Below are 56,445 nucleotides of genomic sequence, written 5' to 3'. Positions count from 1 at the left end.
TTATTAGAACTAAATAACGTTCAATTTACTGATAATGCTGAACAGGCTGAAATCATAAAGAAGACTGCAAGTAATAACTTTGGGTGGCAAGCAGCTACTTTTGCTAATAAGCTAATGAACTTCGGTGAAGAACAAATTTTAGCAATCTATGAACAAGAAAAGATCAAAGTTACTGAAAGATTACCCAAAAATAGATATCAAGAACGCTTAGCTGGACGACTAGCTGTAATTACTACAACGTCTGAATTAGCTAATCAACTATTACATTTTGACTTTGACACATCCAAAATTCTTGAATTGATTGTGGAACATAGTACTGATAGTTGGCAAAAAGATGTGGGAGAAGAATCTTATGCAGATTTCATTCAATATCTGATTGCCAAACAAGCTTTGTTTCCAATAGCTACTGCTTCGTTTGTTAATAAGGAAATTATGGGTCAAATCGACCTAATTCAAGATGATTACATCCAAGTAGATATTTTCAAAATAAAATTCACCAAAATACTAAATGATATAGGCTATCAAGATACCAGTACTATTATCAAATTATGGAAAGAATCAGGCTATTTGATAGGAAAAGAGGATGACCGTCAAACTAACCGAAAGGCCATAAATGGAGTACGAGAAACGGTTTATTCAGTAAGACTAGATCGTAAGTATTTGGGATCATTTTATACACTAAGAACTCACTATGATGAAAATAATACAGAAAACGGGGAATCAAAATTCTCTAGCAGTCACGTTGTTACCAAAAATGATAATCCATTTGCCAGAACAGATAATGGAAAAAATGAATTAGATTTGCAAATGGATAAGTTATAAGAGGTGAACTAAATGGAAGGTAAAGATACTGAAATTAGTGTTGATGAATTCTCATCAGCAATTGTAAATATAATCATCAAGTTTCTAAATGATAGTAAGACAAATGAGAGTGATGACAATGAATAGTCCTATTCTTGGCTACTGTCGGGTATCAACAAAACGACAGGCACTACATGGCTTTTCACTACAAAATCAACATAATGAAATTAGTGAATATGCTTTGGATAAATGCCAAAGAGTTAGTTTTTTCGAAGATGCTGGTATTAGTGGAGAAACCATCACACAACGACCAGAATTACTGAAACTAATTGAGACCATCAAGAATGATGACTCTATTCAAGAGGTAGTAGTATCCCGTCTAGATCGATTGTGTCGTAATACAATCGATACAATGAAATTAGATGAATTCTTCCGATTACATGATGTTAGCTTAGTAAGCTTACATGAACCAATTGAAAGTGATAATGAGGCTGAATCTAAGCTTAAGACTAATGTTTTTGCTTCATTAGCCCAATTTCAGCGAACTATTATTCAAGAAAATGTTCAACTGTCAGTTGCCAAGCGTTTCAACTTAGGCCTACCACTATCTAATAATGTGCCGTTTGGATATATCTATAATCCAGAATTCAAATCTATTAGCATTAACTCTGAAATAGCTCCACTCATTCAGCAGTGTTTCGAGAAATACGCGACTGGTAAGTGGGGATACAGAAAGTTAGCCAATTGGTTTTCTGAACAACTTGGTTGGCCAGTAAGTTTACCTACGATTCCTAATATGTTGCAAAATGAACATTATGTTGGAATATCTAGAACGAATTATGGTGCTATACAAGGCGTGTATCCACAACTAATCACTTCGGCATTATATGAAAAAGTTCAAAAACAGATATCCAAGAAGAGCAAAAAGCGTCGACACAGTAATAAGAGTGATGTGTTGTATCAGAAAATAAAGTGCCCAATTTGTGGTCACCTTTTAGGAGTGAACACCTTCACCAAAAAAGGTAATAAGTACCAATATTATTATTGCAGTAATGGAGCTAATGCTCCTCAAACATCTGGAAATCATCATTCGTATCGGGTAAAGGCTGAACTAATCAAGAATACAGTTATAGATAGTATCGCAAAGCTAATTGGGAAGGATAACTGGCAGGAACAAGTTATTCAAAGAATCAGACCGTTATTAGTTGCTCAGCCTAAAAACGCTACTACTCGCACGAGAAAATTATCTAAGGCACAATTATATGAACGCTTTGAAAATGGAACTATTAGTGGTGATGAACTAAAACAAGGACTCAAAAAAATAGTTGTAACTGATAAGGCTGTAAAGCGGCCAACATCAATGCCTTGGAAATTGCAAAAAGTATTACAACAACTAGAAAATTTATCTTTTAGTGAGTTTATTCATCTGATCGTACAACAGGTAAAACTGAATCAAGAAAAGGAAGTAATTAGCATTCAGCTAATTAGTTAGGAGGCAAAAATGGAATTATCAACAAAGAAAGTTACTAAGCGAGTAGCAGGTTATGTACGTGTATCAACTATGGAACAGGCCGCAGAAGGATATAGTCTTGCAGCACAAAGACAACAAATTCAGGAATACTGTGATAAGGAAGAAGGCCGACAACTAGTCAATGTCTACGCCGATGAAGGTATTTCTGGAAAATCTATTAGTAAACGACCAGCTATTCAGGAATTATTACAGGACGCCAAACAGCATAAGTTCGATGTAGTAGTCGTTTGGAAAAATAGTCGTCTAGCTAGAAATACACGTGAATTATTGGAAATGCTAGATATTTTTGATAAGAATGGTGTTAACTTCGTATCATTATCAGAAGGTATCAGTCGTGATACACCAGTAGGACGTTTTGCCTTTACTCTATTAGGCACCGTTAGTGAGTTAGAACGAGACAACATTGCTGAGAACGTCTACTTAGGAGAACGCAAAAGAGCACAGGAAGGATATGCTAATGTTGGTCGAGTAATTGGATATGAACCAGGAGTAGATGAATTCGGTAAGAGATCGTTGGTTATCAATCCTGATGAGGCACCAATCATCATTAGAATTTTCAATATGTATGCTGATGGTCACGGATACCAATATATCGCTCGTCAATTGAACGATATGGGCTATAAAACTAAAGCTGGTAATGATTTCTCTGTTACTGCTGTCAAAACAATTGTCGATAATCCTTTATATGTTGGAAAGGTACGTTATGGGATGTATCGCAACTGGGACAAAAAAGGACGTCGAGGTAAGAACACTGAAAACATGATTCTAGTTGATGGTAAACATGAAGCTATTATCAGTGATGAGCTATGGAAAAGAGTTGTGGATCGACGAAAAATGGTCGAAAAAATGCCTAAGTGGAACTACAATGGTAAAAATATTCTGACAGGAATTTTACGATGTCCAGAGTGTGGTGGTTCGATGGTAATGACTAGTACAACAAACAAAGATCGTAATGGAAAAGCCAAGAAGCTTAGATATTATAGTTGTGCTAAAGCGAAGCACTCTGGTAAAACAGCATGTAACTACAACTCTATTTCTGCTGAAAAGGCTGAAAGAATCGTAGAAGAAAAGCTTAGTTATGTCCTATTGCAACCAAATATCGCTGAAAAGGTTGTAGATCGCATGAATGATGATATGGATAAACGAGTAAATGAATACCAAAAGTCTATTAGTAACAAAGAAGTCGAAATCGAAAGAATCAATCAGAAGATAAATCGCTATGTTGCAATAGATGATGATCCAGAATTACTAAGACAAATAAACTCTAGAAAGGCCTTATTGCAACAAAAGGTAAACGAGTTAGAAAATGACATCTCAACCTTTAGGAAGAGAATAGTAGCGGTGGAAAATAGAACTGATGTGGCTACTATCAACGATATTCTAAGATGGGTGTATCAAATTACTCGTTCTAAGAACCGTAACTATCTAAAACAGATCTATGCAACATTCATCGAAACAGTTACCATCGATAAGGAACATAAACTACTGAATGTTCATATGAGATTCAGTGATTCAGTGATAAATCAAATAAGTAAGTTTCAACAAGAAAAAGCAGGAGTCCCCTCAGTGGGAGCTCCTGCTTTTCATTTAGATAAGGAAATACTATTCACTATCTAGAAGTGCAATCGACCAGTAAATAATAACTGATCGATTTTTTTTGTAATACAAATACATAGATACAAAATGATATTAGCCAAGTAGAACAAAGAATAGTAATAGGTTATGATAAAAGTAAGACGCGCTTATCAGTGTGAGGTAATCTGATGTAAGAGGGGTGTCTCTGTAGAAAATAGACGGGAAAACGGGTACCTAACCATATATGACAAGGTTCCTCAAACGCCTACGCAACGGCATTTACAACGCACCTCTAAAGCGATGCAAGTCCGTATCACAAGTGATGAGGTGAATTATTATAATTAACTAGAGTTACATTCATTTCAGTGTAAAAGATTGACATATCCACATTCAATCCCTAAACTATTCAACAAAATCATTGAACACGGTTAGGAGGATAATCAAATTTTAGAAGAAGCTACAGTGTACAAAAATAAATTATATAAAGAATTATCCAGAATTGGTAAGGGAATTAGTAATGACAAGCGACTTGAAATCCTAGATTTATTATCACAGTCAGCTAAAACTGTAGAAAGTATTTCAAAGGAAACTGGTCTTAGTTTTGCTAATACTTCGCGACACCTGCAAGTTCTAAAAGATAGTCATCTAGTTAAAGCCGAAAAAAACGGAAATTATGTAGTTTATAGTGTGATATCTCCTCAAATCGTTGAACTAATGCATTTATTAACCTCAGTAGGAGAAAATGAACTATCAGAAATGAAATATATCCAAGATGAAGCTGATAATCAGGATGGCATTAAAACTCTATCATTAGAGGAAGTAGTTGATCGAACTGCTGACATTACTAATAATTTTATTTTAGATGTCCGACCAGAAGATGAATTTTTGGCGGGACACATTGATACATCAATTAATATCCCATTAGACCGTCTTACGGATAATTTTGCTAAATTGCCTAAAAATAAAGTAATAATTGTGTATTGTCGCGGGAGGTTATGCCAAAATTCAAATTTAGCAACTCAATTGTTAAATGAAAATGGATTTAATGCATTTAGTTTGAACTCAAGTTATTATGATTGGAAAAGAATCAGCAGCACAATTAGTTAAGACCGCCTTACTTAAATAAGCGGTCTTTTTTGTTGTTTTATTTTTTACTTGCTTGTACTTATAAAAAGTATGTGTTATTATCAAACCATTCAATTGATTAGTTGAATGGTTTGATAATTTAATCGAATGTTGAAGAATGATAATTAACCAAAATTAATGAGGAGAATATACATGATTAAAAATTTAACTGATAAAGATTTTGAAAAAGAAACCAGTACCGGTGTCACTTTAACTGATTTTTGGGCAGCTTGGTGTCCTCCATGTAAAATGCAAGGACCAATTGTTGAAAAACTAGATGAAGAGTTGGGCAACAAAGTCAAGGTGACTAAGATGGATGTTGATGCTAATCAAGAAATCCCAACTAAATTTGGAATCATGTCCATTCCTACTTTAATTGTTAAAAAAGATGGTAAGGTTGTTGAAAAACTGGTTGGGTTACGTACTAAAGACCAATTAACTCAAGTACTATCACAATATACTAATTAATGAAAAGTATCGGTATTCATGAAAAAGTTACCAGTTATTAATAAACTAGAATTAGAACAAAGGCTCAGCAATGGAAAATATGTAGTTGAGTTTATGGCAGAATGGTGTCCTGATTGTAACTTCATTAAGCCACGTATGCCAGAAATTGAAGCTGATTTTCCGGAATATACTTTTCTTCAAGTGGATAGAGATCAGAATTTAGATTTATTTGAAGAACTTAACGTTTTAGGAATTCCTAGCTTTATCGTATATGAAGATGGAAAAGAAGTTGATAGGCTAGTAAATAAAGCACGTAAGACGAAAGAAGAAGTTGAAGCGTTTATTCGTGATGCAACTAAAGGGTAATTAAGTTACCTTTATCGGCTTAAATTTTAACTATATATTTTTACCATGAGGCTCATTCAGCAGTGACTGGATGAGCTTTTAGTATAAATGGAGAACTGGTATTCACAATATAATGAAACCTGGCCAGAGCATAGTTTAATGTTAAAATACGTTGATAATTTTATAAATAATGGAGAATTACATTTTTCACCTTTAGGTTATTTTATTGATTTAGAAAATGAATATGGTGATGATGTTATTGGAGATAAAAGTGAAGGTGCTAGAATTATTAATTTTGATCCTAAACAAAGCAAAACCACGATGATTATTGATGATAAAGAATATATTTTAGATCCTAATGATGTTAATTCAATCAATGTGGAATTTACATATGATACTGTCCGAGAATGGGGAGTTCTATCATTGTGTAACCTTAATGCTAGAGAAGATTTAGAAATTGAAGAATATGATAAAAAAACTGAAAAAGCAGTATTAAAAATAAAGGATAATGTTATTGATGATTTAATAAGATTAAGTGATGATAATAAGCGTATTCCAGTTGTTATTAATGCTAGTGGTTTGCTAAGTGTTATGGATAGTAAGTTTACTCAAAAAGGAAGAAATATTCGGTTACAAAACGTAGAATATTATCCAGAGTCAATTCAACAAAATATCACGGTAGACGAGTTTAAGGCGGATCCTGGTAAAATAATATTTTTAAAGCGTGAAAAATATAATTATCAAAGAGAATCACGAATTGCTTTGTTTGAAGATATTGGCAAAAATGGAGAAAATATTTCTATAGGAAGTTTAAAAAATTGTGCATTTAAATTAGATCCGGTGACAGGATTAAATAATTTTAGGTTAAATGCCATTGTTAAATTTTAATAATTGTTAATGCTACCGCAAGTGTTATTTAAATTACTAAATCAGGTAACCGTGATTACCTAAATTAAGTGTATGTCACATTTACTGAGCAGGTTACTATCGATAAGGAAAATAAATTATTGCACGTTCATATGCGATGATTTAGTCAAAAAGTAGTAGACCAGATTAATGCATTTAAAAAAGTAGAACAAAAACAAGCAGGAATTCCTTTGAGGGTGCCTGCTTGTTAGTATTAAAGTAGGCTAGAAATCAGTATAATAAGTGATGTAGAGGCAATCGCAATGGTATTTATGATATAGGTAGGGTGATCTTGTGATTGTAAAGGTAATTAGAGGTGCAAGTCTGTATCACAAGTGATTAGGTTATTTAATTAAACTAGAGAATAGAAAAAAGGAACTCAGTTAGTTGAGTTCTCTTTTTTTGCTTAGCAATTAAAATTCAAATTGTACGTGAAAGACAAAAATATATTCATATATGCCCCAAAGTAATCCGAGAAAAAGGAATAAGATAACAAATTTTTGCCAGGTTGTTACTTTCTCTTGATAATGGAGAGCGAGTCTAACTCCTAGAACTAGGAAAACTATTAATATAATAAAAAGCGGTATTATAATCAGCATTATTGATTTCTCCAAATTATGTATTTATGTAAATACCTAAACTTAATGATTTAGGGAATTTTTAGATTATGGTTTTAACAAATGTTGAATATTTCTCCTTTGTTTTAATTGATAAACTAAAATGTAACACTGGACAATTTCAAATACAATAAGGATAATATGATTTTTACATTGTATTTATATTATTAAAAGATATTACGATTAATGAGGTAAAAAATGAAAATTACTGAAGTATAACATCGCAGTGAAACTCTGATCCAACAACTTTTAGCTGTCTGGGAAAGTTCAGTTAAGGCAACCCACTTTTTTCTAGCAGAGAATGAAATAGCGGATATTAAACGGTATGTTCCACAAGCGTTAGCAGAAGTTCATCGATTAATTATTATTGAAAATAAAACTCATATTCCGGTAGGCTTTTTGGGAGTTAATAACCAGCATTTAGAAATGCTCTTTGTTGCTGATGAAGAAAGAGGCAAGGGATATGGTAAAAAACTACTTAGCTATGGAATTGAAAATTACTCAATTAATGATCTCGCCGTTAATGAACAAAATCCCTTGGCTGAGGGCTTTTATGAACAGCTGGGATTTAAAACGTATAAAAGAACAAACCATGATGAACAAGGAAATCCATACCCGCTTTTATATATGAAGCGTTAAAAAAGTAACTACTCAAAAGAGTGGTTACTTTTTTTGAATTGAGATCACTTGTGATAATGATACAAGAAAAAATCGATTTTGTATTATATGTGATATATAATAATTTTATTAAAATTAATTTATTTTAAGGAGAACAATAATGAAAAGAATAATTAAATTTATATTATTGATTTTTACAGCTTTTATATTTGTGAATTCATATGAAAATATTAATTTACCAAATAATGCTCAAGCTAGTGTGAATAATTTTCAGAAATATCATAAAAACACACCAAGCAAATTACGTAAAACGTGGAAGGCAAGGAAAACTAATGGATACCGACCATCGATCAAATTAACTAAGCGTAGTATACATATGGGAATGATTGACCGTATAATACATTATACTGGTACTAATTATCAATATTTGGGGAATAATATTTATCATATTAAAGCAAAACATACTTACTATTATCGCGGATATAAAAAAGTTTACGGAGGTAATAATGCCTCTTTTTATATTAGATACTATTCTAAACATAAAATTAGAGTAGGATATGATATTCAAAGTGACTCATCTAAGTGGCAAAAATTTACAAGATAAAAATTAATTAAAAGTAATGAAATACCTCATAATTATCAGACATAAATCTAATAGTTATGAGGTATTTTTGATTATCTAAAATTTGGATATGCATTTTATTAACTGATAAATTCATTTACTTATCAAGATGGCGGTAATTCTGGCCAGGTATTGGTCACTTTATTCAACGAGAAATTCCTAAACAATTAATTCAACATAGTTTAACGTGGCTAGATTCTGTATTATAAAAAAACAAGACTCATTTGAGTCTTGTTTTTTGTTGATATTACGCTTTTTTTGCTAATACGAGTCCGTAACCATTAGCATGACCATAGCCGCCGTCTTGCACAACCATGTCGTAAGGATCACTAATATTATCGATTAAGTAAATTCCTAAATAATAGTCTTTTAACTTAGCACGTTTATTAGCGGTATAACCTAATTTATTTAACTCAGTTTTAACTAAGGCTAGTTTTTGAGTGTCACTAAGATTAGAGTTTTGCCATAGTTTATAAGAGATTGGTCGAAATGAAATAATATCCTTATATCCAGTAGTGGGCATTGGATCAATGTCTTCATCTCCTATAATGAACTCATCGATAGATCCATAATTATAAATAGCAATCTGAGAAAGATTCAAATCGATTGGGGTATTTGGAAATAGGGCAGCAATTTGTTTAGTTAATTTTTGAGTATGATTGGTATTTACGTAGTCAACGTAATTTTCGGTAGAAGGAAACTGTTCAGGGTAAACTAGATTTTGGCCGGTATGATCAGGATTAAGGCCTTTTTGTAAATATCCTCGCCAAACATAACCAGAGATTAATCTACCATTTCCAGTAGTGTTTCCAGTCAGGTAGTAGTACACTGCTTTTTTATTTCCGTGTTGCATTACCACCGATTCAGAACGAGTCCAGTTTACTCCAGGGTAATTTTTAAGATTATGGCGGACTTTGGAGTGTTTCCAATTCCACATGTAAGCATTTTGGCTGTTGTCTTTAAGGTGGAATACGGTATATTTGCTGTACCATTTCTTTTGAATCATTGGATAACCTTTGAAGTTATAACCGGGGGTCACTGCCGATGGCTTCACCCAACCACCAAGACTGCTATCATTACGGATATACCAGGCTTTAAAGGACTGATTACCATGTTTGATGGTGGCAGTCATTGAAACGTACCAGGTAGTTTTATAGTAGTTTTTGAGATCGTGAATTTTTTTAGTATATTCTTGATTCCACATGGCCACGCTTTGATTAGTTTTGTTTTTATATGGAGCCGGATGATTACTTGAATTATATTCAAGATTGGTAATTTGGTAAGTTGCTGCCTTAACATGAGGTGTTGAAACTAGCATTGCTGACATCCCCATCAACAAACCAGCAATTAAAACGGTAATTGATTTTCGCATTGGTAAACTCCCTTTGTTTAGTTAAGTTTATTATACGCCGCTACATCCCAATAAAAAAACCTAATCCGGTAAAGGACTAGGCTTTAGTAAATTACATTTCATTAATCCACGCTAATGCAAAGGCATTATTGCCAACATGAGTTCCAATTACTGGACCGATCTGGTCGACTTCAGTAGAAACGTCGGGGAAACGCGACTTAAAGTCCGCCTCCCATTTTTTAATTGCCGGTTCGTTATTGGTTCCCATCAGCATTACGTGCAATGGTTGAGTTCTTTGGTCATAAACTGTTTTGAAGCGTTCTTCGATATCAACGAGAGCTTTTTTCATGGTCCGAATTTTGCCAATTGGGATGATTTCGTGGGTGTCTTCGGATAACGTCAAAATCGGTTTGATTTTTAGTAAACCACCAGCAAGAGCTCCGGTTTTACTTAAGCGCCCTCCGGTAACTAGGTTTTTTAGATCATCCACAACAAAGTAAACGCCCATAGAATCACGAAGTTGATTAAGGGTATTAATTATATGGTCTAACGGCACCCCTTCGTTGGCCATGGCAGCCGCAATTTTGACTTGATACCCCATTGGGGACAATGCCATGTGGGAATCATAGACCACGATTTCAGCATCTTGATAATTTCTGGTAAACATTCGTAGGTTGTTTACGAAGCCGGTAATTCCAGCAGTCAAATGAATACTGATAATTTGGTCGTAACCATTTTTAACTAAATCATCATATAGTGAAAGCATAATTTGAGGGGTGGGTGGTGCAGTGGTTGGTAACTTATCCAAAGTGGGTAACTTAGCATAAAACTCATCATTGCTCATCCCAATGCCTTCGGGGTAGACGTTATTGTTAATCATAAAGGTAATCGGGACTACGAACACGTTCCCAAAGGCCTCAACTTCTGCAGGAGCTAGGGTCGCAGTGCTGTCAGTTACAATCGCAATTTTACTCACAAGGTAAACCTTCCTTAACTAAAAATGGTCAATCAAAACTTTGTTGATTGCTACTAGACTAGAATTAGTTAGTCTCGGTGTCAAGTTAATGCCCTAAATTATATTAAAAACCTAAGAAACCAGGAGATCAATTTTGACCTCCTGGTTTTTAATTAGTTCTAATTCAATTCTAATAATCGTTTCCGTAACGCAGGATCATAGGCCGTCAAATACAAGCCATATTTTCCCCGCTTCATCAAAACGTTTAGCACGTTAGCGATGAAGACCTTGTATTCTTCTTGAGTAAATTTGATATCTTTGCGCTTTTTGAAGATTTCCTTGTGGGAATATTTTTCGGGAATGATGGTCATGGTATCGGTTTTGGGATCGTAACCAAATGAAGGTCCAATGACCATACCGACGTAGTTTAAATCAAACCCTTGTAAGGTATAAATGGTACCAACTTGGGTAATGGAGCCTTCGCGCTTAGCCCAGTGAGTCCGTTGGGGATCCCATTCATCCCAAGGTAAGTTGAAAGTATCCATTTCCACGTTGTGCCGCCCATCAATTCGAGGGAAACCGGAAGTCGCTACCATTCGACTCATTCCGACTTCTTTGTTGCGCTTCTTGATGGCCTCAAACATTTTGCCAGCCTTATCGAAAACTTCGAATTCAAAGTCACTATTGGTAGGAAATGGTTTGATGGGTTGTTCAGCTGTTAAATCATCCATCCATTGGACTTGTTCGTCGCTAGCTACCATCCGGTACTGGAAATTCATACTGAAGACTTCGTAGGGGTGTTGGCCAATGGTTTTGAAGAGCAGGTCCTTATCCCAGTACATCTTGGATTGAAAGACTTGTTCGAAATCGTAAACTGCGACCACTACTTTGGCGAGATCCATTAAATCAGTTAGTTGGTTTTGACCGCGGTAATGCGCGTAGGGTTCTGATTTGGAATAGAGCAAGTGGGCTTCATCAACGAAGATGATGTCGTACTTTTTATGATTCTTTTGCGCATCGTTAATTAATGAAGTGGGGCGGCGAATAGAGTTAACCTTCATGTTTGGGATTGATTCACCCAAATCACGGTAAGCTTTATAGAGTTCGGGATGATTAACGACTAAGGCGGTCTTATAGTGTTTGTCGGTCATGTACTTACGAACCAATTCCATTAAAACCACTGATTTACCAGTCCCGGCAGCCCCTTCGATAATTGCAACGGAGTGCTTGGAGCCACTCAAGCTTTGCTTAATATAGCCATTAATGTTGTTAATGACGTTTTTTTGATCGTCAGCTAAATCTTCGACGAAGAATTGTTCTTTTAAAATTTCGTTCATGTAGATGCTCCTAAATTAGTGTAGGGTTCTGTAGCAAAACTAAGATCTATTATAGCAGGAAAATGGTAGTTGGTTTTCTGAAAATAAAGGAAGAGTCCGCTTTGACAGTTAGTTAAATATATGATATTTAATATGTACTTTTAAGGAGGAAGACTATGACTAACAACGACCAAGATGTCTTGCGAGATGCCTTATTAACCATTGATGATCCGTATTACTTAAATACTTTCAAAAACGCTGCTGATGAAGCCGAATGGTGGCACGTAAATGAAGCTTTTATTCAATCTGATATTCAACGCTTTTTACCAGCGGGATTTGATCCAAAGCAACCAGAAGTTTGGCGGTTTATTCGAATTAGTCTGGGGCAATTTTTTCTGGACTAAGCAATCATTTTTACCGCTAGCTAGCAATTGCAATGTATAATAGGAACAATACTTATCCTAAGGAGAAACAACTATGACTTTCCCACAACTTGATTTAACTAACGTGGCCGGTCCTAAGGCTACTATCGAAACTAATTATGGCACTATCAAAGTGCAACTATTCCCTGACCAAGCTCCTAAGACGGTCGAAAACTTCGTGACTTTAGCTAAGCAAGGTTACTACGACGGCGTTACTTTTCACCGCGTGATCGCTGACTTCATGATCCAAGGTGGCGATCCTACTGGAACTGGTGCTGGTGGTCAAAGTAGCTTTGGCGGTGAATTTGAAGACGAATTTTCAACCGAAGTCTTTAACCTAAACGGCGCGCTTTCAATGGCTAACGCTGGTCCTAACACTAATGGTAGCCAGTTCTTCATCGTCACTAACGAAAACGTTCCGGGTGGCATGATTGACCAAATGAAGGCTGCTAACTACCCAGATGAAATCATTGCTGCTTACGAAAAGGGTGGGACTCCTTGGCTTGATTTCCGCCACACCGTTTTTGGTCAAGTAATCGACGGTATGGACGTTGTTAAAACCATTAGTAAAGTGGAAAAAGACGCTGCTGATAAGCCAAAAGAAGACGTAGTGATGAAGTCGGTAACGATTGAAGACTAAGTAAAAAGCTAACTCAAGCGAGTTAGCTTTTTTAGTTGTTTATGAGTTTTAACATTTGGTTTTAAATTATTTTTAATTTCCCCCTGAAATCGGTGAGACTACGATAGCCTTTGGCTACCATAATTTTTTCCAGTTCGTCAGTTACCCGCTCAAAAATGGGAGTGCCTTCTGGCCCAAACGCTGTGCCAATTTGAACCAGATCGGCACCGCATAAAATGTGTTCAAAGACGTCTTGGCCGGAACTGATTCCCCCGGTGCCAATAATTTTGATGGCTGGGTTAAGTCGTAAGCGAAAAGCCCGGACGTTAGCCAATGCAGTTGGTTTAACGTAATCTCCACCAATACCACCAAATCCAGCTTTGGGTTTGATAACTACAGTTTCAGTATCAAGATCGATTGCTAAACCATTCCCAATTGAATTGATCGAGTTAACGTAGGCTAATGGGTATTGGTTTAAGATGGCGCTGAGTTCATCGAACTGGTTTAAATCAAAGTAGGGTGGCAACTTCAGTCCTAGATGGCCGTCGAAAAAGGTAAAGGCAGCTGCTAAAATATCCGCTACCGCTTCAAAATCATAACCAACTTGTGATTTACCGGCAACGTTGGGACAGGATAAGTTTAACTCTACCAATCCTTGGTAGTCACTAGCTTTTATTTGCCTTAGCATGGTTAGATTTTCAGTGATGCTTAATCCCGCGATTGAAAGAATTAGGTTTTGGTTTCCAGCGATTTGTTGGTTTATAACATAATCCAAGTAGTAGTCAAAGCCATAATTAGGCAACCCCATTGAGTTAATACTACCCAATGGTAAAGACTGCATTCGGGGAGTTTCGTTGCCTTTACGTGGTTGTAAGGTCGCGCTTTTAGTTACTGCCCCTCCGGCTGTTGAAGCAATAATAGCATCAAGTTCAGATACTGATTGGCACCGTACTCCGGCGGCGTTGAGGATGGGGTTAGCAAAACCGATGTTCCCAAGTGTGGTCTGTAAATCTAACTTAGAATTCATTTGATTCCTCCTGTTTCAGCCAATTCCATGGATCCTGGTGCCAAGCGCTGAGGTAGTCAAATTGTGCTTGAGAGATTTGGCCACGATCAAATTCCTGTTGAATCACGTCTTTATAGGTTAATAGGGGCTGTAAAGTAGTATCAGCTTCGGAAAAATTTTGTTCAGCATCTGGGAACTGGTATGTATAAATAGCGGCAACCCCAGCGACCTGGTAACCCGCAGCCCTTACTGCTTGAACTGCCTGTAAGACGCTGCCACCAGTCGAAATTAGGTCATCAATTAAGACTACCTGATCAGTTTTACTTAAGCGCCCTTCAATTTGCTTGTTGGCCCCGTGATCTTTGGCTTTGGAACGAACGTAGATTAATGGGAGATTTAACTTTTGGGCAACCCAAGCAGCGTGCGGGATACCGGCAGTAGCCACGCCACCGATGACAGTTACATTGGGATAGTATTTTTTAATAATTTCAGCTAGGCCAGATGCGATCATATCGCGTAACTGGGGGTTAGCAATTGTTAAACGAAAGTCAGTGTAAATCGGAGCTAGCATCCCACTAGCGTACTTGAATGGTTTAGTTAATGACAAACTGATAATTTGATCTTCGGTTAAATTCTGAATAATTTTAGCGTTCTGCATTTTCCCACTCCTTCAAATATTGATGATAAGCACTAACCGGATCAGCGGCCTGAATAATAGGACGGCCGATTACTAAAGCATTGCTGCCATTGTGTGCTGCCTCGCTGGGAGTAGCAGTGCGAGCCTGATCGTCTTTGAGGGCTCCAGTGGGGCGAATCCCCGGAGTAACGTATAAGAAATCTACCCCTACTTGTTCACGAAGGGCAGGGACTTCCAACGGTGAAGTGATTACCCCGTCAGCTCCAGCTTGTTTGGCCAGTTGAGTTAAACTAATTACTTGCTCGGCCATGGAAAGGCGACAATTTTGTTCGTTGCGTAGTCCTTTGGGAGTGATGGAAGTGAGTTCAGTCACTGCTAGTAATCTTGCAGGAGCAACTCCGGCATCTTGGGCCCCGTTAATCAGCCCCCGCTTAGCTTGGGCAATCATTTGGGAGCCACCTAAAGCATGCACGGTAGTATAAGTGACGCCCAAGCGGCCAATTTGGCGCATGCCATTTTCTACTGTATTTGGAATGTCATGGAGTTTTAAATCTAAAAAGATGTGATGGCCCATTTTTAGCAAATCCCGAACGATTTGGGGGCCTTCACCGTAAAACATTTCCATCCCAATTTTGACGGTTAAGGTTTCATTAGCGTCAAATTGATCTAGTAATTGAAATAAATCTTTTCGGGTAGCTACGTCTAAAGAAATAATTAATGGTCCCATTACTACAAACCTCCTAATTTTAGGTACAAAAAAAGCCCGTTAAAACGCAGCTGTAGTAAGGATTGTTCATCTTACTAATTCCACGAGTCCACGGACTAGATTATTATTCGTCCGCTTTTGGCTTCTCTGAACCAAATTAAAGCTCCGTTGTTTGTAGTTAACTTTACCATACTTGAAATGAGTGTCAAGGTGATTTTGTTGAAATGATTTTCTGAATAATTAGGCCTTGATTTATTTTTTAGTTCGTGAAATAATCAAGCCAGTTTAAAATAACGAATGTCAGCGAGCATTCATTTGGAGGAATAACACATGAAAAATACCGCAACTATTGCGCACACCCATAATTTGACGACCAAACAGAAATGGACGATTGCTTCGACCAGTTCAGGATTTGCTCTAGAAAATATGGATGTGCTTTTTTTATCGTTTACCATGAGTTCCATGATTTCGCAATTGCATTTAAGTGGGGGAGCGGCGGGATTAATTGGCTCTATTACTAATCTCGGGATGTTGTTTGGTGGCATTTTATTTGGCTTAATTGGGGATCGCTTCGGACGAGTGAAGACTTTTACGTATACCATCTTCATCTTTGCCTTTGCGACTGCCATGATGGCGTTTGCTAATAATATTAACGAGATTTACATACTACGTTTTTTGGCCGGAATTGGGGCCGGTGGTGAATACGGAGTTGGGATTGCCATGATTGCGGAATCATTTCATAAAAACCAGATTGGCAAGATGACCTCAATTGCAGCGATTGGTGGGCAAGTTGGCGCAATTTTAGCTGCTGTCTTGGCAGCTCTTATCATTCCCCGGTTTGGGTGGCACGCCTTATTCTTAGTGGGGATTGTACCGGTAGTCTTAACTTACTTTGTGCGGCGCCATTTGAGTGAAACCGATGAGTTCATTCAATCCCAACAAGAGCACCATGAATCCACGATTAAAGCGGTGTTTAAATACATGTTCAGTTCTCCTAAAGTGGCCTATCAAAGTGGGGCACTGATGGTGATGACTACCGTTCAAATTGCCGGTTACTTTGGCTTAATGAATTGGTTACCCATTATTGTGCAGAAACAACTGGGATTAAATGTTTCTAGCTCTTCACTGTGGATGATTGCGACGATTATTGGGATGAGTCTGGGAATGATGACGTTTGGGACCGTCTTGGACTATTTTGGTCCGCGGCGGGCATTTGGGATCTTCTTAATCGCGTCAGCCTTAATGGTTTACACCATTACCTTAGCACACAGTTTAGTTTCGTTGCTTATAATCGGTGCGGTTGTCGGTTTCTTTTCTAACGGAATGTTTGGCGGTTACGGGGCTGTAATTTCACGTTTGTATCCGACTGAAATTCGTTCGACAGCTAATAACGTTATTGTAAATGTCGGCCGGGCTGTTGGTGGCTTTTCTTCCGTCGTCATTGGCATTTTGATGGATCATTACTCACTAACGGTAGTCATGGGTTCTTTATCAGCATTATACTTACTTAGCTTGGTAACTATGTTGACATTGCCTGGTTTAAAGGGATTAACGGTAAAAAAATAATTTAAACAAAAACCGCGAACTCTATGAGTTCACGGTTTTTTTATTTTCAATTATTCTTGGCTGCTTTAATTTGCTTTCCAAACTCTGTCTGATCAAAGTTTTCAATGACGTTAGTTAAGTCGGCAGCGGTTAGACTAGCACCAAATAAAGGACTGCCAGGTTCGGTCATGATGCCATCGGCTAATTGATAGTGAACAACCGGATCAAAGCCCATGGAGTCGACAAATTTGGCTACTTGGTCAACTGCCGCCGGATTATCACCAGTAACTAATAATGCTTTACGGTTAGGCGCGCCTTGAGGCTTAGCTTCTTCTTGCAGGTTGTGATAGCCCATGTGATTAAAGGTTTTCACGATGGTACTATCCTTGAAGTACTCTTGGACCTGTTCGCTGGAAGTAGAATCCGGCGCTAAAACTTCTTCACGAATGCCATCGGTTTCCCACCAGTAATTCATCGCGTCGATAACTAACTTATCCTTTAGTAGTTCTGGTGCAATATTATGATAGCGACTGAGCGGAATCGCTAAAATAATTAGGTCACTGTTAGCGACTAAATCGGCGTTTTCGGTGGCGATGGCCCCTGGAACCAAAGTATCAATGGTTAAAGCAATTTTTTTTACAGAGCCGGAACCGGAAATTCTAACTTCGTAACCCGCTTTGAGGGCTAAGCCGGCTAGCACAATACCCACTTTACCAGCGCCGATAATCCCAATTCGTTTGAAGGCCATTACTTAGCCGCCTCCTTTTCTGAAAGAATTTCTTTCACCCGCGGAATGACTTTGGTAGCGTAAAGTTCAATCATCCGTTCTCGTTGCGCCGCAGTTTGATTTCCAGCCCCGTAAACTAAGTCAAAGCGGCCTAGGTCAAGAAGATCAATGGTGCGGGCAATTCTTTGGGCGACCGTTTCTGGATCACCAACGTAAAATGAACCGACTTTAGTTTCGTTATCAAACTGTTCGCGACTCATAGGGGCCCAGCCCCGGGTAAGCCCAATGCGGTCAAAGTTAGCTTTGATGTTTTTGAAGGCTACTTCGACAGCTTCGTTTTCATCATCGGCAATAAAGCCATGGGAGTGAACCGCCACCGGATAAACTGGCATGTTTAGTTGTTCAGCAGCTTTATGGTAGAGGTCAATGTATGGTTTGAAACGGTCAGCTTGGCCCCCGATGATGGCAATGATGACTTTATAGCCAAATTTAGCTGCTCGGATGATTGATTCTGGAGAACCACCAATACCGATGTAAGTTTCTAGTTCTTTTTCGGTCTTGGGATACACTTCTTGGTCATTTAATTCGGGACGAAATTTACCAGACCAGGTAACTGCGTCTTCTTTGCGAAGCAAATCAAATAGTTCTAATTTTTCGTTAAAGAGGTCATCGTAATCGGTTAAGTCATAGCCAAAGAGCGGAAATGATTCGGTAAATGATCCCCGGCCTAACATTACTTGAGCGCGTCCTTGTGAGAGACCATCCAACGTGGCAAACCGTTCGTAAACCCGTACCGGATCGTCAGAGCTCAAAACGGTAACGGCAGTGGCCAATTTAATTTGATTGGTAACCGAGGAAATAGCAGCTAAAACAGTTTCGGGACTAGAAACACTGTAGTCTGGGCGGTGGTGTTCACCAACTCCGATAACGTTAATTCCTAATTTATCAGCCAGTTCCCCTTCGCGAACGATTTGCCGAATGGATTCTGCCGCGGTTTTTAAACTCCCATCCTCGTTAGCAACGATGTCGCCAAAAGTTTCAATCCCAAATTCTAATTTATTTACGTCTACCATGATAATTACCCTCCAGTCGTTTTACTTACTTTTTGTAAGTTAATAATTGAATCATAATTCATTTCAAGCCAAAAAGCAATTATTTTCCTCTATCAGGATAGAGTCCAAAGTTCATGAGTGATGGGTAAAAGATTATAATAGAGCTATAAAGGTAACGTTAAAAGTCATTAATTTAGTGGAGGAAAAAGATGCTAACTTTACTGTTTTTAATACTGATGAGCATAATAGCAGGAATTCTGACTGGAATTGTGGGAATGGCGTCGCTAACCTTGTACCCAGTTTTACTGGCGGTAGGCGTACCCCCGATTACGGCTAACGCAACCATTACCATTGCCCAGGTTGGTGGCGGGGTAGGAACGGTTTTATCGTCGTTGAAAGAGCTACGGAATCATTGGCGCCAAGCATTTCAAGTGGCTTTGTTAAATACACTCGGTGGCGTTTTAGGGGCTATTATTTTAGTTCATAGCTCTAATGCGGGTTTCCAAAAGGTAGTTCCTATTTTTATTTTGTTAGCTGGGGTTTTGATTTTAGTCCCTAAAAGCAAGCGAGAAATCACCAAGAACCATTGGTTTAACGTGTTAGGCTGGTTAGGTGTTTTCTTAGTAGGAATTTATAGTGGTTATTTTGGGGCGGCGGCTGGATTATTAATGATTGCGGTGCTCTCCAAAATCATTAATGAGGAGTACGCCATTTATAATGCGATGCGTAATTTTGCGACTTTTTGTAACAACGTGGTGGCTGCCAGTATCTTTGCCTGGCGCCTAACCATTGATTGGCAAGTTATTGTGCCGTTATTAGTTGGTTTATTTGTGGGGGGGTATTTAGGTCCCATAATTGTGCGCTACGTTCCCTCCCGCTATATTAAAACGGCTGTGGGCATTTTTGCATTATTGTTAGCAGTTTACTTGGGTTATCAGGCCTATTTTTAAGATAGGTGTGGTGAACTGTGGCTAAGTAATTTAAATAGTAAAACGAAAATTCCAGCCACCAAAATTCCTAACAGGTTATCCCAAATACGGAGTTCGCCAGCCGGCAAAATGCCAAAGAGGGTGACGGCAATGCTTAAAGCGCCGAAGCAGTTGAGAACGCTGTGGTAAAAATAATTATCCGTTAAGCCCAATCCAAAACCGGCGATGGGAGCCAGTAAAAAGGTGAAAGAAGCGGGCACTATGGCCATACAACTGATAAATAAAATGGAACCCACAACGACTCCGGATAATCTTAATCCCATTCGATTCACGTAGTTAGTTTGTTGGGGGAGCAGGACTGACATACAAGCGTAGCCTAACCAAACTGCTCGATTCAAGTATAGTAATTGGGCTAGGAGTAAGGCAGTACTAATGCCCAGCGCTAATCTTAACTGCCAATGAGTGGTTTGAGAATGCCAGTTAAAGTTGGTAAACATATGATGCCAACGGTAGGGTTGGTTCTTTTGGTGGTGATTGCGCCACAAAATAATACTTAATAATAACCAGACAGCGATTAATGAAACCGCACGCCGGGTAATTTGTGCTCCGGCAACCGGATTACCAGTGATAAAAATATAGCTAAAAGTATAAATGCCACCGTTGCCAAATTCTGGTTGTGAGGCCGTGGTGATTAAGATAAATAAAATACTGAGGAAATGAGCGAGAAAGAAAAACGGTAGAGGTAGGTGTTGCCACCAAATGCTGCCCATTAAAATGACCGCCAAAACGGCCCCTAAAGAAACGATACTGTCAGACAGCTGATAACCGTAGTTAATGAACCGAATACTCAATAACATACAAAAACTACCGACGGCCACGCTACTATTGGTGCTACCAAATAAACCGGTGAACAATGAAATATAGAAAATAGCAAAACCTAATAAGGCCAAATCTCGTAAAAATAAAGCTTTAAGATAACTCTGTTTTTGTCCTTGAGGACTCATTTTAATTTTGGTACGCAAGGCCCCTGGACTTAATTGCATTAGTTGATAAATAGCGATCGCTCCTTAACTGATAGTAATTAAACGATGAAAAACTTACCATAGATTGCTACAAAAGAAAAGTCATAATTGACGCCTAATTACTTAACATGCTAAACTAAACGCAATTAAACTTTCGGAGGCACGTGTATGGCGGTCATTGACTAAGTAATCAGATGGGAAACTAGCAGCAAATAAGCTGCTTTATTTGAGGTACCCAGAGAACTTGGTGAATGACTGACAGAGACACGCTGCATTAAGCGCAGTGGTGAGCTGGGCTTTTTTTGTCCCGTTTTTCTGCGGTACCCGCTAAACGAAAGGATTAAAACATTGAATTTAATTGAATACGGACTTACTAATCACATTAACCAAACTGCTGCTGAATTTCCGAATGAACAACTTGCTCGAGTGACTGAACAACACCGCGACCTGTATCAAGTGATAGCGGAGACTGGAATCTTGCAGGCGCAAGTTAGCGGTAAATTCCAACATACTACGGTAATGACAACTGATTTTCCGGCGGTGGGTGATTGGGTCATGATTACTCCTACTGCTGAAAATGGGCAGGCCATCATTCATCGGATTTTGCCGAGAACTAGTGCGTTGATGCGGGGCGCTGCCGGTAGTGATGGTGCTGGTCAAATTATTGCGGCTAATTTAGGCACCGTTTTTATTTGTATGTCACTCAACGCGGACTTTAACGTGCGCCGGGTGGAGCGCTACCTAACGATTGCGTGGGAAAGTGGCGCGCTGCCGGTAATTGTTCTCACCAAGGCGGATCTCTGTGAAGACTTACCGCAAAAGTTAGCGGAACTTAGTGAAGTGGCAATCGGAGTTGAGGTGGTGACTTGTTCTGCTAAGCAAAGTGAGGGCTATGAACAGTTGCGTAAGTACACGAACAACAGCCAAACGGTGGCGTTCGTGGGTTCCTCGGGGGTCGGCAAGTCCACGTTAATTAACGGGTTAATGGGCCAAGATGTGTTTGTCACCAAAGAAATCCGGGGAGATGACGATAAAGGGCGCCACACCACTACGTTCCGGCAACTATTAAAATTACCAACTGGTGGAATCGTAATTGATACCCCCGGAATGCGAGAGTTGCGGATTCAGACTGGTGATTTAGCGAAAACCTTTGAAGATATTGAACAATTGGCAACCCAATGTAAATTCAAGGACTGCCAACATCAAACTGAACCGGGATGCGCCGTCCAACAAGCCATTACGGCTGGTGAACTATCTGCCGAACGGTTCGAAAGTTACCAAAAGTTACAACGAGAAATGGCCTATAGTAACCTGAATTCTCGGGAGTTGGAAAACGAAAAAATCAAGCGCATGTTCGGTAGTAAAAACGAAATGAAGCAAATGTTAAAACACTTGAAGAAATAAGAAAAACGCTCGTTCTGGTAAAGGGGCGAGCGTTTTATAGTTGGACGTTGTTTTTAATTTTACTCAATAAGGCAATTAATTATCTTTGACGACGTCATTTGAACCCTATTTTTTATTTTGAACTAGGCGTCAAATTTTAAAAAACCGCTTGGATTGGTTATCTTTAGGGTAATTCCAAAATAGAAAGTGGGGCTTTAAAATGACGGAACCAAATTTGAGAGATCCTAGAAAGCTATTTTATACCGAAGAATTTAAACGCCAAGATCAAGACAAACCAGCACTGCAAAACAAAATGGATCCCCAACCAGACTGCGGGGAGCATAGTTATGTAGGCAATCGAAAACTAGAAAATCGGCGGGTATTAATTACCGGTGGTGATTCTGGGATTGGCAGGGCGGCAGCAATTGCTTTCGCTAGAGAAGGTGCGGACGTAGCGATCCAATATTATCCTGGGGAAGAATCGGATGCTAACGAAGTCGCCAAGTATATTGAAGATGCAGGACGCAAAGCGGTCTTGTTGCCATATGATTTTAGAAATGATGATGCACCTAAGGAAATGGTTACCAAAGCCATTTCAGAATTAGGCGGTTTGGATACCTTAGTGTTAAACGCCGCGGAACAAATTTCTCAAAATAATATTGAAGAATTAGATATTCAACAAGTCAAGGATACATTCAAAGTTAATATTGTAGCGATGTTTGCGATTGTTAAGGCAGCGCTACCGACCTTGCCGGCTGGTAGTAGCATTATTATGACCACTTCCATTCAGGCCTTTGGCCCATCTGATCACCTATTGGATTACGCAGCAAGTAAGGCGGCCATTGCTAACTTTACTGTCGGCTTGGCTAAACAGCTAGCTAAGCGGGGTATCCGGGTGAACGGAGTAGCACCGGGACCAATCTGGACAGCCTTACAATTAGATCATGGCCAGCCGCAAGAATCATTACCAACGTTTGGCCAAAATATGTTGCTAGAACGAGCTGGGCAACCAGCAGAATTAGCCCCGGTTTACGTCTTCTTAGCTTCTAATGACGCTAGCTACGTAACCGCCCAGATTTATGGGGTGACTGGTGGTAAGGCGATTAATTTATAAAGTGAAATGAGGAGGGCAATTAAAAATTGCGCTCCTTTTAATGTGTACAAAAGGGTTAGGCAAAATTAGGTTTCAAGGATTGTTCCTCGCTAAAATCAGATCTATACTTTGAATAAACAACTAGCCAATAATTTAGGAGGTTTTACCATGATGAAAGTATTTATCTCTGCTCAATTACCAGCGATTACCGTGGAAAAAATTGAGGCTGCAAATATTGAGGTCACAATGTACTCTCAAGATACATTGATTACGCATGCTGAATTGTTAGCTGCGGTTCAGGACGTGGATTTTTTGATCACACCGCTTTCCACGCAGGTCGATAAGGAAATTATTGATGGTGCTCCTAAACTAAAATTAATTGCTAACTTTGGGGCGGGTTTTAATAATATAGATTTTAAATATGCCCGGTCCAAAAATATTGCGGTTACTAATACTCCGGTGGTGTCTACTAACTCCGTGGCTGAGGTAACTTTAGGACTTATTTTGGATTTGAGTCATCGAATTGTAGAAGGTGACATGATGATGAGAACTACCGGTTTTCCTGGTTGGTCCCCCCTCTTTTTCTTGGGGCACGAAATTGCTGGTAAGACTTTAGGAATTGTGGGGATGGGTAACATTGGGCAAGCCGTTGCCCAAAAAGCACGGGCCTTATCGATGAATGTTCAATATTGGCAACATCACCAATTATCAGATCCAGAAGAACGCAGTTTGGGTGCCAAGTACGTTTCAATGGCTGAATTACTAAAGACTAGTGATTTTATTAGTATCAATGCACCACTAACTGATGAAAACTTCCACCAATTTAATGCAGCAGCTTTTGAACAAATGAAAAAAACGGTGGCTTTAATTAACGTAGGTCGCGGTCCAATTGTAGACGAAGCGGCATTGGTGAAGGCTTTGCAAGCCGGAGAAATTGGCGGAGCAGCCTTAGATGTTTACGAACACGAACCTCAAGTAACTCCGGTGCTGACTGAAATGAAGAATGTGATTTTAACGCCGCATATTGGGAATGCAACGGTTGAGGCCCGGGATGCAATGGGCAACATCGTCGCTGAAAATATTATTGCAGTAGCTAATCAGCAAGCACCTAAATATGTTATTAATTAGAGTAAAAATCCCTAACATCTGAGTTAGGGATTTTTCTAATCTTTAGTAGTAATCAGTAACCAAGCAACTAACAGTAAAAATGCTGGAAATAAGATGGTCCAAGTACCAGTAATAGGAATCAAGAGAGCCATAATTGATGCACCTAAAGCAAATGTCACCATAATTAGCGCGGTAGTTTTTAATTTGTTTTTAGCTGCAGTTTCGTGGTACGCAACGGCGTCAAAACTACTTTCGGCTAGGGTTCTTAGGTTACCGGTCATCATTAGTGGAGTGAATGGTCCACCGGCTAATTTGCGAAATTCTTGAAGTTCAGCAGCAGCGGCCATAGAAAGAATGGAGGTTGCTAGCAGATTAGGTAGGTACTCACCAAATACGGCGATCAATACTAAGAGGCTAAATTCATAGAGCAAAATCATTTGCCGTCGACGTTTGTCAGCCCCGGAAAACCAGTGACTTCGCTGTAATATCCGAATGAAAATGGTTCCCACGAAAAATGCCAGTAGAGACAAAGCATACCGCAAACTCACAGCGAATTGTCCTCGGCCTAGATTAAGACCTAATAAGATTAAGTTACCAGTTTGCAGGCCAGCAAATACTTCCCCGTGTAATATAAAAGTGTACGCATCAATACTGCCGGCCACCATGGTTAAAATGGAACCAAAAATAGGTTGTTCGGCAATTTCAGTATTCTTAGTCATTTTTTCCACCTCCAAGTTGTATCCATCATAGTCGCTAGAATGCAAAGCGCAATTATTTGCCTTGTTAATAATTTCTTTTAAGTTGACGATTATGTAATTTCGTGTAAAAATAAGGCATCAAAAAGTTCGAATTAAAGGGGGCCGTGATTTTAAGTAACAGTTTTAGATTCGTCTAGAATGTAGCGTAAGGTACATACTTTTTAGTGTGGCCTGCGGCAGTTACTTAAAATCCGACTTTTTTGTTCAAGGGTGAACTCAATTTCACCTTTATTAAGGGATGACGTCGGGAATCGGCGTCATCTTTTTTAGTTGGTTGGTCTTAACACCTGCCCGTTACTTCTAGAAAATTAGTGTTAATTTATAGATAGGAGTAAGAAAATGACAGAAATTCAAACTAATAGAATGATTTTACGTAATTTTACGTTAGCGGATGCCCCTAGCGCTTACCGGTATGCTAAGAATCCGAAGATTGGTCCCATTGCTGGTTGGCCACCCCATCAAAGTGTAGCTGAGTCTCGCCATTACATTGCCGAATACTTTATGAGTCCCCACATTTTCGCGATTACTTTAAAAAATAATCCGAAAAATGTGATTGGTTTGGTAGGCTTAGAGTTAGTAGCAGAGGGCAACGGCAAAGATTTTATGCGAATGGGAGAAGCAGAGATTAGCTATTGGCTCGGAGAACCATTTTGGGGACAGGGCTTAATGCCTGAAGCAATTCAAGCAGTAGTAACTTATGGCTTTGAAGACTGTAACCTCAATACAATTTGGTGTGGTTATAAGGACGGCAATCAGCAATCTAAGCGAGCCCAAGAAAAACAAGGCTTTCAGTATGATCACATGGTTCAACGAATGTTTAATCCCGTATTAAACGAATATATCGTGGAACACTTTACCAAATTAACTAAAGCAAATTGGAAATAAGTTTAAGACGACTTCTTAGGAGGTCGTCTTTTTATTAAAATATAGTAAGTAATAAACAGTCATAAATGATGGGACATGGGGTATAATGGATTCAAGCAGATGAGCTTAATCATAATGATTTGCCGTAAAATGCATACATAAAGGGGAATATGATATGTCAAAATATGAAGCAATTATTACATCATTGAACGAAAATAAAACTGGATTTACACCACAAGGAAAAGCTAGCTTTGAACTAAATGAACAGCGGTTGAAAATTTCACTAGAAATAACGGGGGTACCGGCTAAAATTATGCACCGCCAAGATATTCATGGATTAGTAAACGATCGCATGGCAGAACCAGCATCTATGACTCAGGATGCTAATCAAGATGGTATTATAGACTATGTAGAAATTGAACATATTTCTGGTCAACCACTAATTCCACTAGATGAAGCTCCACAACGACTAGATTTTGTTGCTGATAGTTATCCAGTAGCAAATGAAAAGGGTAATTATGATTACTACAAAGAAGTGGGAATTGATGAATTAGTCCGTAACTTTAAGGAAGCATATGACGGTGCTAAGTTAGACTTGGCAAAGCGAATTATTTACATTTATGGGGTGGCAGAAGATGTTGAACTGCCAGATACTGTACAAGGATCTAATCCTCATGCCATGTTGCCAATTGCGTGTGGCCAGATTGTGGAAGTTGATGAAGGCTAAATTACTGAAGCTTACTCGAAATGAGTGAGCTTTTTTATTGAGTAAAAGTAGGTTGGTTTAAGCGCTAATATATGTTAATATGAAATAAATATCATATGATTATTATTTCATATAAGGAGAATTTCATGTTAGAAGCTTTAGGAACCGCCCTCTTATCGTACATTGGAACCACTTCGGATTATTTTGTGATCTTATTGCTGATGTTTGGTATGTATCGGGGCAAGTTAGCTCGTCCAGTAGTAATTGGAGCATATTTGGGTAATGGGTTATTGCTAGCAGTTGCGATTATTGTGGCCTATGTTTTAAAATTAATTCCAGCAGAATGGCTACTAGGATTACTAGGGTTAATTCCGATTTACATGGGAATTCGGACCTTTTTTACCGATTGCGATGAAGAAGGTGAAGCAAAAGAGACCTTGGCTAAGGCTAGTTCAACAAAAATTATTTCTAACGTGGTGCTGATCACGGGAACTACGTGTGGCGCAGATAATTTGGCAATGTATATCCCGTTCTTTGCTAACACGCCATTTGCTTATTTACCAGCTATTTTAGGGCTGTTCATCGTAATTTTAACGGTGATTATTTTTTCGGCGTACCGTCTAACATTAGTCCCGGCAGTTCATCAATTTTTTGATAAATTTGGTGAAACTACCACCGCGATAATTTATATTGCGTTAGGATTGTATGTTTTGTGGGATGCAGGTACGATTACTCATATTTTGGCACTTATTTAACGGAGGTTAGCAGTGGAATCGATTAAATTAATTCACCCAGCCAAGCTAGATGAGGCAGTTAAGATTGCCCGTCTACTGGGAAATAAAACGCGGATTCAAATTCTATATTTACTGGAACAAAAGCAGTTTAATGTGAGTGAAATCCAAGAGATTTTACAGATTGAACAATCTTCGCTGTCCCACCAATTAAAGGAATTGCGCGACTACCAGTTGATTAGTCAACAAAGAGTGGGAAAGTCAATTTATTATCAACTGACTGATCCGCATGTCATCACCACAATGAATTCCATCCTGGCCCACACGGACCATGTCCTAACTGGCAAAGCCCACGACGGTGAACCGGTGAATGGGACGGTGGAGATTGAAGAAGATTAATTCAACAAAAAAAGATGTAAATTATCAGTTCAACACTGGTAGTTTACATCTTTTTAGTTAATCACCTTTTTGCCATTATAGTAACCATCTGCTGAGACGTGATGACTCAAATGGTATTCGCCAGTTTGAGGATCACGGGACAAGTTAGGTTGCTTTAATTTTTGATTGGCACGGCGATTGTTCTTTTTGGTTTTGGATGTTCTTCTTGCGGGGACTGCGATGATGTTACCTCCTAAAGTAACGAGTTACTTTTGATTGCGTTTGGCTTCTTGAATAATTTTTTTGGCGCGGTTGCGGGTTTTGATGTTAGGACTTTTGAGTTTACGGTAAGCAGTTGCTAAATCAGTTTTTTCCATAGTAGTACTCCTTAGAATTAAAGTTTATTAACTAAATAGTAACTATTACTATTTAGCGTAATGATACTTTATCACGGGAGAAAAACAAAGTCAACAAAAGAGACTGAGTCAAGGTACTAATTATGTTATAGTAATTTGACAGCTCAAATTACAGAGATAAGCGATATTTAAAAGGGGATTGTTAGTTATGCAAAATCAGCGAGATAACTTAGCGCTGGTAGTTTCCACGGTGGTACTCGGCCTTTTAGTGGGAATAGGAACCATCATTTTAGGACTATTTCAAGAAACCATTGAATGGCTTTTCTTGAATTTGGATGAAACGGCGGCGCATCCAGCCGCCACCAATGTTGCCCCCGTTCACCGACTATTATCGTTAGTGATTGCGGGAGTCATTGCTGCGTTGTTGTGGTGGTTTATCAGTAAAAAATTAAAACCTGTTGTTAGCATTGAAAACGGAATTAAGGGACAACAGTTTCCGATTAGCTCCACGTTGATCAATATCGTCACCCAGATTTTTTACGTAGGTGCCGGTGGGCCGGTTGGTCGAGAAGTTGCTCCTCGTCAATTGGGGGCGTTGATCGCGCAAAATTGGGTGAGATTATTACATAAAATCCGTAGGGTCCAGTTAAACGAGTCCGATCGGCAACTTTTAATTGCAGCAGCAGCCGGGGCCGGTTTCGCAGGCGTGTACATTGCGCCAATTACTGGGATGCTTTTCAGTGTTGAAATTTTGATGAAACGGGCTAATAAACGGATCGTCGTAGTTAGTTTAACCATGTCGTTAATTGCGATGTTGATTGGCTCTTGGCTGCACGATTTCAAACCATATTACTTAGTGGGCCGGCTCAACTTTGCGCCGCAATCTATTTGGTTGGTAGCTGTCATTGCTCCAGTGTGCGGAATTGCGGGGGCCTTCTTTCGGAAGGGGTTCAAGTGGGCTGGTAAGCGTAAAGCCAAAGGTAACCAGATTTTGTGGCAACTACCGCTAATTAGTTTGGTTACCGGAATCATCGCAATGGGCTTCCCCCAAATTATGGGTAATGGCCGGGCGTTAGCGCAACTAGCGATTCAAAGTCAGACCAGCTCACTTATTAAATTAATCTTGTTGGGAGCAGCTGCGAAAGCCTTTGTGTCGATCTTCACCTTAAAAGCTGGGGCAACTGGTGGAACCTTAACGCCCTCCATCTCGATTGGAGCTAGTATTGGAGCTACAATTGGGTTTATTCTTAGTTTGTTTATCCCGGGAATTTCCATCTGGCAGGCTGCTATTCTGGGCGCCAGCGCCTTGTTAGCAACTTCTCAGCAGGCACCACTAATGGCGATGTTCATGTTGTTTGAAATCTGTCATCTAAACTATTCTGCACTATTACCATTAGGATTAGCGGTTTGTGTGGCGGTAGCAACGGGGAATTTAATCTTAACCAAAAAATCAGGAGCTAATTAAGCTCCTGATTTTTTATTGGGAATGATTAAATGCGTGAGACAATTCAAAATCATCCCGGCAAACATTAAGTACATGGCAATCTCCATGTGCATTTGTAACATGCTGACGAGGCCAATAGCGTAAATAATTAATTCTATGACGGTGATTATTTTCATAACGAATTAGTCACTCACTTTTTCAATCTTACCAACGGCGATGGGAAGGGTGACATGGGCATCAAAGTGGCCCACCATACCAGCAACCGTATCCGGTAAATTTAAATTGGCTGGTACGCCGTGAATGTAAACAACGCGCTTATCTAGTTGTAGGTCAGCACTGCCAAAGGCTTGTTCAAAGTTGGTGGTTAAGGTTTTTAGGGGCACCTGTTTGGTGTAAGCAAAGTAACCTTGATCATCAGCAACTGGGTAACGGTCATGAGGAATATCCATGTTTTCCGGGGCGTCATCAAACGGCACCATGGTAGTTCCCGAAGTGGTTTCGGTTTCCATTAAATCGACAAAACCATCGTGGTTAACGTCGTTGGCTTCAGTAGCAATTGCTGCCGGCCGGCCATCAGGAAAGCCGTGGAAATGTTCCCAATGTTCGGTGTTGGCGGGAGTATCAAACATTTCAATTTGAATGGTTAATTGGTCAGCGGTAACCTCAAAAGTGGCGGTACCATGGGCACTAGAACCGATTTTGGCTGCATTTAACGGAACGATTTCTGCTTTATATTTAGTCATTATTAACTTACCTCCTCAAAATTTACTTTAGTGTATAATCATTTCAGGTAAATTAAATTGATAAATGTCAATTTTGAGGAGAATTATTATGGTAAACCATTCACCTTTTCACTGTGTGCAAACCGCCCCTATTTTTGTGGGGTTGGATAACGCCACGTTAGAAAAATTAACAGCTATTTCAACTCATCAGCAGCGGTATGCTGCTGGTACCACCATTTATGAAGCTGGATCTGATGTTGATCGGCTATTAGTAGTTGATCGGGGCCGGGTAAAAATATACCGACTGGATGAAAACGGGCAGGAACAGATTCTGTATTTTTTGGAAGAACACGCGGTAGATAGTGAAGCAGCACTGTTTACGGATTCTATTCACCACAATTTTGCTGAAACCGTTGAGGATTCCTTAATTTGCTCCATTCGAAAAAATGATTTTCAGCAGTTGGTGCGGACGACCCCGACGTTAGCCGTTAGTTTGATTAATAATTTTGGCAACCGGTTGACGGACTTAGAAAATCGTAGCGCCCGCTATGGCACCCTAACTGCCCATGATCGGTTGAAAAAGTACCTAGAAGACACCAGTGAACAAATTGGTAGTCGTTATTTTAAATTACCCCTTAGTAAGCGGGATTTAGCTAATTGGCTGAGTGTGACGCCGGAAACGTTAAGCCGCCAGTTTACTAAGTTGATTCAAGAAGAAATAATTGAGATGCAGGGGAGAATGATTAAGTTGAAATAAGTCATGGTTATTAAGATCGGAGCCTATTTCTGCAGAAAAACTAGCTTAGTGGAGGTCGATAGTTGTGGCTGGAATTGATAATTGAGGTGATCGAATTGTTGCACTTCAGTTAAAGTTTGGATGTTGTTTTCAGCCAAATATCGCACCATTTCTCCGCGGGCCATCTTGGCTAAAGTGGCTTTGGTTTTGACCTTCCCAGCAACTAATTGGCCAAAAACGATATCGATAAATGGTTGGGTGGCTGGTAAATACGGCCGAATGGTTTTAGCGTATTCCTGAGAAGCCAGATTAATAATGAGTTCGCGATTGGTTTGCAAAGTGGTTGCTAGTTTGGTTCCCCAAAACTGGTACAAATTTTGAGCAGTACCAACTGGTAGGCCGGCCTGCATCTCTAGGCGATAGGGAACAATGCCATCAAAGGGCCGAAGGATACCGTAAAAGCCAGAAAGAATCCTAAGATTTTGTTTTACGTAAGCCAAAGCATTCACAGTAAATAAATCGGGAGCCATGTACTGATACTGAATGCCGGTAAACGCAATAATAGCTGGTGTTGCCGCTGCATTCAAATCTAGATGTTGTAACTGGTCATAATTAGTTTGGGCTAATTTTTCGCTGCAATGCCAGAGGGTGTGCAGTTCTTCAAATGTTAGTTGGCGCATCCGAGCTAGAATCTGCTGCGTTTCTGATAAATAGTCCGGGACGGTTTCTGCTAGAAAACTATCCGTATCTACTTGCATTTTTTTAGCGGGAGAAATGATGATTTTCATGATTAATCTGAGCCTCTTTTGCCATAGTTGTGCTAATAGTTTACCACGAATGATTATTGGGTTGCGGCATAGATACTATCCCGTAAAATTTGGGTAGCTCCCTTGCCAGCGCGTTCATCGTAGTAGCTGGTGAAGCGTTCATCGGCTAGGTACATATCGGCTAGACCGCGATGAGCAGCAGTAGAGTAGTTAGGCCAGGTATAGGTCAACCATTGTTTGTGTAGTTGGTAAATAGTAGCTTGGTTTGCGATAATGGTTTCCGAATTTGCCAAGGTGGTTTTCAATAATTCAATTAATTGCTGTTCTGTCTGTTGCATGACGGTAAATTGCTCAACACTTAATTGAGCGTACTTGTGGTTGGTTGCGGTGATTTCTGCTTCAGAATATTTATTACGAACTTCGGCGCCAAATTGCTTTTCGTTTGCGGCTAGTTGCTGTTGCTTAAAAATTTCAAATTGTTCTTGATCTGTCATTTGACTTACTCCTTGATTAATTAAAATTTGTTGTTGGACGGCTTCGATAGTTAACTGCAGTTGTTGAGCTTGGTGTTGTAAGTGAAGTAACTGTTGATTGAGATCGGCAGTCAACTGATCTGGCTTTTTCGTTAAAATTGTCGCGATATCCGCTAAAGAAAAATCTAAAGTGCGATAGGTCATGATTTGGCGTAACCGCTGCACCTGCTTGGGGCCGTAAAATCGGTAACCGGCCTCGCTAATAGTAGCTGGTTTAAGTAAATTAATTTGATCGTAATAGCGCAACGTCCGCGTACTGATCCCCACCAAATCGGCTAATTGTTTAATGGTATACTGCATGTTTGCACCTCCTAATTAAGAATATAAGGGTTGCCGTGATGTCAAGGTCAATAACTTGTTTTTGTGAACTAACTATAAAAGGATTAATTGCAAATGTAAATTGAAGAGAAACGTTGAGGTTACCAATTATTACTTAGGCTTTAAGGAAAAAATGATTTAAATTTTGGGGGATTGGTTGTGAAAAAGTTTACTTTTATAAATAAATAGGCCAATTTTACAGACTATTTTATTTATGTTAGGGTAGTATATACGTTTAAAAAAAAGAGAACTTATCTAATTGGATGAGTTCTTTTTTGTATATTGGCCATAAGGGCCAAAGTTATAACTTAAGGAGGTTGTTGATTGACTACTAAAGTAGAGGTTAAGAACTTAACTAAAATTTTTGGAAAACGGGTCAATAAGGCCAAGAAACTCCTCACGGATGGAGCTAGCAAAGCAGATATTTTGAAGGAAACTGGAGCTACGATCGGAGTCGATCGAGCCAATTTTACGGTGGAAGACGGAGAAATATTTGTGATTATGGGCCTTTCTGGTAGTGGTAAATCTACTACGATTAGAATGCTCAATCGGCTAATTGATCCTACTAGCGGCCAAGTCATTTTAGATGGCAAGGACGTAATGGACATGAATAAAGATGAATTAAGAGAAATGCGCCGCCATAAAATGAGTATGGTGTTTCAAAATTTTGCGCTGTTACCGAACCGAACGGTCTTAGAAAATGCCGAATATGGTTTGGAAATACAAGGAGTAGATAAAGCTACTAGGCAACAAAAGGCTAGTGAAGCTCTCGAAATGGTGGGCTTAACCGGCTACAACGATCAATATCCCACTCAACTTTCTGGGGGAATGCAGCAGCGGGTTGGGCTGGCTAGAGCATTAGCTAACGATCCGGAAATTTTATTGATGGATGAAGCCTTTTCTGCTTTGGACCCCCTTAACCGCAAAGAAATGCAGAACGAACTGTTAGATTTACAAGAAAATATGCAAAAAACCATTATCTTTATTTCCCATGACCTTAACGAGGCTTTGAGAATTGGAGATCATATTATGATTATGCGCGATGGTGAAATTGTCCAAATCGGCTCGCCTGAAGACATCTTGACCCATCCAGCCAATGACTATGTGGAACGGTTTATTGAAGACGTCGATCGTAGTAAGGTGCTAACCGCAAGTAAGGTTATGATTAGGCCAGTAACGGTCAATATCGAAAAGGATGGTCCCCGATTGGCTTTACGCCGAATGAGAGAAAACGAAATTTCCAGTCTCTATGTGATTGATAATAAGCATCAAATGGTGGGCTTGATCGATTCGGCGGATGTTATTCAATTGATTAAGGAGAATAATCGTTCTTTAAGTGGAATTTTGAAGCACGACGTTCCCACGGTAGAACTAGATACGCCATTAAAAGAAATGATGGACGAGGCTTCACATTCTCCGGTTCCTATTGCGGTCTTAGATGACAAGCAACGGTTGCGGGGAATTATTATTCGGGGTGCCATCTTAGACGCATTAAACGGTAATGGAGGTGTAGAACATGTTTAATTTACCTAAGTTACCACTGGCCCAGTGGGTGAACGAATTTGTTAACTGGCTAACCCAATTTGAAGGATTCTTTCAAGGGATTACCAACTTTTTAAACGCAATTATCAACTCGTTTCAGTGGGTATTTGACTTGCTACCAGAATGGTTATTTGTGGTAGTGATTGTGGCAATTACTTTGTATGCTAACCGTAAGAAACAAAAGTGGAGTTTAATAATTTTAGAAGTGCTAGGTTTCTGGTACATCGCTAATCAGGGTTATTGGCGGGACATGACTCAAACCCTTACGCTGGTCCTAACCTCTAGTCTGATTGCAATTGTAATTGGGATTCCACTAGGGATTTGGATGGCTAAAAGTAACAAGGTGAAAACCATTGTGAATCCGATTTTGGACTTCATGCAAACGATGCCGGCCTTTGTTTATCTAATTCCTGCCGTAGCATTTTTTGGAATTGGGATGGCTCCTGGGGTAGTGGCTTCGGTTATTTTTGCGATGCCGCCTACAGTGCGAATGACTAACTTAGGTATTCGCCAAGTGCCGGGTGATTTGATTGAAGCGGCCGATTCGTTTGGCTCTACAAGCTGGCAAACCCTTACTCAGGTTCAATTACCAATTGCTAAGTCCACCATTATGGCTGGAGTAAATCAAAGTATGATGCTGTCACTTTCAATGGTCGTAATTGCTTCAATGATTGGAGCAATGGGCTTAGGAACCAAAGTTTACTTTGCGGTGGGTCGTAACGATGCCGGCAGCGGGTTTACCGCTGGTTTTGCAATTGTAATCTTAGCAATTATTTTGGATCGGGTAACCCAAGCATTTAACAAACCTCAGAATAAATAGGAGGGTGAACGTGAAAAAGAAATTAACCTTTTTATTACCAGTGATTTTAACGGTGATCGTTTTGTTAAGTGGCTGTAGCACCAAAGTTCCTAAATACAACGCTAAGCAAAAATTGGGTCCGCAAATCAATTACACCATCACGGGAATTGACGCGGGGGCCGGAATTATGGCCTCAACCCAAACGGCATTGAGTAAATACGGCCTAACCCAAAATAATTGGCAACTGCAAACTAGTTCGACGGCGGCAATGACCAGTACCCTAGACAAAGCCATTAAGCATAAACAACCAATTGTGATTACTGGCTGGCAACCTCACTGGATGTTTACCAAGTACCCAATCAAATTTTTAAAAGATCCTAAACAGGTTTACGGTAAAACTGAAAGTATCCACACCATTGTGCGTAAAGGATTGCAAAAAGAGCAACCCCAAGCCTATCAAATGTTGGATCGGTTTAACTGGACGCCAGCAGAAATGTCTCAAGTAATGATGCAAATCAATAACGGAAAAGATCCGCAAAAGGCGGCTCAAGAGTGGATTAAGGCTAATTCTAGCAAAGTCCGCACTTGGACTCAGGGAATTCAGAAAGTAACTGGTAAGCCAACCATTAAATTAACTTACGTAGCTTGGGATTCAGAAATTGCTTCTACTAATGTAGTGGCAGAAGTCCTTCGTAGCTTAGGCTACAATGTCACTACTCAAGCAATGGAAATGCAACCAATGTGGGCATCGATTGCTACTAACGTTGCGGATGCTCAGGTAGCTGCATGGTTACCAACTACGTCGGCTAAGTATTATCATGATTACCAGGGAAAATTTGTTGATCTAGGTCCTAATTTAAAGGGGGCCCGGGTAGGGTTAGCAGTTCCTAAGTACATGACCAATATTAATTCAATTGAAGATTTGAAGAATAAATAAATTTACCCAAGTAAATCAAAAATGGTCTTTAACACCTTTTATGGTGTTAAAGACCATTTTTATGAATTAGAATAACTTATGTCACAGCCACGTCCCCTTTTTAGGGTTCAGAAAAATAAATAATAAACGCCACTTAAACCAATAAATCCATAAATAAACGGTTTGATCGTTTCCAGGTTCCAACGTGCTGATAGTCTAGTTGCCAAGATAGTTCCAACCGTAGCGGCTGCCATTCCCACAAGGATAGCCGGAATTTCGGCGGTGCCTAAAATCCCGTTAAAGACCCGAATGGCGGTAATGTAGATGGCATCGATTAAGAAAAAGCCCTGGATATTGCCCAAGTAATCAGGCATTGAGTCTGAAAGCGACAAGAAGTACAGAGCCATCAGTGGGCCACCAATCCCAAATAAACCGTTAAAGAAGCCGGAGATCACCATAAAAGTCAGCGCAATCCAGAGAGGGTATTTTTGACTGCCAGCGGTTTTGGAAAAGGTGAAGTAAATGCATAAAGTCACCAGTAATCCACCCAGCATTAACCGCAAAATATGCGTGTCTAAAACACTGCTCAGGTGAACGGACCAAGTCGCCACCGCGGCGTAAACAATGAACGGCGGCAGAACCCGTTTTAATTTAAATTCATGCCGATACCGAATGGTTAACGTTAAAACGCCACTAAACATAATGACCCCACCAATGCCGGCGGCTTGCGTCATTGGCAAAATAGACGGCAAAAAAATCATCATGATGATAACGGCGCCAAAGCCAGTTAACCCCTGGACTAGGGCGCCTAAAAAGGCTGCTAAAATAAGTATGAGCCAAGTCATAAAAGTAGTTCTCCTTCATTAAAAAGTTCGCTACTTTTAGTTTGGAGATTACTTTAGGGGATGTCAATGCTCAGCTAAAAATAAAAAGGTTGTGACTACGAAGTCATTTCCTGACTTCTGTCACAGCCTCAAAGCAATTATTTATTTAGTTCTGCTATTACGTCTGGTAAGATATCTTCTGGTTTAACTCTGCTGCCGTAACGTTTCACTACTTGACCGTTACGATTAATTAAAAACTTGGTAAAGTTCCATTTGATTCTTCCTGAGTCGGTCTGTTCTTTAAGAAATGCGAACAATGGATCCTCATCTGCCCCGTTTACCCGGATTTTACGCGTCATAGGGAAGGTAACCCCGTAATGAACTGAACAGTATTCAGATGTTTCTTCATCGCTCTTAAGCTCTTGGTGAAATTGATTGGAAGGTAATCCTAAAATAGCTAGTCCTTGGTCATGATATTGTTGATACATAGCCTCAAAACCGGTTAGCTGGGGAGCCCACATTTACTGGCGGTATTCATGATTAACACTACTTGGCCTTGATAGTCCTTAAAGTTGATGGGTTTGCCACTCATTTCGGTTTCGGTAAAGTCGTAAAAAGTTTTCATTTTAAATCCCTCCTTACCGGTAGTTTAACACTAAAAAAGGGATCAGATAATTCGAAACATTCAAGTTGCATTTTTGGTAGTTTGCGTTTATTATGGGGGCATCAAATGGAAAGGGGGTGATACTTTTTGAATTACGATTCTAATCTTAAAGTGTCAGCCTTGCCCCTTAACGGAGACAAGTTCTGATCACTTGTAAGAGGAAGCCAGCCAAATATTTTGGTTGGCTTTTTTGTTGTCCGCGTTTTAGTTATAATGAAAAGAAAAACGGAGGGTCAGCATGTATAAACTAATAACTAGTGATTTGGATGAAACTCTACTACGGGCGGACGGTTCAATCTCTCAAGATAACGTAACAGCCATTAAGGCGGCTACTGAAATGGGAGTTAAATTCGTTCCTAATACCGGGCGCAATTTTTTGACGGTTCAACCCTTATTGGAACAACTGGGGCTCAAGCAACAAGCTAATGAATACGTGATTTCGTATAATGGGGGTGTGGTGGTAGAAAATGCCGGTAACCAGGTGATTATTAGTAACTCGTTAACCTATGATGAAGCCCAAGAAGTATTTGCGACTTTTGCGGAGTTTCCAAATACTAGTGTCCATGTTTATACACTTGATCATCTTTATATTTATCGATTAAGAGACGATGACCGGCACTACATGCAAACGCGCGGAGTGACTTTCACAGAAATGACCACTCCGGACTTTGAGCAATTCAGTGACCAACCAATTATGAAAGTCATTGCAATGAATCCTGCTGAAGAAGTCCGGCACCAAATGTATGCTGCGGTTGAACGAAATTTACATGGTACAGTTAATATCACCTATTCTTCTGGTATTTACGTGGAAGTTAACCACGGTGGCGTTGATAAAGGTAAGGCTGTACTAGATTTAGCTGGTCGGTTAGGCATTAAGGCTGACGAAATTATGGCGTTAGGTGATAATTCTAATGACTTAGCAATGCTTAAGACCGCGGGATTAGCAGTATCAGTGGCTAACGGAATTCCCGAAGTAAAGGCAGTGGCCGATTATGTAACGACCGCTGATTATGAAAACGGGGTGGCAGAAGCCATCCATAAATTTGTCTTAGACTAAAAGAGACCGCCTCCGGCGGTCTCTTTTAGGTTAAAGGTTTAATCTATACCAAACATTTGTTAGACTGAGAATTGATGTTTAATTTCGGTTTTTAACTCTTTATACCAATTTTAAAAGCCGTGTTAGGAGGGTTTAATGAAGTCTAATAAGTTTAAGGGAATTTCCCTAGCCGTGGGGGGTTCTATCTTATGGGGAATTTCTGGAACGGTTGCGCAGTACTTATTTAACAACTTTGTAATTACCCCAGTATGGATCGTGGGGGTCCGGCTATTATTTGCCGGATTGCTGTTGGTGACAATTAGTACTCTGCAAAATGGTAAAGCTGCTTGGCAGATTTGGCGTAATAAAACTGACCGCCGCCAGTTAATTGCTTTTGCCGTTTTTGGCATGCTGGCATCCCAACTATCATATTTTATGGCTATTCAGGCTGGTAATGCGGCTACGGCTACTATTTTGCAATTTACGGGTCCCCTGTATATTATTATTTATCTGGCTATTAGCCAGCACCAACTACCGCGTAGAATTGACGCAGTTTCTATAGTGGTAGCGTTAGCGGGAACCTTTTTATTAGTTACCAAAGGGCATTTAAATTCTCTCTCGTTAGCACCGCTAGCAGTAATCTGGGGATTATTATCCGGGGTTAGCCAAGCTAGTTACACCTTAATTCCGCGATCGTTACTGCAAAAATACGACGCTAAATTAGTAGTGGGCTGGGGAATGTTAGTTGGAAGTATTCCCTTTTTACCAATCGTTACCACCCAGGTTCCCCATTCATTTGCGGGCCCAGAGTTAGTGGCAATTGGGTATATTATTATTTTTGGGACTATCTTTTCATATTTATTCTACCTTCAAAGTTTGAACTACATTGCACCGGCAACTACGGGAATGCTAAGTTCAATAGAACCCCTAACGGCAACCACTCTAGCAATTTTATTACTAGGAGTAAAAATGAGTGGTATTGAATTAATTGGGGCCGTATTAATCTTGGCGACGGTCTTTTTGCAGGCGTTGCCTACCAAGAGTGCAAACAAGGAGAAAACAATATCCAATGGCTAAAGAAGTTTTAAGCGAAATTGAAGTAACCCTAAACGTAATCGGTGGTAAATGGAAACCTTTGATTTTACACCTGCTGCAGACGCAAGGGACTAAACGTTACAGTGAAATCTTGCGGTATCTAGAAACCGCTCCGAAAAAAACGGTCACGGCGCAGTTACGAGAATTGGAAGCTGACCAAATTATTAAACGAGAAGTGATTCCCGCTACACCAGTTCAGGTCCAGTACAGTGTAACTGAACTGGGAAAAAGTTTATTTCCACTATTAGACGTGATGTGTTCTTGGGGTTACGTTAATATGAATGATCAATACCAGTTGAAACATCCGACCTGTGAGCCTGATGAAGCTACTATGTTAGATAAGCAAGATAAACTAAATCGGTTAGGACAATTATTTACTGGATAAGGGCACTTCAAAGTATCCTGGGTATAAAAATGTCCCTTCTTGTATTTCCATTGTCGGACTTTTACAATGAAAATTAGATTAGACATTAGGAGGCCAAAATTATGAAGCAAGTAAAAATGGGTAACACCAACTGGACTGCTTCTGCGGTTGCTTTAGGGATTATGCGTATGGAAGCTTTATCCGTGGATGACGCTACCAAATCACTACAAACGGCAGTAGATGCTGGAATTAACTTTGTTGATTCTGCTGATATTTACGGAATGGGCAAGTCAGAGGAAAACTTTGGTCAAGCTTTGAAGCAATCCGGAATTGCTCGTGATAAATTGTTTATCCAATCCAAGGGTGGAATTGTTACCGACCCTGCTCGTAGTCACGGTAGTTTTGTTTTTGGTCAACGTTACGATTTTTCTAAGCAACACATTTTAGAAGCCGTTGATGGTATTTTGGAACGGATGCAAATTGATTATTTGGATTCCTTTCTATTACACCGGCCTGATCCTTTGATGGAACCAGATCAAATTGCGGCGGCATTTGATGAATTGCAAATGGCTGGTAAAGTCCGGCACTTTGGGGTATCTAACTTTAATCCACAACAATTCATGCTGGTTCAAGAAGCAGTCAGCCAAAAGCTACTGATTAATCAATTGCAATTTAGTATCGCTCATACTGGGATGGTTGATTTTGGGATGCACACTAATATGAAGGATGAGCGGTCGATTGACCATGATGGCGGTCTATTAGAATTTGCCCGGCGAAAGGGTTTGACCATTCAAGCCTGGTCTCCATTCCAATACGGAATGTTTGAAGGGACCTTTATTGATAGTCCTAAGTACCAAGAACTCAATGATCTACTGGCGCAACTAGCTGAAAAATACCATACTAGTAAAAATGGTATTGCGGTGGCCTGGATTTTACGGCACCCAGCTAACATGCAAGTGTTATTGGGAACCATGACTCCGGAGCACATCGCCGACAGTGCTGCTGGTGCAGACATCGAATTGACAAAACAAGAATGGTATGATGTTTATTTTGCGGCCGGAAATGATTTACCATAATGCTAAAGATAGCGGGCTATTTTCTTTGATGAGAATGGCTCGCTTTATTTAGTTTAGCGTGCACCCGTTTTTGCATATCGTTTTTCCAGTCTTCAGCCCAGGATTTGGTTTGCAGTGATTGGCGGAAGTTTTCGGCAAATTCACCTACGTCAGTTCCGACATAATCGAGAACAGAAATGTGGTTATCTACTCCATCTTGGAGAAAATCAATTAATTGGTAAAGACCGGCGATAGTGTCTAGGCCGGAACCACCAGCGAAGGTGAAGAGGTATTTTTCTACTTCCTTGTAGACGATTTGGTAATCTTTAGGCATAGCATGCACCCGTTTCATTTGGGCGCGCCATTCTCGTTTATCTGATCTCATCTTGTTGAAGTATTGAAATAAATTCATGTTATTTGCCCCCTAGTTTTTTGTTAATCCGTTGGTTGATTTTGGCTTGTTTTTTTTGTTGGTAATTTTCCATCCAGTTAGTCACGTTCATGGATTCGCCCCAGTCATGGGCAAATGCTGCAATGTCTGGGCCGATGAATTCTGCGACGGGGGTTTGTTGAGCTGCCGCTTCACTAAATAAGTCAATGAGATTTACTTGGGCATCCATTAAGTCGAAGCCATCGAACCCGCCATAGTTAGCCGTTAGGTATTCACTAATTTATTGAAATGCTTGTTGATAGTCTGCTGGTAATTGCTTTACCTGATCCATTTCTGCTTGGTATTGTTGCTTTTTTTGATGGAGTGCTTTTAAATTCCAGTATTCTTTTTTAAACATTATGCTTCCCCCTTTAATTCCTTGAGTCTGTCAGTTAAAAAGCCCCATTTGTCCCAAAAACGAGCGAGTTCTTCGCGACCAGTTTCGTTAAGGGAATAAAATTTGCGCATGGGGCCGATGTCACTTTTGCGTTTGACGGTGTTCACCCAGCCGTTTTTTTCTAGTCTGATTAATACTGTATAGACGGTGCCTTCGACGATATCTTCAAAGCCTAAGTCCTGAATTGTTTTAGTGATTTCATAACCGTAAGTTTCGCCGCGACTAATAATTTCTAAAATGACGCCTTCGAGGACGCCCTTCAACATTTCCGTAATATTTTTCATGAGTTCTCCTAATAAGTGTTGCTTAGTAGCCAAGACAACTGAATTTCAATTGAATGAAGTATTGGGTCACTACTTGTTAATCCTAAGTACCGGTACATAGTAATACGAAATAGCAGTTCCGTCAACTACTTAGTAATAAAAAGTAGCTGATGAAAATAAATAAAAACCGCTAACCATTGATGAATAGGGGTTAACGGTGATTGAATATTGATTTAGTTTTTCGTTGGTGCTCGACAGTACCCGAGCGCAGTGGTTGGCTGAGTTTCAAAAAACAAAACTCTAGCCAACTTTGCGAAGGTTCAACTAAAAATTTCTTTCAGAAATTTAGTTTCTCTCGCCAGCACTTTATAAAACGGCTTCGGCACTCAACTAACTCACCTAACTACAAAATAACAGGTAGCGGCATTCGCCGAACTACCTGCTATTTTTAGGTTAGAAACTCGTTAGTTCCCGAGTCCCTTAGCACTTTGTAAATCGGCCTCACCTCACTACTTTTTCCGTCCAACATAAAAATGCTAAATAGCGATTTGAAAAGCAAATCGAACTATTCAGCATTTTTTCATTGGTACTCGAAAGTACCCGTGAGGTTCAGCACTTTAAAACTTTATTTTACTCTCCCCGCAAAGCTAGGCATAAATGCAGAGCTGATCGTCTCTACTTCTACATTTGAACCAGGTTGAGGTGCAGCTACGTATTGGTTGTTACCAATGTAGATAGCAACGTGATAAGATGCGCCTTGGCTTCCCCAGAACAAGAGGTCGCCAGGTTGAGCAGCACTTACACTTTCATAAGTTACTTGGCCTTCTTGAGCCACGGTGTTATGAGCTAAGCTAATACCAGCTGCATGTTGATAAACATAAGCGGTCAAACCAGAGCAGTCCATTCCGCTAAGACTAGCGCCACCCCAAACGTAAGGGATGTTCATGTTAGCTAATTTTTTAGCGTAGTCAACTACGGCGCTGTTAGAACTAGTAGTGGTAGTATTAGCCGTAGCTTGATTAGCAGTGCTAGTATTTGTTGCTACGCTATTAGCTGAGTAACTATTATTGGCGTAATTATAATTATAGTTGTAATTATAGTTAGTACCTTGATTAGCGTATCCAACATTATAGGTTTGAGTAGCTTGAGTAGTTTGTGGTTGAGTATAAGTGTCGGCGCTTGCCACATCTGTGGTAGCGATGCCTGCTCCCATTAATCCAAGGGTAGCAAGTAAAGTTAAACGAATAGGTAATTTCAAAATCAATTCCTCATTTCTAGTTGATGACCACATTGTAACGTGTCAATATTACGAGGCAATTGGGAGAGATTTACAACTTTAGGTCGAAAATGGCAATTGGATGAAATTAGGTTATATTCGTAACTTGGCTGCCATAAATGTTACATTGAAAAAATAAGCTAATGACCAATTTCTCTAGTGTTAGTCATGTGTTCATAAAACATCTTGCTGTTTTGCTTAAACATTAACACCAAGATATCCAATAAGAATAGCAACAACGCAATACCAGCAATTGCTAAAATGGTAAAGTAAAAGGCCCTACTACTGCCACGATCCGAATCGAATTTGACTAGGACTAACGGAATGAAGTAAAAAAGGTTACCTAGGGCTAAGCCATAAAATAGGAACTGCCGGAACAATAGTTGCAAAAAACCAGCAGCTGATTCGTCTTCTGCCACCAGACTAATTTTGACGGCCCCCTTACCAATCGTAGTGCCCTTACTGAAGTAAGGTAATATTACGAAGTAGATGAACACACCACCCAAGTAGCTTAGGTAATTATTCAGTCCTAATTGGGGAACTAACAACCCTAAAGTAATAAAAATAATTAATAAAATAATCCAATCAATGACAAATGCGATAGCTCGGCGAGAAAAACTAGCGACATTACGTTTTTGTTCAGCATCATAGTTGAGCCGAGAAAGTGGGGGGAACAGTTTGGCAAATAAGGGTTCGATTAAATAACCGCAGGTACCACCTAAGGTATTTAAAATTAAATCGTCAACGTCGAATAATCGGTAAGGACGCGGATAGATAAAGTACAAACCACTTAACTGAGTCAATTCAAAAAAGAGGGAAAGGCAAAAGGATGCCAAGACCACTTTTTTAAACGAGAGCTTCCAAAAATAACGTAAATACAAACCAAACGGTACGGTGAGCATGAAATTAAAGTAAGGTTGCAAAAAGGCACTTTGCTTAAGGGCGGGAACGTAGGTGCTAGGGTCTAGCGGTCTAAAGACGGTATTAGTGATGAAATAATGCAATGCATTGAAAGGAACTAGTTGCATCCAAGGAGTATGTAAGTGAGCAACAAAGCTTTGTCTAGGTAGTGGCAAAATAATTAAGTAGTAGGCACAAATCAAATAAAAGCTGAAACTAAAGACAATTAATACTTTTAGTTTGGAAATGGAACCATACTTGCGGTACTGCAATACGGCATACGGAATTACGGCAAGCAAGGCGATAAAAATAAAAGTAAAAAAAGCTGAAACAATGGGGAATACATAAGCACTCATAGTCGACCTCCAGGTTATGATTGTACTAATTTAATTATATCATTATCGATAGTTTCTTCACTTCTGTTTGTTTTAGATATGCTACAATTAATCAAAACCAAGGAGGGTTTATTTACTATGAAGAAAATAATTTGGTTAATTGTGGGAGTGGCGGTAGTAGTATTAGCTTATTTTGGTTGGAACTACTATCAAGAAACTTACCAAGGACATACGGCTTACGCAGTAGTAAGTAGTAAAGTGCCAACGCGAGAAAAAACGGTGGACGATAATGGTAAGACCATTTCTAATTCCTATTCGTACGTTTACCACTTTAAATTTGTGAGAACGGACGGAAAGGTCCAAAACATGGAATATGAACTAATGGGTTCAGATCCGAAACCATTTACTCCTAACTCATACGTTAAAGCTGAAATTTCTCAAAAACGAGTAATTAACGGGCCTAACGAAGTGAAAGCGGACCAAGTTCCAAGTGATGTGAAAGCTAAGCTTAATAATTAATGAAAACTGAAGTGTTAAAATTAGCATTTTTCAGTAAAGGGAGTAGAATATAAGTTGTTGATACGAACTTTTAGTAAGCAGTTTGCTGATGTGAATTGCTAAGGAGGAATGAATATGCCAACAATTAATGTAACACCAACAATGTTGGAATACCTTAAGACTAAAGGAATTACTGATAAAGAGTTGATTTTGATCACGGATGACGCTGGGGGCAAGTACTCACTAAATGGTGGGTCCTGTAGCTTAGGGGCTAACTTCACCATTATCGTGTTGGATCAGCCGGACCCAGATTATCAATTGAAAATGGAAAATAACGCTGATCTTCACATGTGGACTTCTAAATACGACACGATGTTTTTTGAATCTGGTTTAACGCTAGATTACAAGAATCACAGTGTTGAAATTAGGGATAACGCCCATATTTTGGATAACGCAGTCCAAATTGCTAACGGGCAGGAAGTGCTTAATGCTGCTGGTAAAGGGATGCAAGCTAGTGGTGGTAATTGCTAAATAATATTTTGACCGATGTTAACAAAACATCGGTTTTTTATTTGTTAAATTCAGAGTAATGGTTTATTGTTGCCTCAAGGGGTGATCAAATGTTAACCATTAAAAAAACAGCAGAATTAAGTAGCACGGAACTTATTGAAATTATGAAACAGCGGGTGGCGGTTTTTGTAGTGGAACAAAACTGTCCCTACCAAGAAGTTGACGATGCTGATTTTAACGATTGGCACATTATTTTGCACGAACACGAACACATTCAAGCCTATGCGCGAGTCATCGATAAGGGTGATTACGTTACCTTTGGCCGCGTGTTAGTTGCTGAACCATTTCGGGGTCAAGGATTAGGTCGTCAGATTGTTAGTGCGGCCTTAGAAATGATCGCCGATAATTTTGCGGGCCAACCAATTAAAATTCAAGCACAAGCCTACCTGCAAAAATTTTACGAATCATTTGGTTTTCAAGCCACGTCGGCAGTGTATTTAGAAGACGATATTCCTCATCTGGATATGCAAAAAAGCAATTAAAAAAGGAACAGTGGCTAAATTGCCAAGCTGTTCCTTTTTGTTAGGGAAAATTTAGGAGTTAGTCCACAAACTTAACTGCAGTTCCATAAGCAGTTACCGTTTCCATCCCTTCATCGATTGAATCAGTGTCATAACGCATCATAACTACGGCATCAGCACCCATAGCAGCTGCATTATCCTTCAATCTGTCAACGGCGGTGTCACGGGTTTCAGACATCAATTCAGTGTAGGCCTTGATTTCGCCACCGATCACGCTCTTTAATCCAGCGCCGATGTTTTTAACAACGTTTTTGGATTGGGTAGTTAGTCCGAAAACTTCGCCAATTGCTTCGTAATTTTTACCAGGAATGTTTTCAGTTGTTACTACTAAAACTTGTGCCATAATATGATCTCCCTTACTAGATGTGATTTATTAATCCAACAGTACCATAGCGGTTATTTAGAAACAAATAAAACGACGTGCGAATTTTAGACGAGTTAGGGTTTGCTATAATAAAGGCAATAAATTTTTTTTAAAGGAGCCCTCTTCATGTCATTTTCTATAGAAATTGTTCCTCCTAGTAGTCCAGATAAAGTGCCGGATTATGAAGAAATGTTGGCTGGATTAGCAGATTTACAGCCCACTTCGGTGGCAGTTACTCTAGGTGCTGGGCAGACAGCTACTGCTAAGGAGGCTAGTTTAGCGACGTTAGCTAGGGTGCAAAACCAAATTGGCCTGCCGGCGGTTGCTCATTTAACTGGTCTCTATGAAACTAAAGCCAGTGTTACCGCCTTTTTAGAACGATTGAGAACCATTAACGTCCATCAGATAATGGCGTTGCGGGGAGATTACCAAGCTGATCGACAAGTGGGGGACTTCTTACATGCTAGCGACTTAATTACCTATCTTAAAACTCAAGGTGATTTTCAAATTAGTGCGGCTTGTTATCCGGATGGTCATGCGGAAGCTGATTCATTGGCAGCAGATTTGCAGTATTTGCAGTTGAAGGTAGCAGTTGGCGCTGAACGATTAATTTCGCAAGTTTTCTTTGATAATCAGGTCTTCTATGATTTCACTGATCGGGCGCAAGCTGCTGGCATTAACGTCCCAATTGTGGCCGGAGTTATGCCGATTTTGAGTTCGCATTTGGTCGAGATTTTGACTACTAAAATGGGACTAACGTTAACGCCAACGTTAGAACAGTTGGTTTCCAGATATGGTGACGATCCAGTAGCCTTTCGCCAAGTGGGATTGGAGTTTACGCAACGGCAAATTAAAGATTTACAAAAGCACCAAGTTGCTGGGATCCATCTATTCACCATGAATGATTTGGCGGCCACCAAAGCCCTTTGCGGTCTGAATTGACAACCAGGTTATAATTAAAGACAGCGAATATCGAAGCATGAGGAGATTTTTTCATGAAACAAATTGTAACTGGAATTGTGGCCCACGTGGACGCAGGCAAAACCACGTTATCAGAGGCACTGCTGTACCAAACTGGAACTGTCAGACAACTAGGGCGAGTGGATAACGGTGACGCCTTTTTGGATTCTGATAGTTTAGAACAAAAACGCGGCATTACTATTTTTTCGCATCAAGCTAACTTACAATACGAGGATTTAGCGTTAACGTTGCTAGACACTCCGGGGCATATGGATTTTGCTAGCCAAACGGAACAGGTGTTAAGCGTTCTGGATTACGCTATCTTAGTAGTTTCAGCTACCGATGGGGTAAAGGGGTACACTAGAACCCTGTGGCATTTATTGGAACGTTACGAAATTCCCACGTTCATTTTTGTTAATAAAATGGATGTGCCCGGAGTTGACCGCAATACCGTCTTGCAGGATTTACAAACTAATTTGGCGGATGGTTGCGTGGCCTTTGACACTGATGAACTAACTGAGGCAACTCAAGAAGAAATTGCGATGCAATCCGAAAAAGCACTGGATGAGTTTATGGAAGTAGGGGAGTTGAGCGAGCAAACCGTTAAACGGCTTATACAAAAACGCCAAGTCTTTCCAGTATATTTTGGAGCAGCCCTGAAGTTGGAAGGAGTCACTGACTTGTTGGCTGGAATGGCTAAGCGGACACTTGAAACGCAAACCGAACGCGAATTTGGTGCGCGGGTGTTCAAAATCTCGCACGACGACCATGGTGAACGATTGACCTGGTTAAGAGTGACTGGTGGTGACTTACAACCCAAAATGTCGGTGCTTGACGATCAAAAGATTAACCAACTACGAGTGTATAACGGAATCAAGTTTGCGAACCAAACGCAAATCAATGCGGGGCAAGTTTGCGCTGTCACTGGTTTGACTGGAACGTATCCCGGCCAAGGCTTAGGTAATCAGGCTGACGCTTTGAGTCCAATGCTTCAACCGGTTTTAAATTATGCGGTCCAATCCAATGCGGCAGATTTACAAACCACCTTGACGGCCTTGCGGGAACTCGAAGATGAAGATCCACAATTGCACGTTCAATGGGATAGCCATTTGCAAGAAATTCGAGTGCAATTGATGGGAACCGTTCAACTAGAAGTTTTACAACAGATCTTGCTGTCCCGGTTTAGGTTACAGGTAGAGTTTGGTGAAGGCAGCATTTTATATCGCGAAACCATTACCGAAAACGTAGAAGGAGTCGGTCACTTTGAACCCCTTAGACATTACGCGGAAGTCCACTTATTGATGGAACCAGCTCCGGCTGGTAGTGGGCTAGAGTTTGTGGCGGATTGCCCGGTAGACGTGCTCGGCAAAAATTGGCAACATCAGGTGTTAGCTAATTTAGCGGCTAAGGAGCAGTTGGGCGTGCTAACTGGTTCACCATTGACCGATACAAAAATTACCTTGATTAATGGACGTGCCAGCAATGTTCATACCGTTGGTGGAGATTTCCGTGAAGCTACTTGGCGAGCAGTTCGCCAAGGATTGATGATGTTGAAGCAACGAGACGCGTGCCAATTACTGGAACCCTGGTATCAATTTAGGTTGGAGATCGGTAGTGATCAAGTGGGGCGCGCCTTAAACGATATTCAAAAAATGAACGGGACTTTTGAAGCACCAACTAATGCTGGAAGTGCGGAAATGGTTACGATCGTTGGGACCGCGCCAGTATCCGAGATGCAAGAATATTCTCAGGCCGTTAACGCCTATACGCATGGTCAAGGTCAACTAGAGTGCGTGTTTGCAGGTTATCAGCCTTGTCATAACGCAGCTGAAGTCATTGCAGCTACGGATTATGATCCAGTTGCGGACGTAGCTAACACTCCTGATTCAGTATTTTGTGCTCACGGTGCTGGTTATCCAGTGAAGTGGAACGAGGTGCCAGCAATGGCGCACGTGGGGTACTTACAATAAAAAACAACGATGATCTTGATAAAAAGATCATCGTTGTTTTTTTATTTATAAGGGTGGATGGATTGTAATTTTCCTTGAACTACAATCCGGTCTGGTTCGTTCCAACGCCAAGAAGCACAAGTGATAAGGGTGATTAACTTACGTCCTGGTTGGTCATCTAAGACTTCCACGTCGTCTTTATCGACAATTTGATTACTAATGGCTCGGTAGGTATAGACTTTTTTCATGTCAGTAATGATAATGCGGTTGCCCTTTTGGACGCGTTTGATCGGGGAAAATAAAATGTGGGTATTGGTCATGTAATGACCAGCTAGAGCGTAGTTGCCTTCACCCATCTTTTGGTCGGGCTTTAAAGTCCCGGCCCCCCGGACTAAAACGGCGTTGCTGACCCCGATGCCGATTGGTAAATACAAGCCTACAGCTGGAATCATGAGGCGGCCGGCAGGGTAATAGTTTGAATTGCCGCCCTTGTAACCACTGGTATCTTTAGTGGGATTAAAACCTTTGATAACATCTTGAGTTTGGTAATTAGCAACGGTAAGGGGATTTAGTTGCCCGGTTTTGGCGTAGTTGAAATCATCACTGTGATTGCGATTTTTGCGTTCCACTTTTGCGGCCTTAGCGATTTTATCTGCGGTGACGCCATCATACTCCTTCTTGCCCATGTTTTCGATAGCTGGCGATTCAGTGAGGGCTACGGTTAAAATAATGATCCCAATCAGAAAGGTAAGGATTAACAACCAGGAAGCTGGATGTTTAGAGCGGTTAGATTTCATCTGAACCACCTCCTTTATGGTTCCGGAAGTAGCGAATCAGGCGGTAGATGAGGTAAGCAACTACTGCGATCCCCAATGCCACCATCAAAATCTTGTACCAGTCCCAAACAAAATGAGCTTTAGGAATTGACTTGGATTCGTTAGGAATACGGTGACCAGTAACTAAGAGACGGTGGGTGTTGATCATGTAAGGGGTACAAGTCATCAGAGTCACTTGGTTAGTCTGAGGATCTCGCTGAACGGGATTAGCGGTGGTTGGCTTGATGGTCTTAATATTATCAACTTCGTAGGTCATCAACCCATAAGCGTTTTTGAGGTAAAACCTATCGCCGATTTCTAGGCGGGGTAAGTCAGTAAATAACTGGGCTCCTGGCAATCCCCGGTGAGCGGTAATTAAACTATGTTGGTTTTTCTTCCCCATTGGAACGTCGGTCCCTTGAACTAAACCAGCGTAACGATTCAGAGTCTTATCACTAGTTCCTGGGAAAACCGGTAGTTCCACGTCGATTGCTGGAATGGAGATAAAGGCGAGGGGATCTGTCCCGTAAGCGGTGCTAGAATGATCTCCAAAGGGATCGTTGACGGTTTGCTGTTGAGAAGTTTGTTGCTTGAGAAGGCTTTGTTGGGCTTCTTTAAGTTTCTTTTTACTTGCATATTGTAGACTAGTTTTATATTCATTAAGGGTACCTTGTTGGCGAAGAGAGGTATAGTAGTTGCTAACCATGGGGAAACTAAGTAGCCCCAGGCCAAGAATGAATAATAGGATTGCGAGCCATTTGCGCATAGTTAGTTCCTCCTCTCGGATATGTATAACGAAGCCGAAGCCTCGTTGTTAAACTATTGAATTATGCGTTGCGTTGTTTCTTGTAGTAAAGGTAACCTGAACCACCCATTAATGCTAAACCGGCGATAACGAAGAGCCAGATGCCCATGCCACCGGTGATAGGAAGTGAGTAGCGTTTGTTTTTAATGAGTTGGTCTTTGGAACCAATTTCAAAGTTAAGTTGTGAGTCGTTAGCAGCTAATTTTGCATAGCCTGATGGTGCTTGGGTTTCAACTAAGGAATACTTAGTTACTTTTCCTTCAGCATCGTTGCGTTTGTCATAAACGTAAGGAATACCAGTAAAGCCGAATGTTCCATCATCTTTTGATACTAATTGTGTAGATGCTTTGGCTTCATCTATAGTTCCCCAGCCAGTAAATTCGTAAGAGTTATTAAATTTAGCGTATTCCGTGGTTGGGTTTCCACTTTCGTCAAAACTTTCTTTCTTAACGATAAATTTAGCACCTTCTAGCAATTTAGTTGTATCATCTGCATCAACTTTAACAAAGTCAGCGCCACCTAATTTAAGGTAGTTTTTAACGATAATACCTTTTCCATCGTCTGTAAGACCGAAATGTTTTGATTTTTCAGTGAAAGTAATATTACCATCTGTGTCTACTTTAAATTTTGCTGTAATTCCAGCAATTCCTTCGTATCCCTTATTGGTTCCAAGACTACTTTCGGTTAAAGTGTAAGTAACTCCAGCGATTAAGTCACTTAAATCTAAGGTACCATTTTCTAGAGTGGTAACAGTTTGGCTGCCACTATTTTTGCTAGAGAGAGTAAATTCAACACCTTCCAGTGGACCAAATACTGGATTTGTTGGATTTGCTGGATCCTGTCCAAGTTTTGTAAGATTAGAACTACTTTCATCTAATTGGTTTTTAGGATATAAATGAGCAGTTGTAGTATCAGTTAATCCTACAATTGGTAGGGTGAAGATTAGGGGACTTGACAAAGAGTTAAGTCCTTCTTCAGGAACCGTTGTTTCTAGGATTAAATAAGTTTTGTTATTTGGAACGCTTGTAAAGTTAGCTAAGCCATCTTTATTAGAAATTAATTGTTCGTCTCCTACTTCGGCAATTTTTCCGTTCGCAACATTATCTTTTATAAATTTAGCTTGAGCAGTGTTCATGTCTGACAATTCAGTACTTCCACCATGGATCGTTGCAGTTAAGGCAGAAATTGCTTCCTTGTAATCAGCTTCAGACACATTGTTAGGATTAGGAATTAAACTATTATCTGTAAATTCGTATAACGTAAATCCAACTGTACCGTATTTTTCAGCATCGTATGGTGTTAATCCGCCTAGAGCATCTCCGGTAATTGTGTTACCTGTGTTTTGAAGGCTAGTTCCAGCAGAGGTATTTTTCATCTTATGCAATTGGATATTAATGGTATCACTAGGACTTTCCGTTTTGGCATCTGCACTTGCGTTAATTGCTGAGCCACCAACAAACATTAAGGCGGTGACTGCTAGCGTCCGTAGTATTTTTTTGAATTTCATGGTCTTATCCTCCTCTTGGATGAGTGCGCCGAATGGCGAGAGACAGTGAGATAGAGATTAATCCAATAATGACGATCCAGATGATTCCGGATCCCCCCGTAACTGGTAAGCTGTAGCGAGTGTTCTCGATTTGTTTAGGTTGAGCACCACCTCCTGAAGTGTCTGTTATTTCAAATGGGATTGGATTTGAATTTAGAGCATAGCCATCTGGAGCCTTAACCTCAATTAATGTGTAAGTGCCATGAGGTAAACCACTGATGTTAATGAGTCCATCCGTTTCACCAACGGATTTACTTTCTAACAGTGTATCTGAGGTTTGACTTGTTGCGGTGCCAGTCATTTTACCGTTAGCATCAAAGGTTAAATAGTCGTTACCGTGTTTAACTACAAACTTGGCTCCATTTAATCCGTTTTTGGATGCGCTATCAATTTTCTGAAAGTTGTAACCGTCGCGAGGAACGGTGTTATTAACTGTGATAGTTTTGTCTGAAATAGTTACTTTTTCATGATCAGAAACTGTCCATTTTTGGGTTGATTCATTGTATGAAAGTTTTATGGAATCACCTAGTGGTTCGTAACCATCCATTTCATTTTCAGTTAGAATATAGGTTTTATTGCGATCTAATCCTGTCAAACTAACCTTTCCGTCTTTATCATCAGTAGTATATTCAGCGATTTTATTGGTAGTGCCGTCTCCATTAAGTACCTCAAGTTTAAAGGTGACACCTGATAGTTTACTGTACTCACCAGGGTTAAAAGGTGACTCACCTTTTTTCTCTAGTTGTAAAGTGTCAGTATTGCTAGTGAAATGGGTTATTACTTCGTTAGTTTCATTTTCCCAAGTGTAATTAACTCCAGAATCAAATTTAACTTTAGCTTTATTAGTAAATGTGCCAATAAAGTTTTCTGGGAATGTAACTTTCATCTGAATGGCGAAATGACCACCGTTAAATTTTAGACTTTCGATTTCTTTGTCAGTAAGTGAATAGATGATTTTTCTGGTAGTGCTGTCGTAACTTATATTTGCAAGTTCAGTGATTACATCATCGGTTTCATTGACTTTATCTTTAGTATTTATTAACCGAATTTGATATCGTCCTGATGAATTTTGGGCTAGTTGCATTCCTTCCGGTAAAGTATCGGTAAAGATAATATTATTAGGCTTAGCGATTGACGCGTTAGGAATATTGTAGGTTTCTTGGTAAACAGTGTAGTAAAAACTACTCATATTTTTATCAGCTGTATTACTATTGACCCTATCAATTGTTTGATCGTCTAAATCATTATTATCTACATTAATATCGTTAGTTCGGTGAACAGTTTTTACCGGATCTGCTGGTTGCCTTGGCATTACTGAACCACCAGCTAGTGATTGCCAAACAAAACCATGGGTACTCTTGAGTTTAAATTTATGAGTAGTTCCGGATAATGGAAACGATACGGCTCCTTTTTCATAGTTGATAGATCCTAGAAAGTCTCCCCACTGGTCGATCCCTGTATGGGGTAAGTACTCTCCGGTGTCGTTATTTTTATCCCAAACTCCTTCGCCCACACCTTCATACCAGCCATCCCCTCGATCAGTTACTTTTGTTGGGTTGGCTAAAATACCTTGGATGTAATTACCATTACTATCTTTGTTGTTAGTTCCGGCACATTCATTCCCGTCAGCAGGGTTTGCTTCGCCTTCATCGGGATTATCTCTTTTTCCGTTAAGAGAACCAAAGGTGATAAAGGAGTTATTGTTAATTCCTGAACTGTTTGGTAAAATTAACTGCTTTTCTTCTCCATCATTTCCAATAAAAGTAATATCGATGTCGAAACTATCAATATTGGTATAAAGTAGGCCTGAGTAAAAGTTAGTAGAAAAATCAATATAGTGGTCAGAGGTGTTTGTTTTATGTTCACTATAACTTCTATACTTAATGTTAGAGATGGTTACGACAGCCCCCATTGAATGGCCAATAGCATTTTCAGTACCATCTTCGTAGTATTCGCCGACATTATCATACTTCACCTTAAATTCTGTTTTTGCATCTGGCTCCGCATCTGGAAGTTTAACGGCGTAAGCATCACCTGGATAATAAGAATTGTAATAATTTGTTTGATAACTATCTTGACTCCAGTAATTTCCACCACCATTTGATTCTGGTTTATAAAAAATTTCTGCTGGATTTGTTTTAAATTGACCGGTATCAATACTTAACTTACTAGACCAACTGCTATTTAAAATTTGAGTCCTGTAAATATTTAGTTCTCCCTTAGGAATTTCCACACTCTCTGATGGATTTATTATCGGTGTTTTAGGAGAATCTGCTTTTGGAGTTGCTTTTTTCTGATCCTCGCCATCATCGTCTTCATCAGCTTCTGTAGCCTCTGCTTTAGCAGTGCTGCTTTCCGCTTGCTTCTTAACCTGTCTAGCAGTTACTTGTTTTTGAGATACTTTACTTTCTACCTTGTCATTAGTTTTAGTAGGTGTTTCTGTTTGATTTTCAAAAACAGTCTTTGTGTTTGGTTCTGTAATGTCAGGTTCAGAAACGTTATTACTTAAGTCGAATTCAGGAACATCGTATTTTTCCTGATTATGATTCAATAATAGTTGGAGCTTTAATTTGTCGGCATTGGTTTGATAATTGATTGCTAGAGGAACTTCTAATGTAACGGTTTGTGCTTCTGGAGTTACGTTTTCCACCATTAGCTGTTCTGGGTTATCGTTATCATAATCAGCCTTAATTTGTTTTTCATCAATCTTTATTTCTGACTCTTCATCAAAATTAGCTTGTTCGTTATCGGTTAACTCTAAACTGACCTTTTCGTCGGCATCAAGGTCTAAGATTATTGATAACTTTGCTTGATCTGATTTTGAGTCACTTATTTTTTCAACAGTCGCATTTTTGATAGTCGGTCCGCGTTCCTGCGCTTGAATAATTACTAACGGAAACGGTGCTGCAATTACCAAAAAACTTAAAAAAAACACAATTCGGAGCCATTTTTTCATGAGGATTACCTCCATTTCGAAAGTGGTTAGGGATTGTCTGAATTTACTTATAGTGATGATAACAATTAAATGTGAGCAAAATATGACCGAAATATGTTTATAATTAAACTGTAATTGAAACACTTACATAACAATGGTTAATGGCCTATCACAATTTCAAAAGATGTTATAAGCACAAGTAATAATAAAAGAGGAGTGTGGTTATAAGGTCATTTTATGACTTTTGACTCTCTCCTTTTTAATTTCAAATTTATTTCCCTCTAAAAATACGATGCCAAGTTAAGGAACTGAGCTGATATTTTCTTAAATATTGTGTGTGCTAAAATATTTTTAACTTATTAAAGGAGTAATCTAGAATGGATTTTTACACTTATCAATACCTCCAAAACAATCAAAATAATTGGCAGTACGTTCATATCGGCGTGATTATTATTTTGGTGATTCTATTTATTGCTTTTGAAATTAGGTACCTAAAAAATCGGTGGGACGTTAAATATAAGGATTTAACCATTATTGTGGGGGTCCTGTGTTTGTTAATCGTGGGAATTCAAGCCAATGATTATACGAATTTGCGTAATTCCATTAAACAAACTGGTCAGGTAACACAGATAGTTCAACAGGTGGCAACCAAAATAAAGGTTAAGCCACAACAGGTATTAATTAATGCCACTCAACTTAACAACACTAATAACTTATTAGTTAAAACTCCTAAGGGCTATTTTCGTCTCTTATTTAATGATGATGGAACTCAGTTTGTATTAGAAAAAATTCAACTATCTCATCCCGAGATTAGGG

61 protein-coding genes and 1 pseudogene (2 of these 62 only partly in view) are annotated in these 56,445 nt (G+C 39.7%); 35 read left to right on the top strand and 27 right to left on the bottom strand.

Translation table 11 applies throughout. The features are described from left to right. The 9 genes from OXT66_RS00845 to OXT66_RS00805 all read left to right on the top strand — a co-directional run. A protein-coding gene (locus OXT66_RS00845; protein ID WP_268595185.1) for a DUF927 domain-containing protein crosses the window boundary here: on the top strand, window positions 1–822 show its end. Its footprint begins 966 nt before the window's first position; only the last 822 of its 1,788 coding nucleotides appear in the window; its start codon lies beyond the left edge, outside the window; the stop codon is at window positions 820–822. A 118-nt stretch (window positions 823–940) separates the two neighbouring features. Beyond that, window positions 941–2,293: a recombinase family protein gene (locus OXT66_RS00840; RefSeq protein WP_268595184.1), complete on the top strand. Its 1,353-nt coding sequence runs from the start codon at window positions 941–943 to the stop codon at window positions 2,291–2,293. Between the two features lie 9 nt (window positions 2,294–2,302). After that, window positions 2,303–3,949, top strand: a complete 1,647-nt coding sequence (locus OXT66_RS00835; RefSeq protein WP_268595183.1) for a recombinase family protein — start codon at window positions 2,303–2,305, stop codon at window positions 3,947–3,949. Between the two features lie 420 nt (window positions 3,950–4,369). Then, window positions 4,370–5,014 carry an ArsR/SmtB family transcription factor gene (locus tag OXT66_RS00830; protein WP_268595182.1) on the top strand — a complete coding sequence of 215 codons (645 nt, stop codon included), beginning with the start codon at window positions 4,370–4,372 and terminating at the stop codon, window positions 5,012–5,014. A 171-nt stretch (window positions 5,015–5,185) separates the two neighbouring features. Beyond that, window positions 5,186–5,500, top strand: coding sequence for a thioredoxin (trxA, locus tag OXT66_RS00825; protein WP_054670204.1), 315 nt, complete (start codon window positions 5,186–5,188; stop codon window positions 5,498–5,500). Between the two features lie 18 nt (window positions 5,501–5,518). Beyond that, window positions 5,519–5,845, top strand: coding sequence for a thioredoxin family protein (locus OXT66_RS00820; RefSeq protein ID WP_054670207.1), 327 nt, complete (start codon window positions 5,519–5,521; stop codon window positions 5,843–5,845). A gap of 87 nt (window positions 5,846–5,932) precedes the next feature. Next, complete coding sequence (locus OXT66_RS00815; protein ID WP_268595181.1) at window positions 5,933–6,712, top strand: hypothetical protein; 780 nt, start codon at window positions 5,933–5,935, stop codon at window positions 6,710–6,712. Between the two features lie 869 nt (window positions 6,713–7,581). Further along, window positions 7,582–7,986: a GNAT family N-acetyltransferase gene (locus OXT66_RS00810; protein WP_268595431.1), complete on the top strand. Its 405-nt coding sequence runs from the start codon at window positions 7,582–7,584 to the stop codon at window positions 7,984–7,986. 139 nt (window positions 7,987–8,125) lie between these two features. Continuing rightward, entirely contained in the window at window positions 8,126–8,569 is a 444-nt protein-coding gene (locus OXT66_RS00805; RefSeq protein ID WP_268595180.1) for a hypothetical protein, read from the top strand. Between the two features lie 265 nt (window positions 8,570–8,834). On the opposite strand, the gene OXT66_RS00800 is transcribed toward OXT66_RS00805, so the two are convergent. The 3 genes from OXT66_RS00800 to OXT66_RS00790 form a co-directional block, all read right to left on the bottom strand. After that, entirely contained in the window at window positions 8,835–9,959 is a 1,125-nt protein-coding gene (locus OXT66_RS00800; RefSeq protein WP_268595179.1) for a D-alanyl-D-alanine carboxypeptidase, read from the bottom strand. Between the two features lie 91 nt (window positions 9,960–10,050). Continuing rightward, the gene (locus OXT66_RS00795; protein WP_268595178.1) at window positions 10,051–10,914 is read right to left on the bottom strand and encodes a DegV family protein; all 864 of its coding nucleotides are present in this window, start codon (window positions 10,912–10,914) and stop codon (window positions 10,051–10,053) included. A 158-nt stretch (window positions 10,915–11,072) separates the two neighbouring features. Next, a complete protein-coding gene (locus OXT66_RS00790; RefSeq protein ID WP_268595177.1) occupies window positions 11,073–12,230 on the bottom strand; it encodes a DUF2075 domain-containing protein in 1,158 nt (385 codons plus the stop codon). Between the two features lie 155 nt (window positions 12,231–12,385). Here OXT66_RS00790 and OXT66_RS00785 point away from each other — a divergent pair, with 155 nt between their 5' ends. Both OXT66_RS00785 and OXT66_RS00780 read left to right on the top strand, forming a co-directional pair. After that, window positions 12,386–12,613: a hypothetical protein gene (locus OXT66_RS00785; RefSeq protein WP_268595176.1), complete on the top strand. Its 228-nt coding sequence runs from the start codon at window positions 12,386–12,388 to the stop codon at window positions 12,611–12,613. A gap of 73 nt (window positions 12,614–12,686) precedes the next feature. Beyond that, complete coding sequence (locus tag OXT66_RS00780) at window positions 12,687–13,271, top strand: peptidylprolyl isomerase (RefSeq protein WP_268595175.1); 585 nt, start codon at window positions 12,687–12,689, stop codon at window positions 13,269–13,271. Window positions 13,272–13,332: 61 nt separating this feature from the next. Here the strand turns inward: OXT66_RS00780 and OXT66_RS00775 are convergent, their stop codons facing one another. The 3 genes from OXT66_RS00775 to pyrF are packed head-to-tail and all read right to left on the bottom strand — an operon-like array spanning window position 13,333 to window position 15,620. Further along, a complete protein-coding gene (locus tag OXT66_RS00775; protein ID WP_268595174.1) occupies window positions 13,333–14,277 on the bottom strand; it encodes a dihydroorotate oxidase in 945 nt (314 codons plus the stop codon). Continuing rightward, window positions 14,267–14,914: an orotate phosphoribosyltransferase gene (pyrE, locus tag OXT66_RS00770; RefSeq protein WP_268595173.1), complete on the bottom strand. Its 648-nt coding sequence runs from the start codon at window positions 14,912–14,914 to the stop codon at window positions 14,267–14,269. The genes OXT66_RS00775 and pyrE overlap by 11 nt, the downstream gene beginning before the upstream one ends. Continuing rightward, a complete protein-coding gene (pyrF, locus tag OXT66_RS00765) occupies window positions 14,901–15,620 on the bottom strand; it encodes an orotidine-5'-phosphate decarboxylase (protein ID WP_268595172.1) in 720 nt (239 codons plus the stop codon). The genes pyrE and pyrF overlap by 14 nt, the downstream gene beginning before the upstream one ends. Before the next feature lie 309 nt (window positions 15,621–15,929). Between pyrF and OXT66_RS00760 the strand changes: the two genes are divergently transcribed. Further along, window positions 15,930–17,165 (top strand): MFS transporter, encoded by a 1,236-nt coding sequence (locus OXT66_RS00760; protein WP_268595171.1) that lies wholly within the window; start codon window positions 15,930–15,932, stop codon window positions 17,163–17,165. A gap of 46 nt (window positions 17,166–17,211) precedes the next feature. Here OXT66_RS00760 and OXT66_RS00755 read toward each other — a convergent pair whose 3' ends face one another. Both OXT66_RS00755 and OXT66_RS00750 read right to left on the bottom strand, forming a co-directional pair. Then, complete coding sequence (locus tag OXT66_RS00755; RefSeq protein ID WP_268595170.1) at window positions 17,212–17,892, bottom strand: NADPH-dependent F420 reductase; 681 nt, start codon at window positions 17,890–17,892, stop codon at window positions 17,212–17,214. Beyond that, window positions 17,892–18,944, bottom strand: a complete 1,053-nt coding sequence (locus OXT66_RS00750; RefSeq protein WP_268595169.1) for an LLM class flavin-dependent oxidoreductase — start codon at window positions 18,942–18,944, stop codon at window positions 17,892–17,894. Before OXT66_RS00750 ends, OXT66_RS00755 begins: the two co-directional genes overlap by 1 nt. A 188-nt stretch (window positions 18,945–19,132) precedes the next feature. Here OXT66_RS00750 and OXT66_RS00745 point away from each other — a divergent pair, with 188 nt between their 5' ends. Continuing rightward, entirely contained in the window at window positions 19,133–19,873 is a 741-nt protein-coding gene (locus tag OXT66_RS00745; RefSeq protein WP_268595168.1) for a sulfite exporter TauE/SafE family protein, read from the top strand. Here OXT66_RS00745 and OXT66_RS00740 read toward each other — a convergent pair. Beyond that, complete coding sequence (locus tag OXT66_RS00740) at window positions 19,870–20,874, bottom strand: FUSC family protein (RefSeq protein WP_268595167.1); 1,005 nt, start codon at window positions 20,872–20,874, stop codon at window positions 19,870–19,872. The two genes, OXT66_RS00745 and OXT66_RS00740, sit on opposite strands and share 4 nt — an antisense overlap. 339 nt (window positions 20,875–21,213) lie before the next feature. Between OXT66_RS00740 and rsgA the strand changes: the two genes are divergently transcribed. The 3 genes from rsgA to OXT66_RS00725 all read left to right on the top strand — a co-directional run bounded on the left by rsgA (window position 21,214) and on the right by OXT66_RS00725 (window position 24,478). Then, a complete protein-coding gene (gene rsgA, locus OXT66_RS00735) occupies window positions 21,214–22,278 on the top strand; it encodes a ribosome small subunit-dependent GTPase A (RefSeq protein WP_327058987.1) in 1,065 nt (354 codons plus the stop codon). Window positions 22,279–22,477: 199 nt separating this feature from the next. Then, window positions 22,478–23,371: an SDR family oxidoreductase gene (locus tag OXT66_RS00730; protein WP_268595165.1), complete on the top strand. Its 894-nt coding sequence runs from the start codon at window positions 22,478–22,480 to the stop codon at window positions 23,369–23,371. A gap of 147 nt (window positions 23,372–23,518) precedes the next feature. After that, the gene (locus OXT66_RS00725) at window positions 23,519–24,478 is read left to right on the top strand and encodes a 2-hydroxyacid dehydrogenase family protein (RefSeq protein WP_268595164.1); all 960 of its coding nucleotides are present in this window, start codon (window positions 23,519–23,521) and stop codon (window positions 24,476–24,478) included. Window positions 24,479–24,513: 35 nt separating this feature from the next. Here OXT66_RS00725 and OXT66_RS00720 read toward each other — a convergent pair whose 3' ends face one another. Beyond that, the gene (locus tag OXT66_RS00720) at window positions 24,514–25,176 is read right to left on the bottom strand and encodes a YoaK family protein (RefSeq protein ID WP_268595163.1); all 663 of its coding nucleotides are present in this window, start codon (window positions 25,174–25,176) and stop codon (window positions 24,514–24,516) included. 378 nt (window positions 25,177–25,554) lie between these two features. Between OXT66_RS00720 and OXT66_RS00715 the strand changes: the two genes are divergently transcribed. From OXT66_RS00715 to OXT66_RS00700, 4 genes are all read left to right on the top strand, one after another. Next, window positions 25,555–26,100 carry a GNAT family N-acetyltransferase gene (locus OXT66_RS00715; protein WP_268595162.1) on the top strand — a complete coding sequence of 182 codons (546 nt, stop codon included), beginning with the start codon at window positions 25,555–25,557 and terminating at the stop codon, window positions 26,098–26,100. Between the two features lie 154 nt (window positions 26,101–26,254). Continuing rightward, window positions 26,255–26,806, top strand: coding sequence for a hypothetical protein (locus tag OXT66_RS00710; protein ID WP_268595161.1), 552 nt, complete (start codon window positions 26,255–26,257; stop codon window positions 26,804–26,806). A 125-nt stretch (window positions 26,807–26,931) separates the two neighbouring features. Continuing rightward, window positions 26,932–27,540 (top strand): cadmium resistance transporter, encoded by a 609-nt coding sequence (locus OXT66_RS00705; protein ID WP_268595160.1) that lies wholly within the window; start codon window positions 26,932–26,934, stop codon window positions 27,538–27,540. A gap of 12 nt (window positions 27,541–27,552) precedes the next feature. Continuing rightward, complete coding sequence (locus OXT66_RS00700) at window positions 27,553–27,915, top strand: ArsR/SmtB family transcription factor (protein ID WP_268595159.1); 363 nt, start codon at window positions 27,553–27,555, stop codon at window positions 27,913–27,915. Window positions 27,916–27,968: 53 nt separating this feature from the next. Here the strand turns inward: OXT66_RS00700 and rpmF are convergent, their stop codons facing one another. Beyond that, on the bottom strand, window positions 27,969–28,136 hold the full coding sequence (rpmF, locus tag OXT66_RS00695; RefSeq protein ID WP_268595430.1) for a 50S ribosomal protein L32: 168 nt from the start codon (window positions 28,134–28,136) through the stop codon (window positions 27,969–27,971). Window positions 28,137–28,160: 24 nt separating this feature from the next. Continuing rightward, window positions 28,161–28,271, bottom strand: coding sequence for a putative metal homeostasis protein (locus tag OXT66_RS00690; protein WP_268595158.1), 111 nt, complete (start codon window positions 28,269–28,271; stop codon window positions 28,161–28,163). Between the two features lie 187 nt (window positions 28,272–28,458). On the opposite strand from OXT66_RS00690, the gene OXT66_RS00685 reads away from it, so the two are divergent. Then, window positions 28,459–29,715 (top strand): chloride channel protein, encoded by a 1,257-nt coding sequence (locus tag OXT66_RS00685; protein WP_268595157.1) that lies wholly within the window; start codon window positions 28,459–28,461, stop codon window positions 29,713–29,715. Between the two features lie 161 nt (window positions 29,716–29,876). Here the strand turns inward: OXT66_RS00685 and OXT66_RS00680 are convergent, their stop codons facing one another. Next, window positions 29,877–30,440 carry a hypothetical protein gene (locus OXT66_RS00680; RefSeq protein WP_268595429.1) on the bottom strand — a complete coding sequence of 188 codons (564 nt, stop codon included), beginning with the start codon at window positions 30,438–30,440 and terminating at the stop codon, window positions 29,877–29,879. 85 nt (window positions 30,441–30,525) lie between these two features. Between OXT66_RS00680 and OXT66_RS00675 the strand changes: the two genes are divergently transcribed. Then, window positions 30,526–31,173, top strand: a complete 648-nt coding sequence (locus OXT66_RS00675; RefSeq protein ID WP_268595156.1) for a Crp/Fnr family transcriptional regulator — start codon at window positions 30,526–30,528, stop codon at window positions 31,171–31,173. A gap of 23 nt (window positions 31,174–31,196) precedes the next feature. Here OXT66_RS00675 and yaaA read toward each other — a convergent pair whose 3' ends face one another. Both yaaA and OXT66_RS00665 read right to left on the bottom strand, forming a co-directional pair. Then, window positions 31,197–31,940: a peroxide stress protein YaaA gene (gene yaaA / locus OXT66_RS00670; protein ID WP_268595155.1), complete on the bottom strand. Its 744-nt coding sequence runs from the start codon at window positions 31,938–31,940 to the stop codon at window positions 31,197–31,199. A gap of 53 nt (window positions 31,941–31,993) precedes the next feature. Next, a complete protein-coding gene (locus OXT66_RS00665; protein ID WP_268595154.1) occupies window positions 31,994–32,752 on the bottom strand; it encodes a MerR family transcriptional regulator in 759 nt (252 codons plus the stop codon). Between the two features lie 342 nt (window positions 32,753–33,094). Here OXT66_RS00665 and OXT66_RS00660 point away from each other — a divergent pair, with 342 nt between their 5' ends. The 3 genes from OXT66_RS00660 to OXT66_RS00650 are packed head-to-tail and all read left to right on the top strand — an operon-like array spanning window position 33,095 to window position 36,048. After that, window positions 33,095–34,294: a quaternary amine ABC transporter ATP-binding protein gene (locus OXT66_RS00660; protein ID WP_268595153.1), complete on the top strand. Its 1,200-nt coding sequence runs from the start codon at window positions 33,095–33,097 to the stop codon at window positions 34,292–34,294. Beyond that, window positions 34,287–35,132: an ABC transporter permease gene (locus OXT66_RS00655; RefSeq protein WP_268595152.1), complete on the top strand. Its 846-nt coding sequence runs from the start codon at window positions 34,287–34,289 to the stop codon at window positions 35,130–35,132. The genes OXT66_RS00660 and OXT66_RS00655 overlap by 8 nt, the downstream gene beginning before the upstream one ends. 4 nt (window positions 35,133–35,136) lie before the next feature. After that, a complete protein-coding gene (locus OXT66_RS00650; protein WP_268595151.1) occupies window positions 35,137–36,048 on the top strand; it encodes a glycine betaine ABC transporter substrate-binding protein in 912 nt (303 codons plus the stop codon). Between the two features lie 107 nt (window positions 36,049–36,155). Here OXT66_RS00650 and OXT66_RS00645 read toward each other — a convergent pair whose 3' ends face one another. Both OXT66_RS00645 and OXT66_RS00640 read right to left on the bottom strand, forming a co-directional pair. Then, a complete protein-coding gene (locus OXT66_RS00645; protein WP_268595150.1) occupies window positions 36,156–36,872 on the bottom strand; it encodes a sulfite exporter TauE/SafE family protein in 717 nt (238 codons plus the stop codon). A gap of 137 nt (window positions 36,873–37,009) precedes the next feature. After that, a pseudogene (locus tag OXT66_RS00640) lies at window positions 37,010–37,476 on the bottom strand (glutathione peroxidase). Between the two features lie 277 nt (window positions 37,477–37,753). On the opposite strand from OXT66_RS00640, the gene OXT66_RS00635 reads away from it, so the two are divergent. The 4 genes from OXT66_RS00635 to OXT66_RS00620 all read left to right on the top strand — a co-directional run bounded on the left by OXT66_RS00635 (window position 37,754) and on the right by OXT66_RS00620 (window position 41,086). Further along, on the top strand, window positions 37,754–38,572 hold the full coding sequence (locus OXT66_RS00635; protein ID WP_268595149.1) for a Cof-type HAD-IIB family hydrolase: 819 nt from the start codon (window positions 37,754–37,756) through the stop codon (window positions 38,570–38,572). Between the two features lie 135 nt (window positions 38,573–38,707). Continuing rightward, complete coding sequence (locus tag OXT66_RS00630) at window positions 38,708–39,628, top strand: EamA family transporter (protein ID WP_268595148.1); 921 nt, start codon at window positions 38,708–38,710, stop codon at window positions 39,626–39,628. After that, entirely contained in the window at window positions 39,621–40,031 is a 411-nt protein-coding gene (locus OXT66_RS00625; protein ID WP_268595147.1) for a winged helix-turn-helix transcriptional regulator, read from the top strand. Before OXT66_RS00630 ends, OXT66_RS00625 begins: the two co-directional genes overlap by 8 nt. 101 nt (window positions 40,032–40,132) lie before the next feature. Further along, window positions 40,133–41,086, top strand: a complete 954-nt coding sequence (locus tag OXT66_RS00620) for an aldo/keto reductase (RefSeq protein WP_268595146.1) — start codon at window positions 40,133–40,135, stop codon at window positions 41,084–41,086. A gap of 16 nt (window positions 41,087–41,102) precedes the next feature. Here the strand turns inward: OXT66_RS00620 and OXT66_RS00615 are convergent, their stop codons facing one another. The 5 genes from OXT66_RS00615 to OXT66_RS00595 all read right to left on the bottom strand — a co-directional run bounded on the left by OXT66_RS00615 (window position 41,103) and on the right by OXT66_RS00595 (window position 44,687). Continuing rightward, a complete protein-coding gene (locus OXT66_RS00615) occupies window positions 41,103–41,477 on the bottom strand; it encodes a DUF1048 domain-containing protein (protein WP_268595145.1) in 375 nt (124 codons plus the stop codon). Between the two features lies 1 nt (window position 41,478). Further along, window positions 41,479–41,736, bottom strand: a complete 258-nt coding sequence (locus OXT66_RS00610) for a DUF1048 domain-containing protein (RefSeq protein WP_268595428.1) — start codon at window positions 41,734–41,736, stop codon at window positions 41,479–41,481. Between the two features lie 116 nt (window positions 41,737–41,852). Beyond that, complete coding sequence (locus tag OXT66_RS00605) at window positions 41,853–42,176, bottom strand: PadR family transcriptional regulator (RefSeq protein WP_268595144.1); 324 nt, start codon at window positions 42,174–42,176, stop codon at window positions 41,853–41,855. A gap of 604 nt (window positions 42,177–42,780) precedes the next feature. Then, complete coding sequence (locus OXT66_RS00600) at window positions 42,781–43,413, bottom strand: C40 family peptidase (protein WP_268595143.1); 633 nt, start codon at window positions 43,411–43,413, stop codon at window positions 42,781–42,783. Window positions 43,414–43,571: 158 nt separating this feature from the next. Beyond that, on the bottom strand, window positions 43,572–44,687 hold the full coding sequence (locus OXT66_RS00595) for a VanZ family protein (protein ID WP_268595142.1): 1,116 nt from the start codon (window positions 44,685–44,687) through the stop codon (window positions 43,572–43,574). Between the two features lie 117 nt (window positions 44,688–44,804). On the opposite strand from OXT66_RS00595, the gene OXT66_RS00590 reads away from it, so the two are divergent. The 3 genes from OXT66_RS00590 to OXT66_RS00580 all read left to right on the top strand — a co-directional run bounded on the left by OXT66_RS00590 (window position 44,805) and on the right by OXT66_RS00580 (window position 46,216). Further along, window positions 44,805–45,185 (top strand): DUF1093 domain-containing protein, encoded by a 381-nt coding sequence (locus OXT66_RS00590; protein WP_268595141.1) that lies wholly within the window; start codon window positions 44,805–44,807, stop codon window positions 45,183–45,185. Between the two features lie 114 nt (window positions 45,186–45,299). Then, the gene (locus OXT66_RS00585) at window positions 45,300–45,695 is read left to right on the top strand and encodes an iron-sulfur cluster biosynthesis family protein (protein ID WP_054670327.1); all 396 of its coding nucleotides are present in this window, start codon (window positions 45,300–45,302) and stop codon (window positions 45,693–45,695) included. Window positions 45,696–45,784: 89 nt separating this feature from the next. Continuing rightward, the gene (locus OXT66_RS00580) at window positions 45,785–46,216 is read left to right on the top strand and encodes a GNAT family N-acetyltransferase (RefSeq protein WP_268595140.1); all 432 of its coding nucleotides are present in this window, start codon (window positions 45,785–45,787) and stop codon (window positions 46,214–46,216) included. A 58-nt stretch (window positions 46,217–46,274) separates the two neighbouring features. Here the strand turns inward: OXT66_RS00580 and OXT66_RS00575 are convergent, their stop codons facing one another. Then, complete coding sequence (locus OXT66_RS00575; protein ID WP_268595139.1) at window positions 46,275–46,598, bottom strand: heavy metal-binding domain-containing protein; 324 nt, start codon at window positions 46,596–46,598, stop codon at window positions 46,275–46,277. A 147-nt stretch (window positions 46,599–46,745) separates the two neighbouring features. Between OXT66_RS00575 and OXT66_RS00570 the strand changes: the two genes are divergently transcribed. Next, entirely contained in the window at window positions 46,746–47,561 is an 816-nt protein-coding gene (locus OXT66_RS00570) for a methylenetetrahydrofolate reductase (RefSeq protein WP_268595138.1), read from the top strand. Window positions 47,562–47,614: 53 nt separating this feature from the next. Then, window positions 47,615–49,549 carry an elongation factor G gene (locus tag OXT66_RS00565; protein ID WP_268595137.1) on the top strand — a complete coding sequence of 645 codons (1,935 nt, stop codon included), beginning with the start codon at window positions 47,615–47,617 and terminating at the stop codon, window positions 49,547–49,549. Between the two features lie 41 nt (window positions 49,550–49,590). On the opposite strand, the gene OXT66_RS00560 is transcribed toward OXT66_RS00565, so the two are convergent. The 4 genes from OXT66_RS00560 to OXT66_RS00545 all read right to left on the bottom strand — a co-directional run bounded on the left by OXT66_RS00560 (window position 49,591) and on the right by OXT66_RS00545 (window position 55,650). After that, window positions 49,591–50,325 (bottom strand): class A sortase, encoded by a 735-nt coding sequence (locus OXT66_RS00560; RefSeq protein ID WP_268595136.1) that lies wholly within the window; start codon window positions 50,323–50,325, stop codon window positions 49,591–49,593. Further along, on the bottom strand, window positions 50,315–51,109 hold the full coding sequence (locus tag OXT66_RS00555) for a class C sortase (protein WP_268595135.1): 795 nt from the start codon (window positions 51,107–51,109) through the stop codon (window positions 50,315–50,317). The genes OXT66_RS00560 and OXT66_RS00555 overlap by 11 nt, the downstream gene beginning before the upstream one ends. 61 nt (window positions 51,110–51,170) lie before the next feature. Beyond that, the gene (locus tag OXT66_RS00550; protein WP_268595134.1) at window positions 51,171–52,655 is read right to left on the bottom strand and encodes a SpaA isopeptide-forming pilin-related protein; all 1,485 of its coding nucleotides are present in this window, start codon (window positions 52,653–52,655) and stop codon (window positions 51,171–51,173) included. Between the two features lie 4 nt (window positions 52,656–52,659). Beyond that, the gene (locus OXT66_RS00545) at window positions 52,660–55,650 is read right to left on the bottom strand and encodes an MSCRAMM family protein (protein WP_268595133.1); all 2,991 of its coding nucleotides are present in this window, start codon (window positions 55,648–55,650) and stop codon (window positions 52,660–52,662) included. 356 nt (window positions 55,651–56,006) lie between these two features. Here OXT66_RS00545 and OXT66_RS00540 point away from each other — a divergent pair, with 356 nt between their 5' ends. Continuing rightward, window positions 56,007–56,445, top strand: the 5' portion of a protein-coding gene (locus tag OXT66_RS00540) for a DUF3290 domain-containing protein (protein WP_268595132.1). 14 nt of this gene lie beyond the right edge of the window; the window shows 439 of its 453 coding nt (coding positions 1–439); it begins with the start codon at window positions 56,007–56,009; its stop codon lies off the right edge, out of view.

The sequence above is a fragment of the Lentilactobacillus senioris genome, assembly GCF_026798195.1.
Classification (GTDB): domain Bacteria; phylum Bacillota; class Bacilli; order Lactobacillales; family Lactobacillaceae; genus Lentilactobacillus; species Lentilactobacillus senioris_A.
This window is presented reverse-complemented; position numbering and strand designations above follow the sequence as displayed.

Excerpts from the sequence above, each read along its gene's own strand:
- OXT66_RS00840 (WP_268595184.1), top strand. The coding sequence starts at position 941 with ATGAATAGTCCTATTCTTGGCTACTGTCGGGTATCAACAAAACGACAG.
- OXT66_RS00835 (WP_268595183.1), top strand. The coding sequence starts at position 2,303 with ATGGAATTATCAACAAAGAAAGTTACTAAGCGAGTAGCAGGTTATGTA.
- trxA (WP_054670204.1), top strand. The coding sequence starts at position 5,186 with ATGATTAAAAATTTAACTGATAAAGATTTTGAAAAAGAAACCAGTACC.
- OXT66_RS00820 (WP_054670207.1), top strand. The coding sequence starts at position 5,519 with ATGAAAAAGTTACCAGTTATTAATAAACTAGAATTAGAACAAAGGCTC.
- OXT66_RS00815 (WP_268595181.1), top strand. The coding sequence starts at position 5,933 with ATGGAGAACTGGTATTCACAATATAATGAAACCTGGCCAGAGCATAGT.
- OXT66_RS00805 (WP_268595180.1), top strand. The coding sequence starts at position 8,126 with ATGAAAAGAATAATTAAATTTATATTATTGATTTTTACAGCTTTTATA.
- OXT66_RS00800 (WP_268595179.1), bottom strand. The coding sequence starts at position 9,959 with ATGCGAAAATCAATTACCGTTTTAATTGCTGGTTTGTTGATGGGGATG.
- OXT66_RS00790 (WP_268595177.1), bottom strand. The coding sequence starts at position 12,230 with ATGAACGAAATTTTAAAAGAACAATTCTTCGTCGAAGATTTAGCTGAC.
- OXT66_RS00785 (WP_268595176.1), top strand. The coding sequence starts at position 12,386 with ATGACTAACAACGACCAAGATGTCTTGCGAGATGCCTTATTAACCATT.
- OXT66_RS00780 (WP_268595175.1), top strand. The coding sequence starts at position 12,687 with ATGACTTTCCCACAACTTGATTTAACTAACGTGGCCGGTCCTAAGGCT.
- OXT66_RS00775 (WP_268595174.1), bottom strand. The coding sequence starts at position 14,277 with ATGAATTCTAAGTTAGATTTACAGACCACACTTGGGAACATCGGTTTT.
- pyrE (WP_268595173.1), bottom strand. The coding sequence starts at position 14,914 with ATGCAGAACGCTAAAATTATTCAGAATTTAACCGAAGATCAAATTATC.
- pyrF (WP_268595172.1), bottom strand. The coding sequence starts at position 15,620 with ATGGGACCATTAATTATTTCTTTAGACGTAGCTACCCGAAAAGATTTA.
- OXT66_RS00760 (WP_268595171.1), top strand. The coding sequence starts at position 15,930 with ATGAAAAATACCGCAACTATTGCGCACACCCATAATTTGACGACCAAA.
- OXT66_RS00755 (WP_268595170.1), bottom strand. The coding sequence starts at position 17,892 with ATGGCCTTCAAACGAATTGGGATTATCGGCGCTGGTAAAGTGGGTATT.
- OXT66_RS00750 (WP_268595169.1), bottom strand. The coding sequence starts at position 18,944 with ATGGTAGACGTAAATAAATTAGAATTTGGGATTGAAACTTTTGGCGAC.
- OXT66_RS00745 (WP_268595168.1), top strand. The coding sequence starts at position 19,133 with ATGCTAACTTTACTGTTTTTAATACTGATGAGCATAATAGCAGGAATT.
- OXT66_RS00730 (WP_268595165.1), top strand. The coding sequence starts at position 22,478 with ATGACGGAACCAAATTTGAGAGATCCTAGAAAGCTATTTTATACCGAA.
- OXT66_RS00725 (WP_268595164.1), top strand. The coding sequence starts at position 23,519 with ATGATGAAAGTATTTATCTCTGCTCAATTACCAGCGATTACCGTGGAA.
- OXT66_RS00720 (WP_268595163.1), bottom strand. The coding sequence starts at position 25,176 with ATGACTAAGAATACTGAAATTGCCGAACAACCTATTTTTGGTTCCATT.
- OXT66_RS00715 (WP_268595162.1), top strand. The coding sequence starts at position 25,555 with ATGACAGAAATTCAAACTAATAGAATGATTTTACGTAATTTTACGTTA.
- OXT66_RS00710 (WP_268595161.1), top strand. The coding sequence starts at position 26,255 with ATGTCAAAATATGAAGCAATTATTACATCATTGAACGAAAATAAAACT.
- OXT66_RS00705 (WP_268595160.1), top strand. The coding sequence starts at position 26,932 with ATGTTAGAAGCTTTAGGAACCGCCCTCTTATCGTACATTGGAACCACT.
- OXT66_RS00690 (WP_268595158.1), bottom strand. The coding sequence starts at position 28,271 with ATGGAAAAAACTGATTTAGCAACTGCTTACCGTAAACTCAAAAGTCCT.
- OXT66_RS00685 (WP_268595157.1), top strand. The coding sequence starts at position 28,459 with ATGCAAAATCAGCGAGATAACTTAGCGCTGGTAGTTTCCACGGTGGTA.
- OXT66_RS00675 (WP_268595156.1), top strand. The coding sequence starts at position 30,526 with ATGGTAAACCATTCACCTTTTCACTGTGTGCAAACCGCCCCTATTTTT.
- yaaA (WP_268595155.1), bottom strand. The coding sequence starts at position 31,940 with ATGAAAATCATCATTTCTCCCGCTAAAAAAATGCAAGTAGATACGGAT.
- OXT66_RS00665 (WP_268595154.1), bottom strand. The coding sequence starts at position 32,752 with ATGCAGTATACCATTAAACAATTAGCCGATTTGGTGGGGATCAGTACG.
- OXT66_RS00655 (WP_268595152.1), top strand. The coding sequence starts at position 34,287 with ATGTTTAATTTACCTAAGTTACCACTGGCCCAGTGGGTGAACGAATTT.
- OXT66_RS00645 (WP_268595150.1), bottom strand. The coding sequence starts at position 36,872 with ATGACTTGGCTCATACTTATTTTAGCAGCCTTTTTAGGCGCCCTAGTC.
- OXT66_RS00635 (WP_268595149.1), top strand. The coding sequence starts at position 37,754 with ATGTATAAACTAATAACTAGTGATTTGGATGAAACTCTACTACGGGCG.
- OXT66_RS00630 (WP_268595148.1), top strand. The coding sequence starts at position 38,708 with ATGAAGTCTAATAAGTTTAAGGGAATTTCCCTAGCCGTGGGGGGTTCT.
- OXT66_RS00625 (WP_268595147.1), top strand. The coding sequence starts at position 39,621 with ATGGCTAAAGAAGTTTTAAGCGAAATTGAAGTAACCCTAAACGTAATC.
- OXT66_RS00620 (WP_268595146.1), top strand. The coding sequence starts at position 40,133 with ATGAAGCAAGTAAAAATGGGTAACACCAACTGGACTGCTTCTGCGGTT.
- OXT66_RS00615 (WP_268595145.1), bottom strand. The coding sequence starts at position 41,477 with ATGAATTTATTTCAATACTTCAACAAGATGAGATCAGATAAACGAGAA.
- OXT66_RS00605 (WP_268595144.1), bottom strand. The coding sequence starts at position 42,176 with ATGAAAAATATTACGGAAATGTTGAAGGGCGTCCTCGAAGGCGTCATT.
- OXT66_RS00595 (WP_268595142.1), bottom strand. The coding sequence starts at position 44,687 with ATGAGTGCTTATGTATTCCCCATTGTTTCAGCTTTTTTTACTTTTATT.
- OXT66_RS00590 (WP_268595141.1), top strand. The coding sequence starts at position 44,805 with ATGAAGAAAATAATTTGGTTAATTGTGGGAGTGGCGGTAGTAGTATTA.
- OXT66_RS00585 (WP_054670327.1), top strand. The coding sequence starts at position 45,300 with ATGCCAACAATTAATGTAACACCAACAATGTTGGAATACCTTAAGACT.
- OXT66_RS00580 (WP_268595140.1), top strand. The coding sequence starts at position 45,785 with ATGTTAACCATTAAAAAAACAGCAGAATTAAGTAGCACGGAACTTATT.
- OXT66_RS00575 (WP_268595139.1), bottom strand. The coding sequence starts at position 46,598 with ATGGCACAAGTTTTAGTAGTAACAACTGAAAACATTCCTGGTAAAAAT.
- OXT66_RS00570 (WP_268595138.1), top strand. The coding sequence starts at position 46,746 with ATGTCATTTTCTATAGAAATTGTTCCTCCTAGTAGTCCAGATAAAGTG.
- OXT66_RS00565 (WP_268595137.1), top strand. The coding sequence starts at position 47,615 with ATGAAACAAATTGTAACTGGAATTGTGGCCCACGTGGACGCAGGCAAA.
- OXT66_RS00560 (WP_268595136.1), bottom strand. The coding sequence starts at position 50,325 with ATGAAATCTAACCGCTCTAAACATCCAGCTTCCTGGTTGTTAATCCTT.
- OXT66_RS00555 (WP_268595135.1), bottom strand. The coding sequence starts at position 51,109 with ATGCGCAAATGGCTCGCAATCCTATTATTCATTCTTGGCCTGGGGCTA.
- OXT66_RS00550 (WP_268595134.1), bottom strand. The coding sequence starts at position 52,655 with ATGAAATTCAAAAAAATACTACGGACGCTAGCAGTCACCGCCTTAATG.
- OXT66_RS00545 (WP_268595133.1), bottom strand. The coding sequence starts at position 55,650 with ATGAAAAAATGGCTCCGAATTGTGTTTTTTTTAAGTTTTTTGGTAATT.